The organism is Micromonospora sp. NPDC049836 (genome assembly GCF_044465125.1).
Taxonomy (GTDB): domain Bacteria; phylum Actinomycetota; class Actinomycetes; order Mycobacteriales; family Micromonosporaceae; genus Micromonospora.
The window spans coordinates 451633-507644 of the sequence record NZ_JBITLH010000001.1; the positions used below are offsets into that span (position 1 = coordinate 451633).

Sequence of the window (56012 nt, forward strand, 5' to 3'; positions counted from 1 at the left end):
GACCAGGTGCACGAGGTCGTTGACCGCGTGCGCGGCGATCTCGATGTCCCGGTCGATCACGCCGAACTCGATCCGGGTGTAGTGCTCGACCTCGGACTGCGCGGCGCGCAGCACGTCGATCAGGGCGGCCGGCTCGCGCTGCACGCGGGTGGAGTCCGCGCCGGCGAGAACCAGCAGGTTCTCGTCGTTGCGGCGCATCCGGGTGGCCAGGTGGTCGAGCTGGAACAGCTCCGCGAGGCGGTCCGGGTCCTCCTCGCCGCGCTCCAGCCGGTCGAGGTGGCCGATCAGCCGGTCGACCAGGATCTGCGACCGGCGGGCCAGGTTGACGAACATGGTCGCGACGGAGGCCCGCAGGGCGGCCTGCTCGGCCGCGGTCCGGACCGCCTCCAGGTGGACGGCGTTGAACGCCTCGGTCACCTGGCCGAACTCGTCCTTGCTGCGGACCGGCAGCGGCTCGGCGATCTGGTTGGCCAGCTGGATCGGGGAGAGCTGGCCGGTGACCTGCGGGTCACGCAGCCGGGCCACCGCCTGGGGCAGGCCGTACTGGGCCACCGAGAGGGCGCCCTGCCGCAGCTCCCGCAGGGAGCGGGCCATCGAGCGGGCCACCAGGTAGGCGAAGAGGATGGCCAGCAGCAGCATGATGAGCAGCAGGCCGGTCTCGAGGAACACCTGCGTCTGGGTGTTCGAGCGGAGTTGCTCGGCCTTGCGCACCACGTTGGCGTCGAGCCGCGACTCGACGGTACGGATCAGCTCGGTGTTGGCCACCATGGCGTGGTCCCACTGGTCCGACCCGAAGCGGAGCTCGGACAGGTCGCCGCTGCTGCTGCTGATCTCGTTCTGGTAGTTGACCGACTCGCGCAGGTCGGGGCCGGCGACGGTCTGCTGGTAGAAGTCCTGGTCGGCCTGGCTGGCGACGGACTTGTAGGTCTCGGCCGCCTGCTGTTCGCCGGTGACGGTGGCGATGTAGTCGTCGCGCAGGGCCGGGGTGAGGGTGCCCTGCACCAGCGCCCGGTGGACCACCACGCGGCGCTGGGCGATGTATTCCTTCTGCCGCGCCGTGGCGGCCGCGGCCCGCATCTGGTCGCTCAGGTTGGTGTCGCCGGCGAGCTGGCTGGACGAGTCCCGGATCCCGAGCAGGCCGCTGATGAGGCCGGCGTACATCTGCTGGGCCTCGGGGATCGTCATCTTGCCGTTGAGCACCTGGCTACGGGTGCCGGGCAGGTCGGCGAGGCTCTGGTCGATGTCGTCCAGCAGCTGCTCGAAGGTCGAGGGCAGGCCCTCGATGTCGAGCCGCTGGTCGGAGTACGGGTTCTTTCGCTGGTCGACCCGCTGGGTGGCCCGGTTGTAGGCCTCCTGGTACTGCGCGTTGCTCTGGGTCCGCTCGGCCGTCGTCTGGCCCTTGCGGTTGGCGCCCAGCCAGAGCACCGCCGCCACCCGCTCGTCCTGCAGGCTGTCGACCAGGTCACCGGACGTTTCGATGAGGTTGGCCAGGTTCCCGGCCCGGTTGGCATTGTTGAGCGTCTGCAGGTGGTCGACCAGCCCGCTGGTGCCCACCACGACCGTGGCGATGGTCGGCACGATCATGATCAGACCGAGCTTGGACCAGATCGGCATGTCGCGGAGCCGGCTGGCCGGCCGACGTAGACGCGACAGGAAGGAGCCCGCCGTCGTTGGCCGTTTGCTCACGTCACCGCCCTCGCATTACCGCGCCCGGGCGTTGCCTCAGGGCAACGCCGAGCGACCGACCCGGCGGGTCGGACCTCCGAGATTCCATCACGCCGCCCCGCAAAGAGAAAGACCAGGTTGTACCTCGCCGGTGGTGTGATGAGATGTTGATGCAATTTGATAGCAATCCGTCTGGCCGGAGTCACTCAAAGTAATGGCACACCCTCACCGCGTCGTCCTGCTCGCCGGGCCTTCCGGCTCCGGAAAGTCCTACATTGCCGAACGAACCGGACTTCCCGTCCTCTGCCTGGACGACTTCTACAAGGACGCCGATGACCCTACGTGTCCACGCCAGAACGGACAGGTGGACTGGGAGTCCCCGCTGTCCTGGGATGCGGACACAGCGGTGGAAACCATTGCCCGACTGGCCCGGGAGGGCAAGGCCGAAGTGCCGGTTTATGCGATCGGCGCGGACCGGAGGGTGGCCACCCGGCCATTCGACGTGACCGGATCGCCATTTTTCATCGCCGAAGGGATTTTCGCCGCCGAGATCGTGGCGGAGTGCCGCCGCCGGGGCCTGCTCGCCGGGGCGTACGCGCTGCGCCGCCCGCGCGGGGCGACCTTCCTCCGCCGGCTGGCCCGCGACCTCGCCGAGCAGCGCAAGGCGCCGGGGGTGCTGTTCCGCCGCGGGCTGGCGCTGCTGCGGACCGAGCCGCACGTGCTGCGCCGGCAGACCGGGCTGGGCGCCGAGGCGGCCCGGGCCCGGGAGGTGCTGCGCCGGGTGGCCGACCTGCTCGCCGGCCACCCGCAGCAGCATTCCTGATCAGCCGATCAGCTTGGCGTACCCCGGCTTGATCACCTCGTCGATGATTGCCAGCCGCTCGTCGAACGGGATGAAGGCGCTCTTCATCGCGTTGATGGTGAACCACTGGAGTTCCTTCCAGCCGTAGCCGAAGGCCTCCACCAGCAACGCCATCTCCCGGGACATCGAGGTGCCGCTCATCAGCCGGTTGTCGGTGTTGACCGTCACCCGGAAGCGCAGGTCGCGCAGCAGCCCGATCGGGTGTTCGACGATCGACGCCGCCGCCCCGGTCTGCACGTTCGACGACGGGCACAGCTCCAGCGGGATCCGCTTGTCCCGCACGTACGCGGCCAGCCGGCCGAGCACCGGCGGATCGCCCGGGGTGATGTCGTCGACGATCCGGACCCCGTGGCCGAGCCGGTCGGCGCCGCACCACTGGATCGCCTGCCAGATCGACGGCAGCCCGAACGCCTCGCCGGCGTGGATGGTGAAGTGGAAGTTCTCCCGCTGGAGATACTCGAAGGCGTCCAGGTGCCGGGTGGGCGGGAAACCCGCCTCGGCGCCGGCGATGTCGAAGCCGACCACCCCGGCGTCCCGGTGCCGCACCGCCAGTTCGGCGATCTCCTGGGAGCGGGCGGCGTGCCGCATCGCGGTGAGCAGGGTGCCGACCCGGATCGGGGTGCCCGCCTCGGCGGCCAGGGCGCTGCCCTCGGCGAAGCCGGCCACCACCGCCTCGACCACCTCGTCCAGGCTCAGGTTCCGCTCCAGGTGCTGCTCGGGGGCGAACCTGACCTCCGCGTAGACCACCCCGTCCGCGGCCAGGTCGAGCGCGCACTCGCGGGCCACCCGGCGCAACGCCGGCGCGGTCTGCATGACCGCCACGGTGTGCGCGAAGGTCTCCAGGTAGCGCTCCAGCGAGCCGGAGTTGGCCGCCTCGACGAACCAGCGGCCCAGCGCCGCCGGATCGGTGGTGGGCAACTCGTGGCCGACCTCGGTGGCCAGCTCCACGATCGTGGCGGGCCGCAGCCCGCCGTCGAGGTGATCGTGCAGCAGCGCCTTGGGGACCTTCACGATGTCCGCGTACGAGATTGCGACCATGCTCAGACCCTAGTCACCGCCGGTCCGCACCCGGCAACGGACCGGGTCGGATCACGGGCGCCAGCCGTACACCCGCTCGACCGCCAGGCGGAGCACGACCCGGCCGTCGGCCACCATGGCCGCCCGGTAGTCCGCCCAGTCCGGATGCTCGCCGCGGATCCGCCGGTAGACCTCGACCAGTTCCTCGACCGTGGCGTCGTCGGTGGCCGCGGCCGGCGGGGTCACCGTCACCGTGCCCTCGGCCACCGCGTACGCCCCGCCGTCGGCGGTGGTGACGTGGAAGCTGGCCCGCGGATCGCGGCGCAGGTTGCGCACCTTGGCCCGGTCGCCGGTGGTGGAGCAGCGGATCAACCCGGGCTCGGCCAGGTAGTCGACGTTCGAGAGCTGCGGGCGGCCGTCCCGACGCAGGGTGACCAGCACCCCGCGCCCCCGCTCGCCGAACAGCTCCCACAGCCGGGCGGTCACGCCGGCACCGCCCGCAGCGGGGCGAGCGCGACGGCGAGCCGCGCCAACCGGTCGAGCAGCTGGTCCGCCGCCGCCTCCCGACCCGGGTCGGGCCGCAGCTCGCCCGCCTCGTCCAGCGCCTGCCGCAGGAAGACGGTCACCGCCTCGTTCACCGGCATCATGTTCAACGTGGTCACCACCTGCTTGATCATTTGGACCGCGCGGAGACCGCCGGACGTCATGCCGTAGCTGACGAAGCCCACCGGCTTGTGCTGCCACTCGTGGTAGAGGTAGTCGATCGCGTTCTTCAGCGGGGCGCTGAAGCCGTAGTTGTACTCGGGCATGACGAACACGAACGCGTCGGCGGCCGCGGTCGTGGCGCTCCACTCCCGGGTGTGCGGGTGCAGGTAGTTCCCCTCCGAGGGGTGGTGCGGCTCGTCGTGGAACGGAAGCCCGACCTCGGCGAGGTCGACCAGGCGTACCTCGTCGAAGCCCCCGTGGCGGACGGCGGCCGCGGTGAACCAGTCACCGATCCGCCGGCCCACCCGGCCGGGGCGGGTGCTGGCGACGATCACGTTCAGGCGGGGCATGGCGGGGTCACTCCTGTCGGGACGGGACGGCCGACGGCCGGCGTGGCGAGTCGAGGGATGAGGAACTGGGCGAGCGGGCCGATGCCGAGCGCGTAGAGCAGGGTGCCCGGGCCGACGGTGCCGCCGAGCAGCCAGCCGACGGCGAGCACGGCCAGCTCGATCAGGGTGCGGGCGCGGCCGATCGGTAGGCCGAGGGTGGCCAGGCCGGTCATCAGGCCGTCCCGCGGGCCGGGGCCAAGCCGGGCGCCGAGGTAGAGCGCGGTGGCGACGCCGTTGAGCATGATCCCGGCGAGCAGCAGCGGAACCCGGACGGCGAGCGAGCCGACCGGTGGCAGCACCGCCAGCACCCCGTCCAGGGCCAGGCCGACCAGCGCGACGTTGGCGACGGTGCCGACACCGGGCCGCTGACGCAGCGGGATCCAGAGCAGCAGGACGGCCAGCGCCACGCCGTTGACCAGCACGCCCATCGGCAGCCCGGTGCGGGCGGCGAGGCCCTGGTGCAGGACGTCCCAGGAGCCGAGGCCGAGATCGGCCCGCACCATCAGCGCCACGCTGGCGCCGAAGAGCGCGAGGCCGGCCAGGAGCCGGGCCAGTCGCGCCGGCAATGTGGTTGACATGTCATCGACCGTACGGCCGCTTTGATGACATGTCAACCACGCGGCTAGGATCGGCGCATGGACGAACCACGCTGGCTGGACGAGCGGGAGGAGCGCGCCTGGCGCGGCTACCGCCGGATGCGCCGCCTGCTCGACCTGGAGCTGGCCCGGGAGCTGACCCAGGACGCCGGCCTCTCCGAGCCGGACTACGACGTCCTCTCCGACCTCTCCGAGACGCCCGAGCAGCGGCTGCGCCTCAGCGAGCTGGCCGACCGGATGCTCTGGTCCCGCAGCCGCCTCTCCCACCACCTGGCCCGGATGCAGCAACGCGGCCTGGTCAGCCGGGAGGAGTGCCCGTCGGACGGGCGCGGCTCGATCGTGACCCTCACCCCCGCCGGCCGGCAGGCCATCGAGGCGGCCGCCCCCGGCCACGTGGCCGCCGTCCGCCGGCACCTGATCGACCTGCTCACCCCCGAGGAGATCGCCGCGCTCGGCGCGCTGACCCACCGGGTGGTCGACCACCTCGCCGGCGACCGCCCCGCCCGGACGGACGCCTGAGATGGACCCCCGGATCCTGGCCCGGCTGCGCTGCCCGGTCTGCGCCGAGCCCCTCACCGAGACCACCGCCGGCACCGCCCGGGCGCTGCGCTGCCCGCGCCGGCACAGCTTCGACCTCGCCCGCCAGGGGTACGTCAACCTGCTCGCCGGCCGCGCCCCGCACGCCGGGGACAGCGCCGAGATGGTCGCGGCCCGCGCCGAGTTCCTCGCCGCCGGCCACTACGACCCGGTCGCCGCGGCGCTCGCCGCCGCCGCGCCGCCGCACGCCGCCCGCACCGACGAGGCGTACCCGCTGGTCGTGGACGCCGGCGCGGGGACCGGCTGGTACCTCGCGGCGGTGCTGGCGGCGCTGCCCGACGCCGTCGGTCTGGCGCTGGACGTCGCCAAGCCGGCGCTGCGCCGCGCGGCCCGGGCCCATCCCCGCGCCGCCGCCGCGCTGGCCGACACCTGGCAGCGGCTGCCGCTGGCCGACGGCTCGGCCGCCGTGCTGCTCAACGTCTTCGCGCCGCGCAACGGCCCGGAGTTCCACCGGGTGCTCCACCCGGCCGGCGCGCTGCTGGTGGTCACCCCGGCGGCGGCGCACCTGGGCGAACTGGTCGACGCCCTCGACCTGCTCCGGGTCGACCCGGCCAAGGCCGACCGGGTGGCCGGCAGCCTGGCCGGGCACTTCACCGAGGAGTCCGGCACCGAGCACCGCCACCGGCTCTCGCTCAGCCGCGCCGAGGTGGCCACCCTGGTCGGGATGGGACCCAGCGCCTGGCACACCGACCCGGCCCGGCTCGCCGGCCGGATCGCCGCGCTGCCCGAGCCGGTCGAGGTGACCCTCGCCGTGCGGCTCGGCGTGCACCGGCGGCGCTGACCGGCTCAGGTGGAGAGGTCGACCTCTTCCCAGCCCGGCGGCTCCTCGTGGTACGGCCCGCGCAGCACCACCGCCCACTCCAGCGCCCAACGGCGCTGCCCGATGGCGTTCGCGTCGACCAGCCCGGGCAGCGCCAGGCCGGCCTGCTCCGACTCCAGGTACGCCCAGTCCAGGCAGTAGTGCAGGTCGAGCAGGGCGGCGGCGTCGCCGGGGTGCTGCGGTGCGGCCAGGATCCGGGCCCGCCACTGCGGGAAGGTCTCCCCGCCGACCAGGTTCGGCATCCGCTCGACCAGCCGCGGGTCCACCGGGACCGTCGGGTCCAGTTCCTTGGTCAGCCCGAGCACCCAGGCCAGCGAGAAGAGCGCGTCGTGGTGCAGCACGAACGAACGGTGGTCGCCCTTGCCGCCCATCACGAACTGCCACTCGGGCGGGGTGACCGACTCGACGAGGTGCGAGTCCAGCAGCCAGCTCATCGCCGCCTGCGGCGGCATCCCGAAGCAGCGGGCCAGGATCAGGTGCAGCACCGCGATCCGGGCCTCGATGTCGGGCGTGGGCCGCAACTCGATCTCGTCCCCCGGCTCCCAGACCAGCGGATACTGCGGCGGCGGCAGGGGCAGGCCCAGCCGGGACAGCTCGTCGAGGCTCGCCTCACGGACGGCCCGGGGGTCGGGGGCGGGTACGCGCACGGCTCAGTCCCTGTCTGCTCGCATCGGCTCAGCGCCGGTCTTTCCCCCTCGACCAGGGAGGATAGCCCCTCGACCGGCGCCGCACCATGACCGGGATCAGCCGCCGACCCGCTCGATGACCAGCGGCTTCGCGGCGGGAGCCGTGGGCGCCACCCGGACCGCCCGCCGCGCCTCGTCGAGGGCGGCCGGGATCCGGGCGGCGTGCTCGGCCCGCAGCTCGTAGAGGGGGTCGCCGGCGCGTACCGGGTCGCCGGGGCGCTTGTGCAGGACCACGCCGGCCGGGACGCTCACCGGATCCTCCTTGCGGGCCCGGCCCGCGCCGAGCCGCCACGCGGCCACCCCGATGGCGTACGCGTCGACCTCGGCGACGTAGCCGTCCTCGGTGGCGCGGACCACCTCGACCTCGGGGGCGGCCGGCATCGGCGCGTCGGGGTCGCCGTCCTGCGCGCGGATCATCGCCCGCCAGGCGTCCATCGCCCGGCCGTCGCGCAGCGCCGCCTCCGGGTCGGCGTCCGGCAGACCGGCCGCGGCCAGCATCTCCCGGGCCAGGGCGAGGGTCAGCTCCACCACGTCGGCCGGACCGCCGCCGGCCAGCACCTCCACCGACTCGGTGACCTCGACCGCGTTGCCGACGGCCCGGCCGAGCGGGGTGGACATGTCGGTGAGCAGGGCCACCGTGCGGACCCCGTGCGCGCCGCCCAGCTCCACCATGGTCCGGGCCAGCTCGCGGGCGTCGGCCACGTTCTTCATGAAGGCGCCGGAGCCGACCTTCACGTCGAGGACCAGCGCGCCGGTCCCCTCGGCGATCTTCTTGCTCATGATCGAGCTGGCGATCAGCGGGATGGCCTCGACGGTGCCGGTGACGTCGCGCAGCGCGTACAGCTTGCGGTCGGCCGGGGCGAGCCCCGCGCCGGCCGCGCAGATCACCGCGCCGACGTCCCGGAGCTGGCCGATGAACTCGTCGTTGCGCAGCGTCGCCCGCCAGCCGGGGATCGACTCGAGCTTGTCCAGCGTGCCGCCGGTGTGCCCGAGGCCCCGGCCGCTGAGCTGCGGTACGGCCGCGCCGCAGGCGGCGACCAGCGGGGTCAGCGGGAGGGTGATCTTGTCGCCGACGCCGCCGGTGGAGTGCTTGTCCACGGTCGGCCGGGTCACCGGCGACAGGTCCAGCCGCTCCCCGCTGGCGATCATCGCCGCGGTCCACCGGGCGATCTCCGGCGCGGTCATCCCGCGCAGCAGGATCGCCATGGCCAGCGCGGACATCTGCTCGTCGGCCACCAGCCCCTTGGTGTACGCGTCGACGACCCAGTCGATCTGCCCGTCGCTCAGCACACCCCCGTCCCGCTTCGCCCGAATGACGTCAACCGCCGTGAACACACTCACCTTTGAGTTCCAATCAGTAATCGTGCGAGGTCGCACCGACCCGCGAACGATCCCACCAGCTCAGCCCCAACGAACCGGGATCTCCGCGGGCGGCTCACCCTCACCCGCCCAGAAGATGGTGCCCGACGCGTCCACCACGACGACCCGCGGCGTCCGCGCCAGCCCCCAGGTGATCGCCTCCGCCGGGTCCTCCCAGGACGGGCCTTCCTCCAGCACGCCGGTCTCGGCGCCCTCGGAGTCCCCGGCCGACCGCTCCCAGTACGCCGTCCAGACCTGCTGCCCGGCGGAGAGGTCCGGATGCACGAAGACGGTGCCCCGCCCGCGCCACGCGGCCAGCCGCTCCGGGACCACCGGCACCGGTGTCTCGCCGGTCACCGCCTCCAGATCCTCCACGCCGAACGCGTGCGGCAGCAGTTCGGCCATCCGCAGCGTGCCGCCCTTCGCCTCGATCAGGCACTCCGGGCCGCCGTTCTCCCAGAGCAGCTGCCGGCACCGGCCGCAGGGCATCAGCGGCTCGCCGGTGGCGTCGACGCAGGACAGGGCGACGATCCGCCCGCCCCCGGTGGCGTGCAGCGAGGAGACCACGCCGCACTCGGCGCAGAGCACCACGCCGTACGCGGCGTTCTCCACGTTGCAGCCAACCACCACCCGGCCGTCGTCGACCAGGGCGGCCGCCCCGACCGGGAATTTCGAATACGGCACGTACGCGTGTCGCATGACCTCGGTGGCGGCGGCCCGCAGCCGCTCCCAGTCGATCTCCATCACGCCTCCCATTCTGCCCAATTCACCCCGATCGGTCGCGATGCCGGCCGGAGACGGGCGTGCCCGGCGGGTCTTCCCCACCGGGCACGCTGCGCCGAGGGCCGTCAGCCCTTGATGTACGGCTTGCCGTCGGCGGCCGGCGCCCGGACCCGGCCGACCAGCCCGGCCACGGCCAGGATCGTCGCCAGATAGGGCAGCATCGCCAGGAACTGGCTGGGGATGCTGCTGCCGATCGCACCCAGATAGGTGGCGAGCTGGTCGGCGAAGCCGAAGAAGAGCGCCGCGAGCAGCGCTCCGGTCGGGCTCCACCGGCCGAAGATCAGCGCGGCCAGGGCGATGAAGCCCTTACCGCCGATCATGTTCTTGGTGAACGAGTAGAGCGCCAGGGTGTACGACGCGCCGCCGATGCCGGCCACCATGCCCGCCATGATCACGTTGCGGTAGCGCAGCCGCAGCACCCGCACGCCGAGCGTGTCGGCCGCGGTCGGGTGCTCGCCCACCGACCGGGTCCGCAGGCCCCACCGGGTACGGAACAGCGCGAGGTGGATGACCAGCACCAGCAGCAGGCCGACGTAGAGGAAGATGTTGCCCCGGAACAGCGCCGGGCCGAGCAGCGGGATGTCCTTGAGCAGCGGGATCTCCCAGTTGCTGAACCGCGGCGCGCTGTTGTACTTGGTGGCGTCGGTCTGCATCAGCCGCTCGTAGAGGAAGCCGGTGACCCCGACCGCCAGCAGGTTCAGCACGATGCCCATGACCACCTGGTCGACCAGGTAGCGGATGGCGAAGACGGCGAGCAGCAGGGAGATCAGCGCACCGCCGATCGCGGCGGCGACCAGGCCCACCCAGACGCTGCCGGTGATGCTGCCGAAGAGCGCGCCGGAGAAGGCGCCCATCAGCAGTTGGCCCTCGATCGCCACGTTCACCACGCCGGAACGCTCGCAGAGCACGCCGGCCAGCGCGCCGAAGATCAGCGGCAGGGCCAGGATGAAGGTGCCCCGGACGACGTTGACCAGCGGCATGAAGTTGCGGCCCTCGGGGGCGGCGGAGACCTGCCAGCACAGGAAGCTCAGCACGAACGCGACCAACCCGACGCCGAGCACCAGCGTGAACCAGCGCTTCGGCACCCCGGCGAGCAGGGCGGCGCCGGCCGCCGCCGCGATGATCCCGAACAGGATCGCGCCGACCGTGCCGTTGATCTCCAGGGCGGCGCCGCCCTCGGTCTCGCTGAGCGTGAACCGGGCCTGCTGGCCGGTGGCGAGCGCGCCGAACAGGACCGCCGCCAGCACGCCCAGACCCAGCAGGACGGCTCCGGTCTTGCGGGCGCGGGTCCAGAAACCCTCGTCCACGGCGGTCACGGCGACCTCGGGGACAGCGGTGGTGGACATGCTCACCAGCCCTTCGCGAGGCTCGTCTGCAGCCGGGCCGCGCGGGCCGCCCGGAGCTGGAAGATCGCCTTCACCATGGCCGGCGCGGCGATGAAGATGACGATCAGCGCCTGGAGCACGGTGACCAGCTCCAGCGAGATCCCGGAGTACGACTGCATCCGGTTGCCGCCGGCCTGTAGCGCGCCGAACAGCAGCGCGGCCAGCAGCACGCCCCAGGGCTTCACCCGGCCGAGCAGCGCGACCAGGATGCCGTCGAAGCCGATCTGCGCGATCACCAGCGGGGTGAGCGCGTTCGCGGTCGAGCCGAGCACCATGTTCGACCCGCCGAGCCCGGCCAGCAGCCCGGAGATCACCATGACCAGCACGTACGTCTTGGTGACGCTGATCCCGGCGGTCCGGGCGGCGTCCGGGTTCTCGCCGACCGCGCGCAGCTCGAAGCCGAGCGTCGAGCGGTTCAGCAGCCAGGCGATGAACCAGGTGGCCAGCACCGCGACCAGGATGCCGGCGTGCACCCGCAGGTCGGCGCCGAGCAGCCGGGGCAGTTGGGCGGAGGACTCGACCGGCTTGCTGATCGCGTCCGACCGGTTCGGGTTCTGCACCCCGCTCTGGATGATGATCCAGGACAGGAAGTAGACCGCCACGTAGTTGAGCATGATCGTGTTGATCACCTCGTGCGCGCCGGTGCGCGCCTTGAGGATGCCCGGGATGAAGCCCCAGAGCGCGCCGCCGAGCGCGCCGGCGATCAGCGCGACCAGCAGGTGCACGCCCACCGGCAGCGGCAGCGCGAAGCCGGCGACGGCGGAGAGGATGACCCCGATGGTGGCCTGGCCCTGGGCGCCGATGTTGAACAGGCCGCCGCGGAAGGCGAGCGCCACCGCCAGGCCGGTGAAGACCAGCGGCGCGGTGTAGGTGAGCGTCTCCGAGATCGGGCTCAGCGCGGCGGTGAAGCCGACCGCGTCCGGGTCGAAGATGGCGCCCTTGAACAGGTTCGCGTACGCCTCGCTGACCACCGTCCAGCTGGCGTTGAGGGCGTCCGCCGGGCGGGCGGTGATGTAGCTGTAGGTGCTCAGCACCTCGGGGTCGGACACGATGATCAGCACCGCGCCGACCAGCATCGCCAGCAGCACCGCGAGCACGGTCACGGTGACCGTGTTGGCCGCCCAGAGGTTGTCCAGGAAGAGCCGGCCCAGGGTGGGGCGGGAGCCCTTGTCGCCGGCCGGCGCCTTGGTCGCGGTGGCGGGCACCGCGCGTTCGGGGTCGCCGGCGGGCGCGGTCGGGGTGGCCCGTGCCTCGCTGCGCGCCTCCTGCGCCTCGGTCGCCGGCTCCTTGTCCGGGGAGCCGGAGACCGGGTTCACGTCGCTCATGCCTCGTCCTCGTTGCCAGGGCCCTCGGGGGCCGGGGCCGCGGTGCCCTCGGTCGGGCTCGTGGTGGCGGTGCCCCGGGTCGGGCTCGGGGTGGCGGTGCCCCGGGTCGGGCTCGGGGTGGCGGTGTCCGGGGTGATGCCGGCCATCAGCAGGCCGATCTCCTCGCGCGGGGTGTCCGGGCCGACCACGCCGATGATCCGGCCCCGGTACATCACCGCGATCCGGTCGGCGAGGCCGATCACCTCGTCCAGCTCGCTGGAGACCACCATGACGGCGGTGCCGATGTCCCGCTCGCGGATGACCCGGCTGTGGATGAACTCGATCGAGCCGACGTCCACGCCCCGGGTGGGCTGGGCGGCGATGAAGAGCTTCAGCGGCCGGGACAGCTCCCGCGCCACGATCACCTTCTGCTGGTTGCCGCCGGAGAGGGTGCCGACCGCCGCGTCGGCCGAGGAGGTACGGATGTCGAACTGCTCGATCCGTTCCTTCGCCGACTTCGCGATGGCGTCCGGCTTGAGCGAGAGGCCCTTGCCGAACGGCGGCCGGTCGTAGATGTCCAGCACCAGGTTCTCCGCCACGGAGAACTCCTTGACCAGGCCGTCCACGCTGCGGTCCTCCGGGACGTACCCGACGCCGGCGCGGAGCACCTTCTTGGTCGACCAGCCGTGTACGGCGTGGCCGTCCAGGGTGACCGAGCCGGCGAGGACCGGGCGCAGCCCCATGATCGCCTCGATCAGCTCGGTCTGCCCGTTGCCCTGCACGCCCGCCACGCCGAGCACCTCACCGGCGTGCACGGTCAGGTCGACGCCGTCGACCGCGCGTACCTGCCGGTCGTCGTCGACGACCAGGCCGGCGACCTCGAGGACCGGCTTGCCCGGCTGGGCCGGCTGCTTGTCCACGGTCAGCCGGACGCTGCGCCCCACCATCAGCGCGGCCAGCTCGTCCCGGCTGGCGCTCGGCTCGGCGGTGCCGACGGTCCTGCCGCGCCGGATCACCGTGATCCGGTCGGCGATCGCCTTCACCTCGCCCAGCTTGTGGGTGATGAACACGATCGACTTGCCGGCTTCCTTGAGCGACCGCATGACCGCGAGCAGTTCCTCGGTCTCCTGCGGGGTCAGCACGGCCGTCGGCTCGTCGAGGATCAGCAGGTCGACGTCGCGGGTGAGGGCCTTGACGATCTCCACCCGCTGCTGGATGCCGACCGGCAGGTCCTCGATCACCGCGTCCGGGTCGACCCGGAGGTTGTACCGCTCGGAGACCTCGGCCACCTCACGCCGGGCGCGCCGGCGGTCCAGGATGCCGGCGAAACGGCCCCTGACCTGCTCGGCGCCGAGCATGACGTTCTCGGCCACGGTGAAGACGGGCACCAGCATGAAGTGCTGGTGCACCATGCCGATGCCGGCCGCGATGGCGTCCGACGGGCCCTTCAGCTTCAGCGGCTTGCCGTCGACCAGGATCTCGCCCTCGTCGGGCTGGTAGAGCCCGTAGAGCACGTTCATCAGGGTCGACTTGCCGGCGCCGTTCTCGCCGAGCAGGGCGTGGATCTCTCCAGGCTCCACCGTGAGGTCGATGTGGTCGTTGGCGACCAGTTCACCGAACCGTTTGGTGATGCCGCGCAGTTCGAGTCTCAGCGCAACCTCCTGGAGTGCGAGCGATGGTGCAGCGTAGCGGCTGCCCGCCGGCCACCGCGCCGGGTGGGGTCAGTGGGGGATGAAGGTGGACCGGCCGCCCCGCCGTCCGCGGGGTGTCCCGCGTACGCCGAGGCGGCCGGATCGTCACTCCTGGTGCCCGCCGGCCCCCGCCGATGATTTCACCGCGGTGGCCGGCGGAGCGGTCACTTGGTCGGCTGGGCCTTCGAGGTGACCGTGATGGTGCCGGCGGAGATGTCCGCCTTGATCTTGTCGACCTCGGCCTTGAGGTCCGCCGGGACCTTGCTGTCGAAGTCGTGGTACGGGGCGATCGAGACGCCGTTGTTGGCCAGGGTGCCGACGAAGCCCGGCTTGGCCTGGAGCTTCTCGCCACCGGCGGCCTTGAGCACGGCCTCCTTCACGGCGTCCGGGATGTTCTTGACGACCGTGGTGATCAGGGCCGGGCAGTTCGGGGTGCTCTCGCAGCCGTCGACGTCCACCCAGACGACCGAGTACTTGCCGTTCGAGGCCTGGGCCGCGGCGGTGGTGCCGAGGCCGGCGCCGCCGGCGACCGGCATGATGATGTCCGCGCCCTGGGCGACCAGCGCGTCGGAGACCTTCTTGCCCTCGTCCTGCTTGACGAAGTCGTTGGTGAAGGAGCCCTTCTGGGTGGCCTTGTCCCAGCCCAGCACCTGGACGTTCTTGCTCTTGGCCTTGTTGTAGTACGCCACGCCGTCGGCGAAGCCGTCCATGAAGATGGTGACCGGCGGGATCGGCAGACCACCGTAGGTGCCGACCTTGCCGCTCTTGCTCATCCCGGCGGCCAGGTAACCGGCCTGGAAGGCGGCCTGCGCGGTGTCGAACTGCATCGGGTAGATGTTGTCCACGCCCGGGTTCGCGTCGACGATGCCGAACTGCTGGTTCGGGTTCGCCGTGGCGATCTTCTTGGTGGCGTCCGACATCAGGCCACCCACGGCCAGGATGAAGTCGCACTTCTGGTTGACGAACCCGGTCAGGTTGACCTCGTAGTCCGCCTCGGCCTTCGACTGGACGTTCTTGATGTCGATGTTGTCGTTCTCCTTCTTCGCCTCCTGCAGGCCCTTCCAGGCCGAGGTGTTGAAGGACTTGTCATCGATGCCACCGACGTCGGTCACCATGCAGGCGCTGAACTTCTTGCCGCCGGTGCCGCCGGCGTTCTTGTCGTCCTCGGGAGCCTCACCACATGCGGCGGCGCCCAGCACGAGGCCACCCGCCACGATGGCGGAGGCGATCCGCATCCCACGCACAGAGCGCAAGACGTCTCCTTCCCATTGCACACCGCGTCGTGCGCGGTGGCAGCCCTTGCGCCGGCCGGCGGTGTGCCGCCGGCGTCCCACGTTACGGACGGGAGCGTACGCCCGCGCCCACCCACCGGCCGACAATCGTGCACGACTGTTGAACGGTCGTTACCCCTACGTAACCCTTGGGTGGGGCACGTCACTAATCGTGCCGAGCGGCATGCGCGGTGGTGTCGCGAACGTCTGTTTCCCGAGCTTTCCCGAGCTTCCCGGCTGTCGGGCGAACTAACGCCAGAACACCGCGACGGCGGCGTTGAGCAGCGTCAACCCGATGATCGCGAGGAAGTGACCGCGGTTGACGCTCTCCCGCTTACGGGAGAAGAAGACCATGACGAAGATGATCAACGCGAGCACCAACTTGGTAACAAGTTTGGCGGGGGCCGGCTCGTCGCCGTCGCGCAGCGGGGCGGACAGTCCGATACCGGTGAGGATCTGGATCACCGCGCCCCAGAGCATGGCGGCGTTGATCCGCAGCCGGCCGGTGACGTACTGGGCGATCGCACCACCGAGCAGCAGCGCGAAGCCGACCAGATGGACGTAGAGAAGAATCAGTCGGAGAGCTTCCACGCGGCCCATCCTCCCCCAACAACGACGCTGCGTAGTAGCCACCCCGCCGACCTGCCGTCATACCGTGACCTGCCCCGCCCCGGCTCCCCCGCCCTCCCCGCGATCGCGCCGGACGCCCCGGCAGGCCCGGCGACCGCGACCGGACGGAGGGCCGGACCGGCAGGATCGCGGGGGTCGGGGTCAGCTCAGGCGCCAGACCTGGAAGGTGGGGCCGTCGCCGGGGACGGTCACCGCGCCCTCGGCGTCCGGACGAAGCGCGGGCGCGCCCCCGTACACGTTGTCGCCGGCCGGCAGGCCGGTCAGCCGCACCGGAGCGCCGGCCGCGCGCCGGGCCAGCACCAGGACCGTGCCGGTCGGCGCCTCCCGGAGGAAGACCAGGGTGTCGGCGTCGGCGTGCACCCAGCGCAGGCCGCCGTGCCGCAGCGCCGGCTCCGCGCGGCGCAGCGCCAGCAACGCCCGGTACGCCGCGAAGGTCCGCCGGTCCCAGCTCTCCGGCCGGTGCCACGGCATCGGGGTACGCGAGCCCTCCCCGTTGCCGCCGGTCAGCCCCAGCTCGTCGCCCGCGAAGACCACCGGGGTCCCCGGCATGGTGGCGAGCAGCCCGGCGGCCACCTCCTGGCGGGCCGCGTCGCCCACCACGGTCCGGATCCGGGCCGAGTCGTGCGAGCCGAGCAGCTGCCACGAGTGCGTGTACGACCGCCAGGAGATCAGCGACCGGTAGGCGTTCATGGTGGCCAGCACCGTGCCCCCGGCCCGCCGCCGCACCCCACCGGGGGTGCCGAGGAAGTTCGGCACCGGGTCGTCGCCGTGGCGCAGCCAGGACCAGACCGGATCGGTGAAGCCCACGTAGTTCATGGTCCCGTGCCAGCCGTCCCGGTCCAGGTCACCGGTGTGGTCGTGGCCGTGCTCGGCGAGCAGCAGCCCGTCCGGCCGGGTCTCGGCGACCACCTGACGCAGCAGCCGCGCCACCTCGTGGGTGTACGCGTCCGCGCCCCGCCGGCCGGTCATGTTCGCCACGTCCACCCGCCAGCCGTCCAGCCCGTACGGCGGGCGCAGCCAGCGGCGCAGCAACGAGTCCTCGGCGGTGGCGAAGCGGCGACGCAGCTCGGCGCTGCCCCAGTTGAGCTTCGGCAGCGACCTGACCCCGTTCCACGACTCGTAGTCCGCCGGCGCCTGATCGCCGCGCGGCACCGGACGCGCCGAGCGGGAGTCGTCGACGCCGGCCAGGTCGAAGAAGTAGTACAGCTCCCGCTCGGGCGCGTGCACGTCGGCGGCGGCGGCCGTGAACCAGTGGTGGGCGTCGCCGGTGTGGTTGCTGGTGATGTCGCCGAGCAGCCGCCAGCCCCGGGCGTGCACCGCGTCGGCCAGCCGGGCCAGGGCGGCGTCCCCGCCGAGCAGCGGGTCGACGGTGTCGAAGCTGGCCGCGTCGTACCGGTGGTTGGAGCGGGCCGGGAAGATCGGGGTGAGGTAGACGGTGTTCACGCCGAGCCGGTCCAGGTGGTCCAGCCGCTCGGTGATCCCGTCGAGGTCGCCGCCGTAGAACTGGCGGGGCGTCTCCGGGCCGCGCCCGACCACCGGGGTGTCCCAGTCGCAGGGGATGGCCCAGTCCGGCGCGGGTCGGCCGTCGGCGGCGGCGGAGCGGGCGAACCGGTCCGGGAAGATCTGGTAGATCACCGCGTCCCGGGCCCAGGCCGGCGGCGGCGGGTAGCTGACCAGCTTGAAGTCGCCGTGGTCGGGCACGTCGTGGTCGATCAGGCCGGCCGCGTTCAGCCAGCGGGAGCCCCGGCGGCCGTCGAGCAGGAAGCGGTAGTTGCTGACCGGGTTGCGGACCTCGACGTCGGCCCGCCACCACACGTCACCGCCCCGGGTGCGGTCGACGACGGCCTCGGCGAAGCGCGGCTCGCCGTCGCCGGTGGTCCGGACGTGCACCTGGCGGACGTCGGCGCCGGCCGGCACCCGGACGAAGACCGGGACGGTCCGCCCGAGCGCCGGCTCCTGCTCGGGCACGTAGGTGGCGGAGCCGTCGTGGTGCGGCTGGAGAGACATGAGGACGCCTTCCGGGTCGTTCCGACAGGGAGGGGGGCGGGCACCCGCCGCGATCGGTCACCCGACCGCGGCGGTCCGCCCGGAAACCGCTCCGGTGTACGTCGATCCGACGCCCTTGCCGCAGCTTGCTGTTCTTCCGGTTGCTGTTCTTCGGGTTGCCGCTGTTCTTCGGGTGCGGAGGGGCCGCGCTCGCCCCGCTCAGGACGGCGGGCGCGTACCCCTCCGGTTCATCCCTTGACCGCCCCGGCGGTGAGGCCGGAGACGATGTAGCGCTGGAGCAGTTGGAACACCAGCACCGTGGGCACGGCGGTGAGCAGGGTGCCCGCCGCGAACATCCCGAAGTTGTTGTTCCGCTCGCCGGCCACCAGCCCGAACATGCCGACCGCGAGGGTCTTGGACTCGGTGTTGGTGAGGAACACGTTGGCGATCATGAACTCGTTGATCGTGCCGATGAAGGAGAGCAGCGCGGTCACCGCCAGGATCGGCGCCACCAGCGGCAGCATGATCCGGAAGAAGACCTGGGCGTGCGTGGCGCCGTCCATGGTCGCCGACTCGTCCAGCTCCCGGGGCAGGGTGTCGAAGAAGCCCTTCATCAGCCAGGTGTTCACGCCGAGCGCACCACCCATGTAGAGCAGGAACAGCCCCCACGGGGTGTTGAACCCGAGCACCGGCCACAGGTCGGTGACCGTCGTGAAGATCAGGAAGATCGCCACGATGGCCAGGAACTGCGGGAACATCTGGATCAGCAGCAGGGTGAGCAGGCCGAACCGCCGCCCGGCGAACCGCATCCGGGAGAACGCGTACGCCGCCAGCGCGGACAGGAAGATCGACACGACGCTGGCCGTGCCGGCGATCAGCAGCGAGTTGAGGAACCAGTGCCCGAAGGCGGTCTGGTGGAACAGGTTGCCGAAGTTCTCGAAGGACGCGCCGGTCGGCAGCAGTTCGGTGGAGGAGAGCGTGCCGAGCGGGTTGAGCGCCGCGGAGAGCACGAACAGGATCGGGAAGAGGCTGAACGCCACGGCGAGCACCCCGACGACGTGCCGCCAGCCCACCTGGCGGAACCAGCGTCGCCTCGCGCTCCCCTTCGCGTTGCGGTTGGCGGCGGGGGCGTCCGCGTAGGTGGTCACGAGTACACCTCCTCCTGCTTGCGGGTACGGCGGAAGCTGATCGCCGACACCGTGGCCACGATCGCGAAGATGAAGATCGAGACCGCGGCGGCCATGCCGAACTCGGCGCCCTGGGCGCCGAAGGCCAGCCGGTAGGTGTAGGTGATGAGCAGGTCGGTAGCCCCGTTGGTCGGGTTGTCCGCCGGGAACGGCCCGCCCTCGGTGGTCAGCCAGATCGCGTTGATGTTGTTGAAGTTGTACGCGAACGACGCGATCAGCAGCGGCGAGAGCGCGACCAGCAGCAGCGGCAGGGTGACCGACCGGAACGACTGCCACGGGGAGGCGCCGTCCACCGAGGTGGCCTCGGTCAGCTCCCGGGGGATGGCCTGGAGCGCGCCGGTGGCCACCAGGAACATGTACGGGTAGCCGAGCCAGAGCTGCACCAGCAGCACCGCGGCCCGGGCCGACCAGGCCTGGCCGAACCAGTCGACGCCCAGCCCGAACAGGTTGTTCACCAGGCCGAAGTCGGTGTTGAACATGTCCCGCCAGACCAGCAGCATGGCGAACGACGGCATCGCGTACGGCAGGATCAGCAGCACCCGGTAGAGGTTGGTGCCGCGCATCCGGGGCGAGTGCAGGGCGAGCGCGATGGCCATGCCGAGCAGGAAGGTGAGCCCGGTCGAGCCGACCGCGAAGGCGAAGTTCCAGAGCAGGGTGCCGAAGAACGGGCCGGAGATGTTCGGGTCGGTGAGCACCCGGCTGAAGTTCTGCAACCCGACGTTGACCTTCCAGCCCTGGGCGAGGCGCTCCCCGTCCGCGGCGACGAACGCGCCGGCCTGCGCGTCCGCGGTCCAGGTCCTGCCGGTCTCGCTGTCCCTGACGCAGTCGCATCCGGCGTCGTACGCCCGCGCGGCCTTGCCCTCGTAGGCGCGGGTGAGCCCGTTGGAGCGGATCGCGCCACCGGCGGTCGGCACCACCAGGTCGGTGATCTCCTTGCTCCGGACGCTGGCCTGGCCGATGTTCAGCACGGTGTAGCCGTCGGCGGCGGTGACCTTGCCGGTGAGGCTGCTGGCCTCCACCTCGCCGGGGTCGAGCCGGCGCAGGCCGCCCGCGTCGCCGGCGAAGACCTCCTTGGTCTTCGGGTCGCCGAGCAGGAAGACCAGCGCGCCGGTCGCCGGGTCGCCCGTGGTGGCGATGGAGAGGGCGTACTGGGCGGAGCCGGGGACCTGCTTCACCGAGGTGGTCTGGATGGCGACGATCGCGTCGTCCTTGCTGCCGCGATGCCCGTCGCCGAAGTTCGTGAAGGCGGTGCTCGCCGTGTAGAGCACCGGGAAGACCTGGAAGGCGATCAGGAAGATCGTGCCGGGGACCAGGTACTTGGCCGGGATGTGCCGCCGGCCGAGGTAGAGGTAGAACAGGCCCGCGGTGGTGGCGGCGAGGATCGCCAGCCCCACCCAGTGCTCGGCCTCGACGAGCGGGAACGCCGCCCAGATCGCGATCCCGGCCACCAGGCCGAGCAGGACCACCTTGACGACGAGACCGGTCGCGGTGATCGGCGCGTGGTTCCGCGCGGTACGGGACGTGCGCGGGAGCCCGCGGCGAACGGGCTCCCGGCCCGGGGCCTGCTCAGCAGACCCCGGGCCGGACAGCGACGTGCTCATTACTTGATCTGACCCGCGATGGTCTTGCCCGCGGCGGTGATCGTCTTGGCCGGGTCGGCGCCGCCGATGACGGCGGCCTCCGCCTTGCCGAACGGGTCCCAGATCGCGGCCATGGCCGGGATCGCCGGGAGCACCTGCCCGTTCTTGCCGGCCTCGGAGAACTTGGCCAGGTCCGGGTCCTCGCCCTTGACCTGGTCGAAGGCGGCGGTCAGCGCCGGCGGGCGCGGCTCGGCCCGGTACAGCGCGACGGCCAGCTCGGGCTTGGTCACGTAGTTGGTGGCGAACTCCTGCGCCAGGGCCTTGTTCTTGCCCTTGGCGGCGACGTAGAACGCCTGCACGCCCACGAACGGCTGGGCCTCCTTGCCGCCGGCGAAGCCGGGGACCGGGGAGATGTCGTACTTGATGCCGGCCTTCTTGGCTTCGGCGATGGCCCACGGACCGGAGACCAGGAAGGCGCACTTCTTGGCGCCGAAGCTGGCGATGGAGTTCTCCGGGGTGATGGAGCGCTTGAGCGCGCCGTCGCCCTTCTCGCCGAGCTTCGCGATCTTCTGGAAGGCCGCGATCGACTCCGGCTTGCCCACGCCCAGGTCCTTCGGGTCGTAGTCGCCGTTGGCCGTGGTGCCGAAGAGGTAGCCGCCGGCGGAGGTGTACAGCGGGTAGACGTGGTACGCGTCGCCGTTCTGGCCGGACTGGAGGCAGAGGATCTCCTGGGCCTTCTTCTCGGCCTTGAGCTTCTTGCCGGTCTGGACCAGTTCCTCGATGGTCTTCGGCGCCTCGGGGGCCAGCGCGGTGTTGCGGAGCAGCGCGACGTTCTCGGTGGCGTAGGGCACGCCGTAGAGCTGGCCGTTGAACGTGACCGCCTTGATCGCGGTCTCGTTGAACGCGCTCTTCTGCTCGGCGGGGAGCTGCACCGGGTCGATGGCGCCGTTCTGCACCATGTTGCCGATCCAGTCGTGCGCGCCGACCACGACGTCCGGGCCGCTGCCCTGCTGCGACGCGGTGACGAAGTTGGTCTGCAGGTCCTTGGAGACGGCCTGGACCTCGACGGTCACGCCGTTCTCCTTGCCGAACTCCTCGGCGAACGGCTTCAGCGCGGCGGCCCGCTTGTCGTCGGCCCAGATGACCAGCTTGCCGCCGGCCGCCTTGGCGGACTCCTTGGCGGCCGGCTTGTCGCTGTCGCTGCCACCGCAGCCGGACGCGGCGAGCGCCAGGCCGAGGACGGCGACCACACCCGCGGTACGGATGCGCATCGGTACTCCTGTCGTCATGGCGGCCCGCCGGGGGAAGGGCGGCTCGCCAGTGGAATGCTCGGAAACTTCTTGCTGCCCGGCGCGGGGATTTTGCGCCGCTGCTCTCGCATGTTGCCGGGACGTTAGCAAGAGGTTGCAGAGAATGGAAGGGCTTGCAGAGGCGTACGCAAGAACTTGCCGGTGAGCTAAAGTGCCGCCATGCGCGCTCGACTGTCCGACATCGCCCAACAGGCCGAAGTCAGCGAGGCCACGGTGTCGCGGGTGCTCAATGACCGCCCCGGAGTGGCCCCCGAGACCCGGCAGGCCGTCCTGACCGCCCTCGACGTGCTCGGCTACGAGCGCCCGGCCCGGCTGCGCAAGCGCAGCGCCGGACTGGTCGGACTGGTGGTCCCGGAGCTGGACAACCCGATCTTCCCGGCCTTCGCCCAGATCATCGAGTCGACGCTGGCGCAGAGCGGGTTCACCCCGGTGCTCTGCACCCAGACGCCCGGCGGCGTCACCGAGGACGAGTACGTGGAGATGCTGCTGGACCGGCAGGTCTCCGGGATCGTCTTCGTCTCCGGCCTGCACGCCGACACCGCCGCCAACCACGACCGGTACCGCGCGCTGATCGCCCGCCCGCTGCCGATCGTCATGATCAACGGGTACGTCGGTGGCATCGCGGCGCCCTTCGTCTCCTGCGACGACCGGGAGGCCGCCGAGCTGGCCGTGGCCCACCTGGTGGCGTTCGGACACCGCCGGATCGGCCTGATCACCGGGCCGGACCGGTTCGTCCCCGTGCAGCGCAAGGTGGCCGGCTTCCGGTCCGCCATGACCCGGCTGGTCGGCGCGACCGAGGCCGAGATCGACGAGCTGGCCGAGCTCTCCCTCTTCGGCGTCGAGGGCGGCGAGGCCGCCGCCGGCCGGCTCATCGAACGCGGGGTCACCGGCCTGGTCTGCGGCTCCGACCTGATGGCGCTCGGCGCCATCCGCGCCGCCCGCCAGCGCGGCCTCGCCGTCCCCGGCGACATCTCGGTCGTCGGGTACGACGACTCCCCGCTGATCGCCTTCACCGACCCGCCGCTGACCACCATGCGCCAGCCGGTCGCCGCGATGGCGGTGGCCGCGGTCCGCGCGCTGGTCGACGAGATCAACGGGCACGCCGCCCCGAACTCCGAATACCTGTTCCGCCCGGAACTCGTGGTACGCGGCTCGACGGCGGTGGTCCGCCCGGCCGAAACCACCCCCACCAGCGGCGCCGGCCCGGCCGGCGGCGCGCAGCGGCAACGCCCGACCGCCCCCTCCCTGGTCGTACCAGCCTGACCACCCCCACCCCCACCTCCGCCCCGGTGGGCGACGCCCGCAAGATGCCGCACTCCGGCCCGTCCGGCCCCCGGGATGGCACGAGATGCCGCAACCTGGCCCATTCACCCGCGGTGCTCGCGCGTGATCGACTCCGGATGCCGCAACGCGGCCCTTCTGCCCAGAGGGAGGGCACGAGATGCCGCAATCTGGCCCATCCGGGCGGCCGGAGGGGGCGAGGTGCCGCAAAGCGGGTGGGGCTTCCGGAGGGCGGGACGGGACAGCGGGACGGGCGGGACGCGGGGCGCGGGGCGCGACAGGTTGAGGGTGGAGCGGTGGGCAGCGGGGTGTGAGGGCTACTTCTTGCGCAAGGAATGCTTGACTCTTGCAGTGCTTGGCCGGCATTCTGCTCAGACACCCGTGCCCCGCGCATCCCTGCGGGGCGCCGCCGTCTGATGCCAGAGAACGGGGATCGTCACCGATGACCGCCGCCACCCCTCCCGCGCCGCCGACCGCAGACAACGACTGGTGGCGCTCCGCGGTCGTCTACCAGGTCTACGTCCGCAGCTTCGCCGACGCGAACGGCGACGGCGTCGGTGACCTGGAGGGGATCCGGCAGCGGCTGCCGTACCTGCGGGAACTCGGGGTGGACGCGCTCTGGCTGACCCCCTTCTACACCTCGCCGCAGATCGACGCCGGCTACGACGTGGCCGACTACCGGGACGTGGATCCGCTCTTCGGCAACCTGGCCGACTTCGACGCGATGATCGCCGACGCGCACGCGCTCAACCTGCGGATCATCGTGGACCTGGTGCCCAACCACACCTCCAGCGCGCACCCGTGGTTCGCGGCGGCCCTCGCGGCCGGCCCGGGCTCCCCGGAGCGGGCCCGGTACCTGTTCGCCGAGGGCCGGGGCGAGCAGGGCGAGTTGCCACCGAACGACTGGGAGAGCATCTTCGGCGGCCCGGCCTGGACCCGGGTCCCCGACGGGCAGTGGTACCTGCACCTGTTCGACCCGGCCCAGCCCGACCTGAACTGGCGCCACCCGGAGGTACGCGCCGAGTTCGAGGACATCCTGCGGTTCTGGCTCGACCGGGGCGTGGACGGTTTCCGGATCGACGTGGCCCACGGAATGATCAAGGCGGAAGGGCTGCCGGACGTCGGCTTCAACTCGATGACCACCGGCCGGCGCCAGTCGGAACTGCTCGGCAAGGGCCGGCTGCCGTACTTCGACCAGGACGAGGTGCACGAGATCTACCGCGCCTGGCGGCCGATCCTGGACAGCTACCCGGGCGGCCGGATGGCGGTGGCCGAGGCGTGGGCCGAGACCCCGCAGCGGCTGGCCCGCTACATCGGCCCGGACGAGCTGCACCAGGCGTTCAGCTTCGACTTCCTCGACGCCACCTGGTCGGCCGACTCGTTCCGCAAGGTCATCGACACCGCGCTGGCCGAGTCGACCATCGTCGGCGCCCCGACCACCTGGGTGCTCTCCAACCACGACCGGCAGCGGCACGTCACCCGGTACGGCGACGGCGAGGTCGGTCTGCGCCGGGCCCGGGCCGCCGCCCTGCTGATGCTCGCCCTGCCCGGCTGCGCGTACGTCTACCAGGGCGAGGAGCTCGGCCTGCCCGAGGTGCTCGACCTTCCCGACGAGCTACGCCAGGACCCGGCGTTCCTGCGCACCGGGGAGAGCCGGGACGGCTGCCGGGTGCCGATCCCGTGGAGCGGCGAGCTGGCCCCGTACGGCTTCGGCCCGGCCGGCAGCGAACTGAGCTGGCTGCCGGCCCCGGCGACCTGGCGCGGCCTCTCGGTCGCGGCCCAGGCCGGCGCGCCCGGCTCGACGCTGGAGCTCTACCGGACCGCCCTGCGGGTCCGGCACGAGCACCCGGCGCTGGCCGGCACCGACGGCATCACCTGGCTGGAGACCGAGCCCGGCGTGCTGGCGTTCCGCCGCACCGCCGGGAACACCGAGCTGACCTGCGTGGTCAACATCAGCGGCGCGGCGGCCACGATCACCGGCTACGGCCGGCCGGTCGCCGCCAGCGCCGACCTCACCGAGCGGGGCGACGGGCACGTCCTGCCGGTGGACGCGGCTGCGTGGTTCGAACGGCGCTGAGCCGGGTAACCCGCCATTGACCTGGTCGTCCGTTGTGCCCCGCGCCGACGGGCGGCTGGGCTACCGACCCCTTGTGGTGGGGGGTGAGGTGGCGCCGGCCCCTCGGGGATCTCGATCTCCGAGGGGCCGGTGTCCACCTGGGACCGTGGGGGTACCACGGGGTGATGACCGCACTCGTCGCGCAGTACACCCTCGACGTCAGCGACCTCGATCTGATGGCCCGGTTCTGGTCGGCCGCCCTCGGCTACACGGTCCGACAGGGTGGCGACGGCAACGCGAAGCTCTACCCGCCGCCCGGCCGGCCCGGCCCCACCATCTGGTTGCAGGGCAGCGGCACCGCCAAGCACGGCAAAAACCGGCTCCACCTGGACCTGGTCTCGGACGGGGACCCGGCGGCGGAGGTGGACCGGCTGGTGGCGCTCGGCGCCCGGCACATCGACGTCGGGCAGACCGGGACCGAGGGGTTCACGGTCCTGGCCGACCCGGAGGAGAACGAGTTCTGCGTGCTGGACCGGGCACCGAGCTGAGGCTCAGGCGCCCCGGGCGGCGAGCAGCTTGGCGATCCGCGCGAAGCCGGCGTGGACCTCCTCGGCGCTGGGCGGGTTCGCCGGCTGCGGTTCCGGTTCCCGCTCGGCGGCCAGCTCCAGCTCCTCGTCGATGACGTCCTCGAAGTCGCCGTACAGGTCCGCCTCGTCGATCCGGGCCGCCTCGTCCTCGGCGGCGAGTTGCGCGGCGGCGATCTCGCTGCGGATCTCCTCCGGGGTCAGCGCCGGCACCAGCGGCTCCACCACCGCCATCAGCTGCTCCTCGGCGACCACCGCCTCGGCCAGGGCGAGCGCGTGCGCCCGCTCGTACGGGCCGCAGACGACGGGCTCCCACTCGTCGCCGTCGCCCAGCGGGCCGAAGGTGATGATCCACGGCAGGCCGAGCATCGGCGAGTCGTCCGGCAGGTCCAGTGTCACGAGTGCGCCCACCGGCCCATCATGGTCGTTCCCGGCGCGGGCGCGGGCCGCAATGCCGCCAAGTCCCCCCGCTCCGGCGGTCACTCCTACCCGGGCGTACCGGCGTTCAGCGCCGCACGGACCAGGGCCAGGGCGCGGTCCGGCGGTACGCCCAGCCGGGCCGCCTCGGCGGCGTACCCGGCGGCGGCCCGGTGCAGACGGTCGGTGGCGTCGTCCCGCCCCGGGGCCACCACGGTCCCGTGCCGCCCCCGGGTCTCCACCAGCCCGGCGGATTCCAGCTCCCGGTACGCCCGGGCCACCGTGTTCGCCGCCAGAGCGAGGTCGGCGGCGAGCTGCCGGACCGCGGGCAGCCGGGTGCCGACGGGCAGCCGCCCGTCCCCGATCATCCCCGCGAGCTGCCCGCGTACCTGCTCGTACGGGGGCACCGCCGAGTCGGCGTCGATCCTGATCCGGGTGCTCATCCCGCTCCTCCCGGTGTCCCCGGTTCGGTCTCCTCGTCGATCTCGACGTCCACCTCCCGGGCGGCGGCGCCCTCGGCCAGGTCCACCACCCGGCCGTACCGGCTGGTGGCGGCCAGCGCCGCGCCGAAGAGCACCAGCTGGTTGAGCAGGTAGAGGTAGAGCAGCAGGCCGACCGCGGTGGTCACCACCGTGTACGCCGGGTTCCGCTCGGTGCGTACCACGTAGTAGCGGCCGACGGTGTTGAGCAGGGTGATGCCGATCGCGACCACCAGCACCACCGGCCGCAGCCGGCGCCGGCTCATCCGCAGCCGGGGCACCGCCACCAGCAGCGCGACCGCGAGCACCGCGTTGACCAGCACGCTGAGCACCGCGCTGACCGTGGTGAGGCCGACCGAGCCGGTGCTGCGCAGCAGGAACCGCAGCAGCGACTCCAGCGCGTCCACGGCGGCCACCGACACCCCGAGCAGCACGAAGACCGCGACCAGTACGCCCAGGTCGACCAGGCGGCGGATCACCAGGTTGCCGGGCTGCTGGTTGAGGCCGTACATGAGCCGCTGCGAGGAGCGGATCGCCTCCACCCAGCCGATCCCGGTCACCACCAGGATGATCAGGCCGACCACCCCGACGGTGTTGCTGCTCTCGGCGATCTGCTGCGGGTCGAGGAACGGCAGGTTCCCCGCCAGGAAGTCCGCGGCCGCCTCGCTGACCTCGGCGTTGTCCTGCAGGATCGTGCCGAAGATCCAGTACGCGACCAGGGCGAGCGCGAACACCGCGAAGAAGCCGTAGTAGGCGATCGCGGCGGCCAGCCGCCCGGCCAGCAGGTCCGCGTAGAGGGTGCCGGCCCGCCACAGGTGGTCGAAGGCCGGCAGCCGGCCCCGCGCCGCGTCGATCCGGCGGCCCAGCGCGCTCTCGATCCGGCCGAGCAGGTTCACCCCGTCATCCTCGCCGATCGGTGGGGGGCGCGGCGGGCCAGCGGCGCGCTCAGCTCAACCGCCGAGCCGGAAGTCGCGGCGGGGCTGCCATCGGGCCGCCCCGCTGTGCGAGAAGAGGGTGAAGGCTTCGACCTCGAACAGCGCCGAGAAGTCCGCCAGGTCCTCGTACGCCTTGTCCAGCACCTCCGCCGGGACGTCCTGCGCCACGGTGACGTGCGGGTGGTACGGGAAGCGCGCCTCCCGGTGCAGTTCCGGCGCCGCGTTGATGGCCGCGGCGAGCACCTCGCACTCGCTGATCCCGGCCGCGACCGCCACGAAGACCACCTGGGTGACCGGGCGGAACGTGCCGGTGCCCCGCAGGTGCAGGGTGAACGGCAGGTGGGTGGCGGCCACCCGGGTCAGGTGCTCCTCGACGGCGGGCAGCGCGCTCACCGGGATCTCGGTCGGCCCGAGCAGGGTGACGTGGGCGGGGACGGCCTGCGGGTCACCGGCCTCGACCCGGCGGCGGGTGAGCAGCCCGCCCCACGGTTCGGGGATGTCCACCGCGATCCCGATCTGGATGGTGTCGCCGGCGTCCGGCGCTCCGTCCCTGCCAGCCACGCTCCGCGCCATCCCTCCGGCCACCGACTGCGCACACCCTCTCCGACGCGCGGGCCCGCTACGCGGACCGGACCGGCGGGAAGAAGCCGACCCGCTCGTACACGGTGGCCAGCGTCGCCGCGGCGACCGCCCGGGCCTTCTCCGCCCCCTGGCCGAGCAGCTTGTCCAGCTGCGCCGGGTCGTCCAGGTAGCCGCGGGTGCGCTCCTGGATGGGCGTGACGAACTCCCGGACCACCTCGCCGAGGTCCTTCTTGAGGTCGCCGTAGCCCTTGCCGTCGTACGCGGCGACCAGGTCGTCGATGCTCCGTCCGGAGAGCGCCGAGTAGATGGTCAGCAGGTTGGATACGCCGGGCTTGCCCTCGGCGTCGAAGACGATCTCGCGGCCGGTGTCGGTGACCGCGGAGCGGATCTTCTTGGCCGAGCGGGCCGGCTCCTCGAGCAGGTCGATGATGCCGGCCGGCGAGGAGGACGACTTCGACATCTTCGCCGTCGGGTCCTGCAGGTCGGTGATCTTGGCGGTGTCCTTGACGATGTGCGGCGCGGGCACCGTGAAGGTCGGCCCGAACAGCGAGTTGAACCGCTGCGCCAGGTCCCGGGAGAGCTCCAGGTGCTGCCGCTGGTCCTCGCCGACCGGCACCGCGTGCGCCTGGTAGAGCAGGATGTCGGCGGCCTGCAGGATCGGGTACGTGAAGAGGCCGACGCTGGCCCGCTCGCTGCCCTGTTTGTGCGACTTGTCCTTGAACTGGGTCATCCGGCTCGCCTCGCCGAACCCGGTGATGCAGCCGAGCACCCAGGCCAGCTGCGGGTGCTCGGGCACCTGCGACTGGACGAAGAGGGTGCTGCGCTCCGGGTCGAGACCCAGCCCGAACAGCTGCGCGGCGGCCAGCCGGCTGCGCTGCTTGAGCACCTTCGGGTCGTGGCCGGCGGTGATGGCGTGCAGGTCCACCACGCAGTAGAAGGCGTCGTGGCTGTCCTGCAGGGCCACCCAGTGCCGCAGCGCGCCGAGGTAGTTGCCGAGGTGGAACGAGTCGGCCGTCGGCTGGATGCCGGAGAAGACGCGCGGGCGGGCGGGTACGTCGGACATGCCGGCAATTCTGTCAGCAAGCTCCATCGCCCGTCATGACGGGCCGGCGGGTCGGCTCGCGGCGGGCCTGACCGGCGCGGGCAGCTCGCGTCGTTGCTCCGGCACGCGCGCGGCGGAGACCGCGAGGCGGGACACCCGCCGCCCCTCCAGGGCGAGCACCCGCAGCAACCAGCCACCCGGCGGATCGTCCGGATCGGGCCGGCCGGCGTCCAGCGTGGCCGGGGCGACCGGCACCTCGTCACCGGTGACCGGCAGCCGGCCCAGGGCGGCCATCACGAAGCCACCGACCGTCTCGTACGGGCCGGCGGGCAGCGACACCCCGGTCCGTTCGGCGAAGTCGGCCAGGTTGAGCCGGCCGTCCACCACGGCGGGCAGGCCGGCGTGGACCGGTTCGGACGGGACGTCGTCCTCGTCGTGGATCTCGCCGACCAGTTCCTCCACCAGGTCCTCGCAGGTGACGATGCCGGCGGTGCCGCCGTACTCGTCGACGACCACGGCCAGGTGGTGGCCCTCCCGGCGCATCTCGGTGAGCGCGGCGAGCACCCGTTTGCTGCCGGGCAGCCGCTTCACCTCGCGGGTCAGCTCGCCCACCGTGGCGCACCGGTCGCGCTCGGGGCGCAGCAGCACGTCGCGCAGGTGGAGGAAGCCGACCACGTCGTCGTGGGTGCCGTCGACCACCGGGTAGCGGGTGTGCGTCTCGGCCCGGACCAGGCGTTCGGCCTCGGCCACGGTGAGCCCGGCGGAGAGGAAGACCACCTCGGTGCGGGGCACCATCACCTCGCGGACCAGGCGGGCGCCGGCCACCAGCACCTCGTCGATGATCCGGCGCTCGTCGGGGTCGAGGAGGGTGTTGGCGGCCACCAGGTCACGCAGTTCGGCCTCGGTGATCCGTTCCCGGCCGGCGGTCGGGCTGGCCCCGAGCAGGTCGGTGACCAGGCGGGTCGCCCCGTCGGCGGCACGGACCACGAGCCGGGCGACGGTCCGGGCGACGGGACCGGGCTCGCGCCGTGGCCGCCCCGGCGGTCGTCGCCGGAGCCCGGGACCACCTGCCTCCCGCATGGGATGGATGGTAGACAGCCCTCGCCGTCCCAGCCGGTCGATGTTCGGATCTGTTCAATCATGACGGAACGTGGTGGAATGGCGGTGGTGCACTGCCCGCCGTGGCACGACCGGCGGCCATAGGGTGATCAAGGACGGCCGCCACGGCGGCGGCCAGGCGGGAGGAAGCGACGTGAAACTGCTCGTCACCGGCGGTGCGGGCTACATCGGCAGTGTGGTGACCCGGATGCTGCTCGACGAGGGCCACAATGTCACCGTCCTGGACGACCTGCGCACCGGGCACCGGGCGGCCCTCGCCCCCGACGCCACCCACGTCGACCTGCCGATCCACGAGGCCGCCCGGGTGCTCACCCCGGACGCCGGCTTCGACGGCGTGCTGCACCTCGCCGCGCTGATCGCCGCCGGCGAGTCGATGGTCAAGCCGGAGCTCTACTGGCGGACCAACACCATCGGGTCGCTCGCCCTGCTCGACGCCGTCCGCGCCGCCCGGGTGCCCCGGCTGGTCTTCTCCTCCACCGCCGCGGTCTACGGCAACCCCACCGAGCTGCCCATCCCGGAGACCGCCGTGAAGGCCCCCACCAACACGTACGGGGCCACCAAGCTGGCCGTCGACATGGCGCTCACCTCCGAGGCGATCGCCCACGGCCTGGGCGCGATCTCGCTGCGCTACTTCAACGTCGCCGGGGCGTACCGGCACGACGGCGGGACCATCGGCGAGCGGCACGACCCGGAGACCCACCTGATCCCGCTCGCCCTCCAGGTGGCCGCCGGCCGGCGCGACAAGCTCCAGCTCTTCGGCGACGACTACCCCACCGTCGACGGCACCTGCGTGCGCGACTACATCCACGTCGAGGACCTGGCCCGGGCCCACCTGCTGGCGCTGGACGCCGCCACCCCGGGCCGGCACCGGATCTACAACCTGGGCAACGGCAACGGCTTCACCAACCGGCAGGTGATCGAGGTGGTCCGCGAGGTCACCGGCCACCCGGTGCCGGTCGAGGTGGCCCCGCGCCGCGAAGGCGACCCGGCCGAGCTGGTCGCCTCCGCCGCGCTGGCCCGCGACGAGCTGGGCTGGCTGCCGGCCAAGCCGACGCTGCAGGACATGGTCGGCGACGCCTGGGCGTTCTACCGCGAGCACATCCTGGGGCAACGGTGAGCGCGAGGAGCGAGCCGGGCCTGCGAGCCCCGCAGTCGCGAACGAAGGAGATCCAGTGACCGGCCCGACCGCGCCCGCCGCGCCACCGGCCGCGCCCGCCGGCGATGTCGCGGCCCGCGCCACCGCGGGCTTCCGGCAGCGGTACGGCGCGGAGCCGGCGGGCCGCTGGGCGGCTCCCGGCCGGGTCAACCTGATCGGCGAACACACCGACTACAACGACGGTTTCGTGCTCCCCTTCGCGCTGCCGATGCGTACCGTCGTCGCCGCGGCGCCCCGCGACGAGCCGCGCTGGACGGTCTGGTCGGAGCTGGACGACGAGCCGGTGGAGTTCGGGCCGGCGGAGGCCGACGAGCCCGGCCGGGTGCCCGGTTGGGCCGCCTACGTGGCCGGCGTGGTGTGGGCGCTACGCGCCGCCGGCCAGCCGGTCCCCGGCGCCCGGCTCGCGGTCGCCTCGGACGTGCCGGTCGGCTCCGGGCTCTCCTCGTCGGCGGCGATCGAGTCCGCGGTGCTGGCCGCCCTGGTCGACCTGGGCGACCTGGACCTGCCTGCCGAGCGGTGGCCCCGGCTCGCCCAGCGCGCCGAGAACGACTACGTCGGCGCGCCCACCGGGATCATGGACCAGTCGGCGGTGATCCGGGGCCGGGCCGGGCACGCCCTCTTCCTGGACTGCCGCACCGAGCAGGTCGACCAGATCCCGTTCGACCTGGACGCCGCCGGGCTGGCCGTGCTGGTGGTCGACAGCCGCGCCCCGCACCGGCACGCCGACGGCGAGTACGCCTCCCGCCGCCGGTCCTGCGAGGAGGCGGCGCGGATCCTGGGCGTGCCCGCCCTGCGCGACATCGACCCGGCCGGCCTCGACGCGGCGCTGGCGAAGCTGCCCGACGACGAGACCCGCCGCCGGGTCCGGCACGTGGTCACCGAGGACCAGCGGGTGCTCGACACGGTGGCGCTGCTGCGCGCCGGCCGGGTCCGGGAGATCGGGCCCCTGCTGACCGCCTCCCACGCGTCGATGCGCGACGACTTCGAGATCACCGTGCCCGAGATCGACACCGCGGTCGAGGCGGCGCTGGCCGCCGGGGCGCACGGGGCCCGGATGACCGGCGGCGGCTTCGGCGGCTGCGTGCTGGCCCTGGTCGACGCGGCCGCCGCCGACGCGGTGGCGGCCGCGGTGACCGCCGCGTACGCCGAGCGCGGCTTCGCCACCCCGGTCACCCGCACCGTCCGCCCGGCCGACGGCGCCAGCCGCCTCGACTGAACGCCGGCGGCCCTGGCCGACCCGCGCCGGGTTGACCAGGGCCGCCGCCGGACACCGGGGTGGGGGCCTCAGCCCGCCTCGACGATCATGCCGGCGCCGACCGTCCGGTTGGTGGCCTCGTCGATGATCACGAAGCCGCCGGTGGTGCGGTTACGCCGGTACTCGTCGGCGAGCAGCGGCACGGTGGTCCGCAGCCGGACCCGGCCGATCTCGTTGAGCTTCAGCTCGCCGGCCGCGTCGTCGCGGTGCAGCGAGTTGACGTCCAGCCGGTAGTGCAGCCCGCGCACGATGGCCCGCGCCGAGCGGGTGGTGTGCTTGATCGCGTACTTGCCGCCGATCTGCAACGGGCGGGTCTCGTCCATCCAGCAGACCATCGCCTCGATGTCCTGCGCGACGGCCGGGGCGTTGTTCGGCCGGCAGATCAGGTCGCCCCGGGAGATGTCGATCTCGTCGGTCAGCCGGACCGTCACCGACATCGGCGGGAACGCCTCGGCCACCGGGCCGTCAGCCGTCTCGACCGAGGCGATCCGGCTGGTGAAACCGGAGGGCAGCACCATCACCTCGTCGCCCGGCTTGAGCACGCCCGAGGCCACCTGGCCCGCGTACCCGCGGTAGTCGGTGACCGTGGTGGACTGCGGACGGATCACGTACTGCACGGGGAAACGCACGTCGACCAGGTTGCGGTCGCTGGCGATGTGCACCCGCTCCAGGTGGTGCAGCAGCGACGGACCCTCGTACCAGGGCATGTTCTCCGAACGGGAGACGATGTTGTCGCCCTTGAGCGCGGAGATCGGCACCACGGTCAGGTCCGGCACGTCGAGCTTCGCGGCGAACGCGGTGAACTCGTCGGCGATCCGCTCGAACACCTCCTCCGACCAGTCGACCAGGTCCATCTTGTTCACGCAGAGGACCAGGTGCGGCACCCGCAGCAGCGAGCAGAGGAACGCGTGCCGGCGGGACTGCTCCACCAGGCCCTTGCGGGCGTCCACCAGGATCAGCGCCAGGTCGGCGGTGGACGCGCCGGTCACCATGTTCCGGGTGTACTGGATGTGCCCGGGGGTGTCGGCGATGATGAACTTCCGCCGCGGCGTGGCGAAGTACCGGTACGCCACGTCGATGGTGATGCCCTGCTCCCGCTCCGCCCGCAGGCCGTCGGTGAGCAGCGCCAGGTTGGTGTACTCGTCGCCCCGGGCCGCGCTGACCGCCTCGACCGCGGCGAGCTGGTCGGTGAAGAGCGACTTCGTGTCGTACAGCAGCCGGCCGATCAGGGTCGACTTGCCGTCGTCGACGCTGCCGGCGGTGGCGAACCGCAGCAGGTCCATCGGGCGCGTCGCATCCGTCGCCTCCGGCGCCACTGTCTCGACGCTCATCAGAAGTAGCCCTCCCGCTTGCGGTCCTCCATGGCGGCCTCGCTGACCCGGTCGTCGCCGCGGGTCGCGCCGCGCTCGGTGATCCGGGTGGCGGCCACCTCCTCGATCACCCTCTCCACCGTGTCGGCGTCCGACCGGACCGCCGCCGTGCAGGAGGCGTCGCCCACGGTCCGGTAGCGCACCTGCGCTTTGAACCGCTCCTCGCCCGCCTTGGGCCGGAGGAACTCGTTGACCGCGTAGAGCATGCCGTCCCGCTCGATCACCTCGCGCTCGTGCGCGAAGTAGATCGACGGCAGCGGGATCCGCTCCCGGGCGATGTAGTGCCAGACATCCAGCTCGGTCCAGTTGGACAGCGGGAAGACCCGGATCGACTCGCCCGGGTGGTGCCGGCCGTTGTAGAGCGACCACAGCTCGGGGCGCTGGTTCTTCGGGTCCCACTGACCGAACTCGTCGCGGAAGCTGAACACCCGCTCCTTGGCCCGGGCCTTCTCCTCGTCCCGCCGGGCGCCACCGAAGAGCGCGTCGAAGCGGTGCTTCTCCACCGCATCCAGCAGCACCGGGGTCTGGATCCGGTTGCGCATCCCGTCCGCCGACTCCCGGACCAGCCCGGCCGCCAGCGCCTCGGGCACGCTCGCCACGATCAGGTGCAGGCCCAGCTCGGCGACCCGCTGGTCCCGGTACTCCAGGACCTCGGGAAAGTTGTGCCCGGTGTCGACGTGCATGACCGGGAACGGGACGTTGGCCGGGGCGAACGCCTTCTGCGCCAGCCGGAGCATCACGATCGAGTCCTTGCCGCCGGAGAAGAGCAGCACCGGCCGCTCCATCTCGGCGACGACCTCGCGCATCACGAAGATGCTCTCCGCCTCGAGCGCGTCGAGGTGCGATACCTGGTACGCCGCCGGGGACGTCATGACAGGTGTCCGTTCATCGAATTCCAGACCTTTCCGGTCGGACTCGTCAAGAAGACGGTCAGGCTACCCGGAATGCCGCTGCAACGCTGCAAGCAACCGACTGGCGAGATCCTTGCGGCAGACCAGGAGGTCGGGTAGGCGCGGGTCGGCCTCGTTGTATTTCAGCGCAGAACCGTCGATCCGGGAAGCGTGCAGTCCGGTGGCCGTCGCCACAGCCACCGGAGCGGCCGAGTCCCACTCGTACTGCCCGCCGGCGTGGATGTACGCGTCGACCTCGCCGGTCACCACCGCGGCAATCTTCGCGCCCGCCGAACCCATCGGCACCAGATGCGCGCCGACATCCTCGGCCAGGTCGGTGAGGAACACCGGCGGTCGGCTGCGGCTGGCCGCCAACCGGATGACCCGCGCGCCCGCGGTCGCCGCCTCCAACGTCATCGGCGGGTACGCCGGCGGGTAGTCGGTGCCCAGCACCCGGTGCTGCGCCGGCAGCCCCACGGCACCCGCCACCAGCCCGTGCGGCGACGGCGCGTGACGCGCCCAGAGGGCCACGTGCACCGCCCAGTCCGAGCGGCCCTCCTCGGCGAACTCCCGGGTGCCGTCCAGCGGATCGATGATCCACACCCGGTCGGCGGTCAACCGCGGCACCGCCTCGGTGGTCACCTCCGCCGTCCAGGCCAGCCGCGACCCCTCGTCCTCCTCCGACAGCACCGCGTCGGCCGGGCGCCACTTCGCCAGCTCGGTACGGATCAGGTCGTGCGAGACCTTGTCCCCGGCCGCCTTCAACGCCCCCGGGTCGGCGAAACCCAGCTCCGCGCGCAGGTTCATCAGCGCCTGCCCGGCCCGCGCCGCGAGCCAGCGGGCGAACGCCCCGTCGATCATCGGAGGATTGGCCATGGGTCTTCCGCTCCCGTCGCTCGCGTCGCCTCCCGAGGAGCGCAGACTACCGGCCGCCACCCGCCGCGACCCGCAGCCCCGCCCGGGGTCAGCCCCCGTGGTAGAGGTTCTGCGTCGGCTCCACCCCGCGGGTCACCACCGACTCGACCACGTCCGCCGCCCGGTCCACCAGGAACTCCAGCTCCTTGCGCTCCACCGCGGAGAAGTCCGACAGCACGAAATCCGCCGGATCCTGCCGCCCCGGCGGCCGACCGATGCCGAACCGCACCCGCACGTAGTCCTTCGTGCCCAGCGACTTCGACATGGACCGCAGGCCGTTGTGGCCGCCCTCGCCACCGCCGCACTTCACCCGCAGCTGCCCGTACGGGATGTCCAGCTCGTCGTGCACCGCGATCACCCGCCCCGGCGGGATCTTGTGAAACTGCGCCAGCGCGACCACCGGGCCGCCGGAGAGGTTCATGTAGGTCAGCGGCTTCATCAGCACCAGCTTCGGCCCGCCGAAGCCCAGCCGACCCTCGGCGACCTCGGCCACCGCCCGCTTGTGCCGCCCGAACTTCCCGCCCAGCCGACCGGCCAGCAGCTCGGCCACCATGAAGCCGACGTTGTGCCGGTTGCCCGCGTACTCCCGACCGGGGTTGCCCAGGCCGACCACCAGCCAGGGCCCCGCCTCGTCCGTCACGCCTCGTCCCTTCCGTCATCTCCAGCCCGCCGGGGTGTCGCCGGGCCTGCCTCGGCCCGGCCGGCGCCGATACGCCGACAGGCGCCCCCGGGAACCGGGGACGCCTGTCGCACAGCCTGCGGGCCGATCAGGCCTCGGTCTTCGGCTCCTCGGCGGCCGGCTCGCCCTCGGCCGGAGCGCCCTCGGGGGCCTCGGCGGTCTCCTCGCCGACCTCCGCCTCGGCCTCTTCCTCGGCCACCTCGACCTCGGGGAGGGTGGCCTCGAGCTGCTCGGCGGTCGGGGCGGCGGTCACCGAGGCGACCTGGAGGTCGGCGTCCGCGACCAGCTCGACACCGGCCGGCAGCTCCACGTCGCCGGCGGTGATCTGGGTGCCGGCCTCGGCGCCCTCGATCGACGCCTCCAGGTGGTCCGGCACCTTGGTGGCGTCGGCGGTCACCGAGAGGGTGTCGTGGTCGTGCACGATCAGCGTGTCCTTGGCGGCCTCACCGGTCAGCTGGACCGGGACCTCGACGGTGACCTTCTCGCCTCGGCGGACCAGGAGCAGGTCCACGTGCTCGAAGGTGTCCTTGATCGGGTCACGCTGGATCGCCTTGGGCAGCGCCAGCACCTGGGTGCCGTCGCTCACCTCGATCGCGAAGAGCTGGTTGGCGCCGCCCTTGCGGATCGCGGCGGCGAACTCACGCGCCGGGAGCGCGATGTGCTTGGGCTTCTCGCCGTGGCCGTACAGCACGGCGGGCACCTTGCCGGCCCGGCGGGTACGACGGGCACCACCCTTGCCGAACTCGGTACGGGGCTCGGCGCTGATCTTTACCTCGGACACGGGGAAACTCCTGATGCTTCGCTGCGGCGGCTTGTCGTCTTGCGGTGCTGGGGCGAGGGGCTCGCTGGGGCTCATGCGTCATGAACGACTGCCCGGAGCACCGCGTCGATGACGGCGCCTCCGTGCGGTGCTTTTCAGCGGCCCGCCGGGCACCCTCGCCGTGGCAACCGCACCAGTCTACCCGAGCGATTTCCGGGCCATCCGGCAGTCCCCTTATCACCGCCGGCGACACCTCGCAGCCCAACTTTTCCCCGGCCGGAGCGGTCCTCCCACCGGCCGAGCAGGCCCACGAGCCCGAGCGGTCCCGCGAGCCCGAGCAGGCCCACGAGCCGGCGCGGTCCCGCGAGCCCGAGGAGGCCCGCGAGCCGGCGGAGTCCCGCCGGCGGGTGCGGTGTCCCGCCGGCGGGGTGCCCGAACTCAGCTGAGGCCACCGAAGAGGGTGGTCACCGAGCCGTCGTCGAAGACCTCCCGGATCGCCCGCGCCAGCAGCGGCGCGATCGACAGCACGGTGATCTTGTCCAGCTGCTTCTCCGGCGGCAACGGCAGGGTGTTGGTCACCACCACCTCGGCGATCGGGCTGTTCTTCAGCCGCTCGGTCGCCGGGTCCGACAGCAGCGCGTGCGTCGAGGCCACCACGATCTCCGCCGCCCCGGACTCCTTGAGGATGTCCGCCGCCTTGCTGATCGTGCCGCCCGTGTCGATCATGTCGTCCACGATCAGGCACACCCGGTCCTCGACCTCACCGACCACCCGGTTCGCCACCACCTGGTTCGGCTTGAGCGGATCCCGGGTCTTGTGGATGAAGGCCAGCGGGCAGCCGCCCAGCCGGTCCGTCCACCGCTCGGCCACCCGTACCCGGCCCGAGTCCGGCGCCACCACCGTCATCGGCCGGCCCGCGTACTTGTGCTCCACGTACTCGGCCAGCACGTCCATCGCGAAGAGGTGGTCCACCGGGCCGTCGAAGAAGCCCTGGATCTGCGCGGTGTGCAGGTCCACCGTCAGGATCCGGTTCGCACCCGCCGTCTTCAGCAGGTCGGCCACCAGCCGCGCCGAGATCGGCTCCCGGCCCCGGTGCTTCTTGTCCTGCCGCGAGTACGGATAGAACGGCAGCACCACGGTGATCCGCTTGGCCGATCCCCGCTTCAAAGCGTCGATCATGATCAGGGTCTCCATGACCCAGGTGTTGACCCCGTGCGTCACGGACTGCACCACGAAGGCGTCCGACCCGCGCACCGAGTCCTTGAACCGTACGAAGATCTCGCCGTTGGCGAACTCGTACGAGTCGGAAGGGGTCGGCGCGACGCCGAGCACCTCACCGATTTCCTTGGCCAGCTCCGGAAAACCCCGTCCGGAGAAGAGCATCAGGCTCTTGCGGTTTTCGGCGACGATGCTGCCCATGGGCCCGTCTGCTCCCGTGTGTCGGTGGTTCCCGGCGGCGTGGAGCCGGGGACTATTCGGTTGCAGTATCCCCCGCGCTCACCGCTCCACCCACGGCCTGGCACCGCCCGTGGATTCAGTCACCTTCACTTGCGGCTTCGGGCGAGTCCGACGCATCCTCGCGGGCCCGCTGCGCCGCCTCCGCGGCCGCCGTACCGGCCCGCTTGCGCAGCACCCAGCCCTCCACGTTGCGCTGCTGCCCCCGGGCCACCGCCATCGCCCCCGCCGGCACGTCCGAGATGATCACCGAACCGGCCGCCGTGTACGCGCCGTCGCCCACCCGCACCGGCGCCACGAACATGTTGTCCGCCCCGGTACGCGCGTGACTGCCGATGGTGGTGTGGTGCTTGCGCACCCCGTCGTAGTTGACGAAGACCGTCGCGGCGCCGATGTTGCTGTGCTCGCCGATCGTCGCGTCCCCCACGTACGACAGGTGCGGCACCTTCGAACCCTCGCCGATGGTGGCCTTCTTCGTCTCCACGAAGGTGCCCACCTTGGCCTTGCGGGCCAGCCGCGACTCCGGTCGCAGGTACGCGTACGGCCCCACGCTCGCCTCCGGGCCGACCTCGGCGCCCACCGCGTGGCTGCGCACCACGCTCGCACCCGCGCCGATCGTGGTGTCCACCAGCGTGGTGTCCGGCCCGACCAGTGCCCCCGCGCCGACCACCGTGGCGCCCTGGAGCTGGGTGTTCTGGTCGATCACCGCGTCCCGCTCGACGGTCACCGTCACGTCGATCCAGGTGGTGTGCGGGTCGAGGATGCTCACCCCGCTGCGCATCCAGCCCTCGTTCACCCGGTCGCGCAGCAGTCCGCGCAGCGCGGCCAGCTCGACCCGGTCGTTGCAGCCCAACGTCTCCACGTGGTCCGGGGCGCAGTGCACCGCCACCGGCTCCCCGGCGTCCCGGAGCAGGCCGAAGACGTCGGTCAGGTACTCCTCGCCCTGGTCGTTCTCGGTGGAGAGCTTGCCCAGCGCGTCCCGCAGCCGGGCCACGTCGAACGCGTAGATGCCCGCGTTGATCTCCCGCAGCGCGCGCTGCTCGGGGGTGGCGTCGCGGTCCTCCACGATCTGCGCCAGCCGGCCGGCGCCGTCCCGCACGATCCGGCCCAGGCCGGTCGGGTCCGGCACCTCGGCGGCGAGCACCGTGGCCGCCGCGCCGGCGCCCTCATGCGCCTCCACCAGGGCCGTCACCGTCTCCGGCCGCAGCAACGGCACGTCCCCGTTGATCACCACGACCGTCCCGGTCGCCTCCGGCACCGCGTCCAGCGCGATCCGTACCGCGTGCCCGGTGCCGAGCTGCCGCTCCTGGAGCACCGCGAGGGCCTCGGGCGCCACCTCGGCCAGGTGCCCGCGGACCTGGTCGGCGCCGTGGCCGACCACCACCACCGTGCGGTCCGCGGCCAGCGGCGCGGCCGCGGCCAGCACGTGTCCGAGGAGGGTACGGCCGAGCAGCGGGTGCAGCACCTTGGGCAGGGCCGACTTCATCCGCTTGCCCTCACCGGCGGCGAGCACGACAACGGTGCGGAGGTGGGGCTGGGACACGACGTGGCTCCCGTCGGGACGGCGACAGTCTCGCGGTCATGCTAACCACGCGACCGCGGGCAAAAAGCAGAAGCTCCCGGGAGAGGATTCGAACCCCTATAATCAGGACCAAAACCTGACGTCCTGCCATTAGACGACCCGGGACGGTCGAAAACGGGCAAAAGGGAACCCGTTCGGCGGCTGCCTACACCTTACCGGTCGGGCTACCGATCCTCATCGGTCATTCCCTTCATGATCCCTTCGATCCTCCAGTAGACCCGGCTCGACCCGACCACATGGACGGTCAGGCAACCGCGGTAGTCGGCGCCGGTGTTCTTTCGAGTGGTGAGTGGCCGGTGCCGCTTCAGCGAGGTGCGCTGGAACCCCTCGGAGGGCACGCCGACCTGCTCGGCCCACCAGCGCACCGCCGCCGCCGCGTCGGCGGTCTCGTGGATGCTCACCCGGTAGCGCCGATCGGCCTGCGGCACACCGAGCGCGTCGAGGAAGCGCAGGAAAAGCGTCACGAGCATTGGATCACTGTTGACGAACTTGATCCGGCAGTCGTGCGGACGCCATGGCTTGGCCTTGCCACCCTCGCACCAGTAGATCGCCGCACCGATCAGCACCAACTCGCGGTAGCGCAACTGACGCACCCAGCGCGCCGCTGCCGCGACGGTGTCAGCCCGGGCCCTGTCACGGGCCGCCCGGTGCGCGCTCCACTGGTCGGCCGCGCGGGCCCGCTGACCCGCTCGGCGACGCCGCAGCACCAGCTCCGGGTCGAGTGGCAGGTGCCGGGTCCAGAGGTAGGCGGTCGACTTGGACACCCGCAGAAGCTCCGCGATCTCGCCCACCGGGCACCCCTCCCGTCGCAGCACGATGGCCTTCGCGTACAGCTCCGGCTTGCGCCCACGGTAGGGACGGTGGGCGGTAGCGGGCGGCTCACCTTCTGTCATGACGGCAGGTTAGAACGGGCGTACGACAGGTCCGTCCATTCACGAATGCCGGTGTCCGCTGCGATCTAGCCGGCCACTGGTTACGGTGACGTAGGCGTAGCCCGTACCACTGGGAGGTGCCATGTCGACCACCCTGAGCGGCCCGGAGAGCGGACCGAAGCCGTTGACCCAGGGACACCAGTCCCGGGGGATCCTGATCGCCCTGTGGGCCTTCGTGGCCGTACCGTTCCTCGCCCTGCTCGCCGCCGTGCCGGTGGCCTGGGGCGGCTGGCTGGGCTGGAGCGACCTGCTGATCGCCGGCTTCTGGTACGTGCTCTCCGGGCTCGGCATCACCGTCGGCTACCACCGCTACTTCACCCACGGCTCGTTCCGGGCGAAGCCCTGGCTGCGCGCCGCGCTGGCGGTGGCGGGTTCGTTCGCGGTGCAGGGCGAGATCATCCAGTGGGTGGCGGACCACCGCCGGCACCACGCGTTCTCCGATCAGGAGGGCGACCCGCACTCGCCGTGGCGGTTCGGGGAGAGCATCGGCGGGCTGGCCAGAGGACTGTTCCACGCGCACGTCGGCTGGTTGTTCAACCGGGAGTTGTCGAACCGGGAGCGGTTCGCCCCGGACCTGCTCGCCGATCCGATCACCCGCCGGGTCGACCGGCTCTTCCCGGCGCTGGTGGTGGTGTCGGTGCTCGCGCCGGCGGCGATGGGCGCGCTGGTCACCTGGTCGTGGCAGGGCGCGCTGACCGCGTTCTTCTGGGGCGGGCTGGTCCGGATCGCGCTGCTGCACCACGTCACCTGGTCGATCAACTCGATCTGCCACGTCTACGGGGAGCGGCCGTTCGCGGTGCGGCAGGGCGACCGGGCGGCGAACTTCTGGCCGCTGGCGCTGCTGTCGTTCGGGGAGAGTTGGCACAACCTGCACCACGCGGAGCCGACCAGCGCGCGGCACGGGGTGCTGCGCGGGCAGATCGATCCGTCGGCGCGGGTGATCTGGCTGCTGGAGAAGGCCGGTGCGGCCTGGTCGGTACGGTGGCCGAAACCGGAGCGGATCACGGCGAAGCTGGTGGAGCCGGTGCGGGTGCGGGGCCGGGCCGCGCGGTAACCGGTCGGTCGGCGTCGGTCGGGTTTGGCAGGATGGGCCGGGTGACCGACGTTCCCGGCAATGACGCGCGCTCCGCCCGGCGGCGGGCCGTCCCGGTGGCCAAGCCCCCTGCCCGGGTACGGATGTCCGCGACCCAGCGTCGGGAGCAGCTGATCTCGATCGCCCGGGAGATCTTCGCCGAGCGCGGGTTCGACGCCACGTCGATCGAGGAGGTGGCGGCCCGGGCGAAGGTGTCCAAACCGGTGGTGTACGAGCACTTCGGCGGCAAGGAAGGGCTCTACGCCGTGGTGGTGGACCGGGAGGTCCGTTCGCTGTTGGAGCGGATCACCACGGCGCTGACCGCCGGCCATCCGCGGGAGTTGCTGGAGCAGGCGGCGTTGACCCTGCTGACCTACATCGAGGAGGAGACCAGCGGGTTCCGGGTGCTGGTCCGGGAGTCGCCGTTGATGTCGGCGACGGGCAACTTCAGCAGTGTGTTGAACGACGTGGCGCACCAGGTGGAGCACATCCTGGGCGCGGAGTTCTCCAGCCGGGGCTACGACCCGAAGTTGGCGGAGCTGTACTCGCAGGCGCTGGTGGGCATGGTGGCGTTGACCGGCCGCTGGTGGCTGGAGGTGCGCAAGCCGCGCAAGGAGACGGTGGCGGCGCACCTGGTGAACCTGGCCTGGAACGGGTTGTCGCACCTGGAGGCGAAGCCGGGGCTGATCACGGTACGCAAGCCGGGCTGACCCGCGGGTCAGCGGTGGACCTCCGCGATGGGGTGCTCGCGGCGGCGCCGCTCCTCCTCGGCGTGTTCGTCCGTGCCGACCTTGTCGTAGAGGCCGGTGGCGAGCAGGATCAGGCCGAACAGCAGCGACACGATGACGGTCGCCATCGAGAAGTTGAGGACGTTCACCTGGGTCTGCAGCACGGACATCATGAGGATGCCGGTGACCAGGAAGACGACTCCGGCGGTCAGGTTCATGTAGTGGCCGAGGTTGCCGCGCCGGGACGCGCCGATGATGAGGAAGGCGCCGAAGATCACGGAGACCAGGGAGAAGGCCAGGTTGGTACGGAGCCCGAGGGCGCTGGTGTCCGCCCGGCTGAACAGCCCGTCGCCCCAGGTCTCGGCCACGCCGTACACGCCGAAGACGAGGATGTAGAGGCCGATGAGCCCGGAGAGCACGCGGTAGAGCGGTCGCGCGGGATGGTTCACCGGGAAGTGCGCCATGGGAACCTCCAACGAAGCGAGCGATTCGCCCCGATTGTCCCTCAGCGACGGACCCGCGTCCCCGGAAACGCCGAAGGCCCGGCGGGATGCCGGGCCTACGTCGGTACGGGCGGGAATCAGAGCACGAGCCGAGCCTTCTGCCAGGCCTCGTGCTCGTCGTCGGTGCCGACCTTGCCGTACATGCCGGCCATCAGCAGGACCAGGGCGAGGATCAGGACCACGACGTCGGTCATGATCGAGAAGTTGAAGATGTTGGCGTCGGTGTGCAGGAACGCCAGCTCGGCGAGGCCGAGAGCGATCAGCCCGTACGCCATCCACTGGTTGATCAGCACGTCGAGGTTGCGGCCGATCACGACGCCGAGCAGGATCACGGCCCCGAGCAGGATCGCCAGCAGCGAGAATCCGAGGTTGGTGCCCTGGCCGAGGACCTTGGTGTCGTCCTGGGCGAGCACCTCGTCGCCCGCGCTCGCGATGATGCCGAGCACGCCGAAGACGATGAAGTACAGACCAACGAGCCCGCCGATCGCCCGGTAGACAGGCCGCGCGGGGTGGTTGACGGGGGTGTGCGACATCTCTGCGTCTCCAAGACCGTTCGGGTGAGGGGTCGCCAGCGATTGTCCCGCACGCCGGGCTGTGACGCCGCACACCCCCTCCCGACGGCGGGTCAGTCCGCCGGCAGCTCCTCGGCGAGGGCGAGCCAGGTCTCCTCGGTGCGGTCCCGCTCGGCCCGCACCTCCTTGAGTTGGGCGTCCAACTCGGCGACCTTGGCGTAGTCGGTGGCGTGGGCGGCGAGCTGCTCGTGCAGGGTCGCCTCCCGCTGCTCGAGCTTGGCGATCTGCCGTTCCAGCCGGCTGAGTTCCTTCTTCGCGGTGCGTACCTCGGCGGCGGAGAGACCCTCGCGGACCGGGCCCGGCCCGGCCGGGGTGAGGTCGGCGGGGGCCGGGCCGCGACCGGCGGCGGCCCGGGCCAGGTACTCGTCGACCCCGCCGGGCAGGTGCACCAGCCGGCCGTCGCCGAACATCCCGTACGCGACGTCGGTGACCCGCTCGATCAGGTAGCGGTCGTGGCTGGCCACCACGATGGTGCCCGGCCAGGAGTCGAGCAGGTCCTCCAACGCGGCGAGGGTGTCGGTGTCCAGGTCGTTGGTGGGCTCGTCGAGCAGCAGCACGTTGGGTTCGCCGGCGAGCAGCCGCAGCATCTGCAACCGGCGCCGCTCTCCGCCGGAGAGGTCGCTGACCGGGGTCCAGAGCCGCCGGTCGTCGAAGCCGAAGATCTCGGCGAGCTGGGCGGCGCTGATCTCCCGGTCGCCGAACTGGACCCGCCGGGCCACCTCCTCGACGGCTTCGAGGACCCGCAGGTGGCCGGGGAGTTCGGCGAGCTCCTGGGAGAGGAACGCCGGCCGGACGGTCTGCCCGGTGGTGAAGTGGCCGCCGTCGGGGCGGGTCACCCCGGCGAGCATGCGCAGCAGGGTGGTCTTGCCGGCGCCGTTGCGGCCGAGGATGGCGATCCGGTCGCCGGGGCCGACCTGCCAGGTGAGGCCGCGCAGGATCTCCTTGGGGCCGGCGTGCAGGGTGACCTGCGCCAGGTCGTACACCTGCTTGCCGAGCCGGGCGGTGGCGAGCCGCTGCAACGACATGGTGTCGCGCGGCTCCGGCACGTCGGCGATGAGCGCGTTCGCGGCCTCGATCCGGAACTTCGGCTTCGAGGTGCGGGCCGGTGCGCCCCGGCGCAGCCAGGCGATCTCCTTGCGGAGCAGGTTCTGCCGGCGGGCCTCGGTGGCGGCGGCCACCCGCTGCCGCTCGACCCGGGCCAGCGTCCAGGCGGCGAAGCCGCCCTCGTACGCCCGGACGGTCTGGTCGGCGACCTCCCAGGTGGTGGTGCAGACCGCGTCGAGGAACCACCGGTCGTGGGTGACCACGACGAGCGCGCCCTTCCGGGTGACCAGGTGCCTGGCCAGCCAGTCGACGCCGCCGACGTCGAGGTGGTTGGTGGGCTCGTCGAGGATGAGCAGGTCGGCCTCGCGGACCAGCAGCGCGGCGAGGGCGACCCGGCGGCGCTCGCCGCCGGACATCGGCCCCACGGGCGCTTCCAGGCCCAGGTAGGGCATGCCCAGGCCGTCGAGGATGGCCCGCACGCCGGCGTCGCCGGCCCACTCGTGCTCGGCGCCCATGCTCTCGCCGAGCCACGCGGTGCCGAGCACGACGTCGCGGACGGTGGCCTCGGGCGCCAGCTCCAACGTCTGCGGCAGCCAGGACACCCGCAGGTCGCGGCGGTGGGTGACCCGGCCGTCGTCGGGGTCCTCGAGGCGGGTGAGCAGCCGCAGCAGGGTGGACTTGCCGGCGCCGTTGAGGCCCACCACGCCGACCCGGTCGGCGTCGTCGAGGCCGAGCGAGACGTCGGTGAGCAGCGGCCCGGCGGCGCCGTACCCCTTGGACACCCGGTCCAGGTTGACGATGTTGGCCACTCCCCCACCTTTCATGATCAAGGCGTCCCGGTGCCGGCCGGCACCTCAGGACGCCCATCCCCAAGGGTACGCGGACCAGCCCCCCGCGCCGCCCCACCGCCCCCGCCCCGCCGGGCGCCCCTCCCGACCGGCCGGACGCCCCCGGCCGGCCGAGCCGGACACCCGCCCGGCCGGCAGCGGCCACAGAATGCGGCAGATCGTGGCCTGCTTGCCCCCCGAAGCCCCGGTTTGCCGCAACCCGGGTCGATCACTACGGGGGCCAGGGACGGGAGGGGATGGGAGCCGACCGGGCCGGGCGGCCGGTGGGTCAGATGATGCGGGCGCCGGCGACCGGACCGTGCGCCACCCGGGCCTCCCGGCACACCCCGGCGGCGGCCAGGTCGGCGGCGACCCGGGTCGCGTGCGCCGCGTCGCTGGTCAGGAAGACGCAGGTGGGGCCGGAGCCGGAGACGATGCCGGCGAGCGCGCCGGCCGCCTCGCCCGCCTTCAGCGTGTCGACCAGCGCCGGTCGCATGGCCAGCGCGGCGTCCTGGAGGTCGTTGCCGAGCTGGGCGGCGAGCACCCGCGGGTCGCGCTGGCGCAGCGCGGCGAGCAGCCCGTCGGTGCTGCCCAGCGGCGCGCCGGCGGTGCCCGCGTCACGCAGCCGGTCCAGCTCCCGGTAGGCGGCCGGGGTGGACAGCCCGCCGTCGGCGACGGCCACCACCCAGTGCCAGGAGGTGGGGCGGGCCAGCACCGGGCTGACCGCCTCGCCGCGGCCGGTGCCGAGCGCGGTGCCGCCGTGGATCAGGAACGGCACGTCCGAACCCAGGTCGGCGGCGATGCCGGCCAGCTCGTCCCGGGACAGGCCGGTGCCCCAGAGCGCGTCGCAGGCCACCAGGGCGGCGGCCGCGTCGGCGCTACCCCCGGCCAGCCCGCCGGCGAGGGGGATCTGCTTGCGCAGGTGCAGCCGGGCGTGCGGCAGCACGCCCGCGTACCCGGCGAGGGCGTGCGCGGCCCGGATCGCCAGGTTGGTGTCGTCCAGCGCCAGCTCACCGGCGCCCTCGCCCTCCATGGTGAGGGTGAGCGTGTCGCCCCGGCGGGCGGTCAGCTCGTCGTAGATGGAGATCGCGTGGTAGACGGTGTTCAGCTCGTGGTAGCCGTCGCGGCGCAGCGGCCCCACCCCGAGGTGCAGGTTGACCTTGGCGGGCACCCGGACCTTGACCGGCCCGCTGGCACCCCGCCGCCGCAGTTCCTCCTCGTCGTCCGGTCGCCAGGCCTCGGTCACCGGAGGGTGTCCCGGGGGCGCAGGCGGATGTCGAACGGCTTCTCCACGGTGGGCTCCTCGGCGGGGTGGGGGGACACGCCCAGCCTACTGGGCGGCGGCGGGCACGGTCGGGGCCGACGCGGCGATCGCGGCGAACTGCTCCACGGTGAGTGCCTCCCCGCGCGCGCCGGGTTCCACGCCGGCGGCGGTGAGCACCGCGGCGGCCCGGTCGGCGCCGCCGGCCCAGCCGGCCAGGGCGGCGCGCAGGGTCTTGCGGCGCTGCGCGAACGCCGCGTCGACCACCGCGAAGACGGCCTCCCGGGGTACGTCGGGGCGGGGCGGCTCGCGCCGGGTGAACGCGACCAGCCCGGAGTCGACGTTCGGCACCGGCCAGAAGACGTTCGGCGGGACCTTGCCGGCCGCCCGGGAGCGGGCGTACCAGGCGAGCTTGACCGACGGGATGCCGTACACCTTGGAGCCGGGACCGGCGACGAGCCGGTCGGCGACCTCCTTCTGCACCATCACCAGGCCGTGCCGCAGGGTGGGCAGCTCGGCGAGCAGGTGCAGCACCACAGGCACGGCCACGTTGTACGGCAGGTTCGCCACCAGCGCGGTGGGTGCCGGATCGGCCAGCTCGGCGGCGGTGATCCGCAGCGCGTCGCCGGGGTGCACGGTGAGCCGGGCGGCGTCCGGACCGGCGAACCGGGCGGCGGTCTCCGGCAGCGCGGCGGCCAGCGCCGGGTCCAGCTCCACGGCGTGCACGTGCGCCGCCACCGGGAGCAGGGCCAGGGTGAGCGAGCCGAGCCCGGGGCCGACCTCCAGGGCCACGTCGTCGGGGGCCAGCCCGGCGGTGGTGACGATCCGGCGGACGGTGTTCGGGTCGTGCACGAAGTTCTGGCCGAGCTTCTTGGTCGGGGTCACGCCGAGCCGCGCGGCGAGTTCCCGGATCTCCGCCGGGCCGAGGAGACCGGTCACGCCGGGCATCCTTTCACCACGGGCCGAAGGCGCGTTCGCCGGTCGCGGAGATGGCGGCGCAGAGCTGGTCGAGGTCGGTCCCGGTGGTCTCGGCGAGGAACCGCACGGTCAGCGGGATCAGGTACGACGCGTTGGGCCGGCCCCGGTGCGGCATCGGGGTCAGGTACGGCGCGTCGGTCTCCACCAGCAGCTGCCCGGGCGGGGTGACGGTGGCGGCCGCGCGGAGCGCGGCGGCGCTGCCGAAGGTGACCGTGCCGGCGTAGCTGAGCAGGTAGCCGCGGCGGACGCACTCCCGGGCGAAGTCGGCGTCGCCGGAGAAACAGTGCAGCACCACGGTGTCCGGGGCGCCCTCGTCGTCGAGGACGCGCAGCACGTCGGCGTGTGCGTCGCGGTCGTGGATGACCAGCGCCTTGCCGTACCGCTTGGCGATCGCGATGTGCGCCCGGAAGCTCTCCTCCTGCGCGGCCCGCCCCTCGTCGCCGGTGCGGAAGAAGTCCATCCCGGTCTCGCCGATGCCGCGTACCCGGTCGCGGCCGGCCAGGGTTTCGATCTGCCGCAGCGCCTCGTCCAGGTCGGCGAGGCGGGGCGCCTCGTTGGGGTGCAGCGCCACGGTGGCGAGCACCGCGCCGTAGCGCTCGGCGACGTCGGCGCCCCACCGGGACGACTCGACGTCCACGCCGACCTGCACCAGCCGGTCCACGCCGACGCCGGCGGCGACCGCGACGGCGGCGGCGACCGGGTCCTCGGCGGGACCGCTCGGGCCGCCCGGCGCCCCGCCGGGTACGCCGTAGTCGCTGACCGTGATGTCGAGGTGGGTGTGGCTGTCCAGCACGGGCACGGGCAGCGCCTCCGGGGCGGGCGGGAACTCCCCGGCCCGGCGGGCGGCCCGCTGCTTGCGGGTCTCGGTCTGCTCAGTCATCGCGGCCAGCATCACACACCGGCGCCGGGCGGCGTTCCCGGACCGCCACCGGCTGTTCACGTGGCCAACATCTGCCGCGCATAGCGTCCGCCGGGTGACCGTCACCCCTCAGACCAGCGGGGCCGCCCCCGAGCGGACCGGGCTGCACGTGACGTACGAGGGCCGGGTGCTCCCCGCCGAGGAGCTGGCCCGGGGTGCCGCCTACGAGGTGTTCAGCGCCGACGAGCTGCCCGGTTTCGAGTTCGTGCCCCGGCCGGGGGCCGGTTACCCGTGGCGCCGGTTCGTGCACGTGACCGAGGTGGGCGCGGTGCACGGGGCGGCCGAACCGACCGAGGAGGCGGATCCGCCGCTGCTGATGCCGGCGCACCGCGAGCACGGCTGGGCGTACCTGCACCAGCTCAGCCAGGCGCCGGCGGCGGCCGGGGATCCGACGCTGGCCGCGGTGCGCGCGTCGGCGGTCATCCGGCCCGGCACCCGGATGGTGAAGGTGCTCTCCGCCCGCCAGCTCGCCGGGTACGTGCGGGGCTGGTTGCCGCACGGCTTCTGCTACCGGGAGCACGACGTGGCGCACCTGCGTACCCCGGGCGGGCTGGCGGTGCTGCGCGGTGACGGCGAGGGCGGCGACGTGGCGTACGCGCTGCGCTGGCGGGCCGCCGACCCGGCCGACTACGACGCGCCGGTCGGCCCGGCGCACCAGGGCCTGACCGTGCTGCCGCCCCGGGACCGGCTGGGTCCGCCGGTGCTGGGCACCGGTTTCGTGCCGAGCAACGCCCAGCTCATCCCGGAGTTCGTCACCCGGGACTTCGCCGACCTGCCGATGCCGGCGAACGCCACCCTGCTCGCCTACCCGGCGGAGGGGGTGGAGGTGGTGCTCTACACCTACCAGGCCGAGCAGCGCGGCTGGCTGCGCATGGTGGGGCCGCAGTGGCGGCACCTGCTCGCCGCGGTGCCCGGCCTCTCCCCCGACCAGGAGTACGTGCCGACCGGCGACGCGCCCCGCTCCACCCAGCTCGTCGGCGGGTACGCCGGCGGCGAGTACGAGGCGGTGGCGGACCTGCCGGGCGGGTTCCGGGTGCTGGCGATGACCCGGGCGGCCCGTTACCCGGTGGAGTCGGCGGCCCGGCGGCTGCGGTACGCCGCCTGGCGCGGGGTGCCCTGCCTGGTGCTGCGGGAGGAGGCGGGTTGGCTGCGGCTGCGGCTGTGCCGCCCGGATCCGGACGCGGTGACCGCGACCGGGGCGCAGTGCCACGAGCGGGGCGTCTACGAGACCTGGGCGCCGGGCGCCGAGGTGACCGACGACCGGGTGGTGGACCTGCCGTACCGGACGGCATAACCGGGGTCCTCCCGGGAAAGCGCGGGCGTCAACGACGCACCCAGGGGGAGAGAACCGGACATGCCTTTCGTTACCGTCGGTACGGAGAACTCCGCGCCCATCGACCTGTACTACGAGGATCACGGCTCCGGGCAGCCGATCGTCCTGATCCACGGTTTCCCGTTCAACGGGGCGACCTGGGAGAAGATGGCCAATCCGCTGCTCGCCGCCGGCTACCGGGTGATCACGTACGACCGGCGCGGTTTCGGCAACTCCGCCCAGCCGGCGTTCGGCTACGACTACAACACCTTCGCGGCCGACCTCGACGTGCTGATGACCGAGTTGGATCTGCGCAACGCGATCCTGATCGGGCACTCGATGGGCACCGGCGAGGTGACCCGCTACCTGGGCGCGTACGGGTCGGACCGGGTGGACCGGGCGGTGCTCATGGCCCCGTTGGCGCCGTACCTGCTGAAGACCCAGGACAACCCGGAAGGGGTCGACAAGAGCCTCTTCGAGGGGTTCAAGGCGGCCATCATCCAGGACCGGTTCGCCTACCTGACCCAGTTCTGCGACGCGTTCTTCAACTACAGCGAGAACAAGGGCAGGTGGGTCAGCGAGGAGGCGTACCGGGCGCACTGGGACATCGGCGCGCGGGCGTCGGCGAAGGCCACGCACGACTCGGTCGACGCCTGGCTGACGGATTTCCGGGGCGACCTGCCGAACATCACCATCCCGGTGCTGATCATCCAGGGCGACAAGGACAACGTGCTGCCGTACCCGGCCACCGGCGGGCGGTTGCAGCACATGCTCTCCGACTGCCGGATGGTCACCCTCAAGGGGGCGCCGCACGGCACCCCGTGGACCCATCCCACCGAGGTGAACCAGGCGATCATGCAGTTCATCGGCGCGCCGCAGATGGCCCACGCCTGAGCCACACCGACGACGACGGCCCCGGGAGGATGCCCCGGGGCCGTGCCGTCCGTCGGGCCGGTCAGTCGGCCAGCCGGGCCAGTTCCTCGTCGACGATGGACGAGTCGAGCTTGCGGAACACCGGCTTCGGCGCCGCGAGCGGCCGGCCCGCCTCCAGGGGTACGGACTCCCAGCGCGCACCGACCGTGTAGTCGCCGGTCAGCACCGGGTACGCCGGCCCGCCGTCGAGGTCCTCGACCTCCTCGATGACCGGCATGGGTGCGTGCACCCCGGTGCCGCCGAGCAGCTCGTGGATCTTCTGCGCGGAGTGCGGCAGGAACGGGGTGAGCAGCGTGTTGGCGTCGCTGACCACCTGGAGGGCGACGTGCAGGATGGTGCCCATCCGGGGCTTGTCGGCGGCGTCCTTGAGCTTCCAGGGCGCCTGCTCGGAGAGGTACTTGTTGGCCTCCGCGACGACCTTCATGGCCTCGCCGATGGCCTGCTTCTGCCGGTGCCGGGCGATCAGGTCGCCGACGGTGGCGAAGCCGGCCCGGGCGGTGGCGAGCAGCGCCTCGTCGGCCTCGGTGAGCCCGGCCGGGTCGACCGGCGGGATCTCGCCGAAGTTCTTCGCCGCCATCGAGATGGACCGGTTGACCAGGTTGCCCCAGCCGGCGACCAGTTCGTCGTTGTTGCGGCGGAGGAACTCGGCCCAGGTGAAATCGGTGTCGTTGCTCTCCGGCCCGGCCACCGCGATGAAGTAGCGCAGCGCGTCGGCGTCGTACCGCTCGAGGAAGTCGCGGACGTAGATGACCACCTTGCGGGAGGAGGAGAACTTCCGGCCCTCCATGGTCAGGTATTCGCTGGACACCACCTCGGTGGGCAGGTTGAGCCGGCCGAGGCGGCCCGGCTCGCCGTCCCGGGAGCCGTCGCCGGAGTAGCCGCCGAGCAGCGCCGGCCAGATGACCGAGTGGAAGACGATGTTGTCCTTGCCCATGAAGTAGTAGCCGCGGGCCTCCTTGCCCTCGCCGTCGGCGGACCACCACTTCCGCCACGCCTCGGGGTCGCCGGCGCGGCGGGCCCATTCGATGGAGGCGGACAGGTAGCCGATGACGGCGTCGAACCAGACGTAGATCCGCTTGTCCGGGCGGTCACGCCAGCCGTCCAGCGGGATCGGCACACCCCACTCCAGATCCCGGGTGATGGCCCGGGGCTGGAGGTCGTCGAGCAGGTTGCGGGAGAACCGGAGCACGTTGGGCCGCCACCCCTCCCGGGTGTCCAGCCACTGCCGCAGCGCGTCGGCCAGGGCGGGCAGGTCCAGGAAGAAGTGCTCGGTCTCGACGAACTCCGGCGTCTCGCCGTTGATCTTCGACTTGGGGTTGATCAGGTCGACCGGGTCGAGCTGGTTGCCGCAGTTGTCGCACTGGTCGCCGCGGGCGCTGTCGTAGCCGCAGATCGGGCAGGTGCCCTCGATGTAGCGGTCGGGCAGGGTCCGGCCGGTGGACGGGGAGATCGCCCCGGTGGTGACCTTGGGGACGATGTAGCCGTTGCGGTACAACCCCTCGAACAGCTCCTGCACCACGGCGTAGTGGTTGCGGGTGGTGGTCCGGGTGAACAGGTCGTACGACAGGCCCAGCGCCCGCAGGTCCTCGGCGATCACCCGGTTGTACCGGTCGGCCAGCTCGCGCGGGCTGACCCCCTCGGCGTCGGCCTGCACCTGGATGGGGGTGCCGTGCTCGTCGGTGCCGGAGACCATGAGCACGTTGTGACCGGCCATCCGCATGTACCGGGCGAAGACGTCGGAGGGAACGCCGAATCCGGATACGTGGCCGATGTGGCGCGGGCCGTTGGCGTAGGGCCAGGCGACCGCGGCGAGAACGTGACTCATGAGCGTAGAGCCTAGTGATTGTCGCGGGCGACCTGCGAACCAATAGGGCGCGTTCCACCACCGGACCCGGACAGCCCGCCCGATTTGTCGCCGACACGCGGCCTGAGCTGCCCGGCCGGCCCGGCGTACCGGTGTGAAATGAACGGCGTGACCAGCAGACGAGCGGCACCGGGGCCGGAGGAGGCCACCGCCGCGGCGGTGACCGGCGACGCCGGCCGGCCGGCGGCGCGGGGCGGGAACGTCGCCCCGCAGCCCCGGCTCGACCCGGCCGACCCGCCGGTCGAGGTGGAGCCGACCACCGGCGCTCCGGTGGACGCGGTGCCGCGTCGGGTGCCGCTGCGGCAGCCGCGCTGGCACCGGCGCCAGGCCACCGGCACCACCCCGGACGGCGACGGCGGGGTGTTCTGGGCGCCGATCGAGGAGGTGCACTGGGACGGCACGCCACTGCGCCTGGAGCCCCGTCCCCCGGCCACCCGCCTGGCGGCCCGGCGGGCGCGCACCCGGTCGGGCCATCCGCCGGCCCCGTCGACCGGGCTGGCGGCGCTGGTCACGCTGAGCCTGCTGGCGGCGTTCTTCGCCTGGGTGAGCGCGGGGCCGTTCTGGCTGGCGGCGGGGCACGCGACGGCCGGCACGGTGGTGATCACGGACTGTTCCGGCGGCGGCCTGACCCAGCGCTGCCGGGGCATCTTCCTGGCCGAGGCCGACCGGTTCGTGGCCCACGGGGTACGGGTCAGCGGGGTGCCGGCCGAGCGCGGCGCCACCGGCAGCGTGCTGCCGGCCCGGATGACCGGGCCGGACGGCGGCACCGCGTACGCGGACACCGGCGCCGGCCGGCACCTGCGCTGGCTGCTCGGGCTGCTGCTGGTGCTGGCCTGCGCCGCGGGGATCGCCCGGTGGACCGGGGCGACCCGGCTGCCGGACCGCCGGCAGCGCCGCTGGGCGGTGGGGGCGGCCCTGGCCGGGCCGGTGCTGATGACGGTGGGCTTCCTGGCCGCCGCCTGGTGACCCGGCGCGCCGGTCGGGCCGGGCCCGTTCCGGTCCGGCGGGCGTTGACCGGGGCCGCTGCGGTCACTCGTGCACGACCGCGTAGACCTCACGGCGGCGCAGCCCGTACTCGGTGGCGACCTCGGTGATCGCGTCCCGCCGGGACAGCCCGGCGGCCTCCCGCGCGGCCACCGCGGCGCGCAGCGTGTCGTCGTCCGGCCGGGCCGCGGCGGCCGCCGGCGCACCCGCCACGACCAGGGTGATCTCGCCGCGCGGCTCGCCCTCGGCGGCCCACTCGGCCAGCTCACCGAGCGGCCGGCGGACCACCTCCTCGTAGGTCTTGGTCAGCTCCCGGCAGAGCGCGGCCGGCCGGTCCGGGCCGAACGCGGCGGCCAGGTCGGCGAGCGCGCCGGTGATCCGGTGCGGCGCCTCGAAGAGGACCAGGGTGCGTTCCTCGGCGGCCAGGGCGCGCAGCCGGGACCGGCGGCCGCCGGGGCTGCGGGGCAGGAAGCCCTCGAAGCAGAACCGGTCGCAGGGCAGGCCGGACAGCGCCAGCGCGGTGGTCACGGCGCTGGGACCGGGGGCCGCGGTGACCGGGACGCCGGCGTCGATGGCGGCCCGGACCAGCCGGTATCCCGGGTCGGAGACGCTGGGCATGCCGCCGTCGGTGACCAGCGCGACGGTGTAGCCGGCGGCCAGCACCTCGACCAGCTCCGGGGTCCGCCGCTCCTCGTTGCCCTCGAAGTAGGAGACGATCCGCCCGGGCACGGTGACGCCGAGGTCGCGGGCCAGCCGGGTGAGCCGGCGGGTGTCCTCGGCGGCGACCACGTCGGCGGCGCCGAGCACGTCGCGGAACCGGCTGGAGGCGTCGGCCGGGTTGCCCAGCGGCGCGCCGAGCAGCACCAGGCGGCCAACCTCGGACATTTCACCCACGACGTGCGCTCCTTCATCGACGGTCGTACCAATCTCGGAGACGACGGGCGCCACCGGGCACCTTCGCAGCCTACGATCGCCGGGTGACGAGTGCGTCGACAGCACAGAGCGCGAGCGCGGGTGGATCCGCCGCCGGGCGGACGAACGACGGACCGGCCGCCGGGCCGTCCCCAGCCGGCGGTGGAGGCGGGGTGCCGGCCGCCGTCCGGCGCCGGCTCGGCACCGTCGACGCCCGCCTCGACGGCTACTCCTGGCTGGCCACCGGCGTCGTGGTGGCGATCGCGGCGATCCTGCGCTTCGTCGGGCTGAGCAGCCCGCCCGGCAAGATCTTCGACGAGACCTACTACGCCAAGGACGCCTACGGGCTGATCAGCCGGGGCGTCGAGTGGAACTACAAGGACAACGGCCCGTCGTACGTGGTGCACCCGCCGCTGGGCAAGTGGCTGATCGGGCTCGGCGAGTGGGCCTTCGGCTACCAGGACGCGGAGACGAACATCTCGGTGCCGGGGCACCTGGTCACCACCGCCCCGGAGTTCGGCTGGCGGTTCGCGGCGGCCGTCGCCGGCACCCTGTCGGTGCTGATGCTGGTGCGGATCGGCCGGCGGATGTTCGGTTCCACGGCGCTCGGCTGCGCGGCGGGCCTGCTGCTCGCCCTGGACGGCTACCACCTGGTGCTCTCCCGGGCCGCCCTGCTCGACATCTTCCTGCTGTTGTTCGTGCTGGCCGCGTTCGGCGCGCTGGTGCTGGACCGGGACGCCCGGCGGCGGCGCTGGGCGCGGGCGCTGGACGCCGGGCTCGACCCGTCGGTG

52 protein-coding genes, 1 tRNA gene and 1 pseudogene (2 of these 54 only partly in view) are annotated in these 56012 nt (G+C 72.6%); 14 read left to right on the plus strand and 40 right to left on the minus strand.

What is annotated here, in order from left to right; translation table 11 throughout:
- Nucleotides 1-1686, minus strand: the beginning of a protein-coding gene (locus ACIBPB_RS02050) for a nitrate- and nitrite sensing domain-containing protein (protein WP_396837773.1). The gene continues 1944 nt to the left of window position 1, outside the view; 1686 of the gene's 3630 nt are visible here — the first part of the coding sequence; it begins with the start codon at nucleotides 1684-1686; its stop codon lies beyond the left edge, outside the window.
- A gap of 385 nt (nucleotides 1687-2071) precedes the next feature.
- Here ACIBPB_RS02050 and ACIBPB_RS02055 point away from each other — a divergent pair, with 385 nt between their 5' ends.
- Nucleotides 2072-2488 carry a hypothetical protein gene (locus ACIBPB_RS02055; RefSeq protein ID WP_357324505.1) on the plus strand — a complete coding sequence of 139 codons (417 nt, stop codon included), beginning with the start codon at nucleotides 2072-2074 and terminating at the stop codon, nucleotides 2486-2488.
- Here the strand turns inward: ACIBPB_RS02055 and ACIBPB_RS02060 are convergent, their stop codons facing one another.
- The 4 genes from ACIBPB_RS02060 to ACIBPB_RS02075 are packed head-to-tail and all read right to left on the minus strand — an operon-like array spanning nucleotide 2489 to nucleotide 5216.
- Nucleotides 2489-3565, minus strand: a complete 1077-nt coding sequence (locus ACIBPB_RS02060) for an adenosine deaminase (protein WP_396837774.1) — start codon at nucleotides 3563-3565, stop codon at nucleotides 2489-2491. It lies immediately after the preceding gene.
- Between the two features lie 51 nt (nucleotides 3566-3616).
- The gene (locus ACIBPB_RS02065; protein ID WP_046567018.1) at nucleotides 3617-4030 is read right to left on the minus strand and encodes a PPOX class F420-dependent oxidoreductase; all 414 of its coding nucleotides are present in this window, start codon (nucleotides 4028-4030) and stop codon (nucleotides 3617-3619) included.
- On the minus strand, nucleotides 4027-4599 hold the full coding sequence (locus tag ACIBPB_RS02070) for an NADPH-dependent FMN reductase (RefSeq protein WP_396837775.1): 573 nt from the start codon (nucleotides 4597-4599) through the stop codon (nucleotides 4027-4029). Before ACIBPB_RS02070 ends, ACIBPB_RS02065 begins: the two co-directional genes overlap by 4 nt.
- Nucleotides 4587-5216, minus strand: coding sequence for a YitT family protein (locus ACIBPB_RS02075; protein WP_396837776.1), 630 nt, complete (start codon nucleotides 5214-5216; stop codon nucleotides 4587-4589). Before ACIBPB_RS02075 ends, ACIBPB_RS02070 begins: the two co-directional genes overlap by 13 nt.
- Before the next feature lie 57 nt (nucleotides 5217-5273).
- On the opposite strand from ACIBPB_RS02075, the gene ACIBPB_RS02080 reads away from it, so the two are divergent.
- Both ACIBPB_RS02080 and ACIBPB_RS02085 read left to right on the plus strand, forming a co-directional pair.
- Nucleotides 5274-5753 carry a MarR family winged helix-turn-helix transcriptional regulator gene (locus ACIBPB_RS02080; RefSeq protein ID WP_396837777.1) on the plus strand — a complete coding sequence of 160 codons (480 nt, stop codon included), beginning with the start codon at nucleotides 5274-5276 and terminating at the stop codon, nucleotides 5751-5753.
- Nucleotide 5754: 1 nt separating this feature from the next.
- Nucleotides 5755-6612 (plus strand): putative RNA methyltransferase, encoded by an 858-nt coding sequence (locus ACIBPB_RS02085; protein ID WP_396837778.1) that lies wholly within the window; start codon nucleotides 5755-5757, stop codon nucleotides 6610-6612.
- Nucleotides 6613-6617: 5 nt separating this feature from the next.
- On the opposite strand, the gene ACIBPB_RS02090 is transcribed toward ACIBPB_RS02085, so the two are convergent.
- From ACIBPB_RS02090 to ACIBPB_RS02145, 12 genes are all read right to left on the minus strand, one after another.
- The gene (locus tag ACIBPB_RS02090) at nucleotides 6618-7298 is read right to left on the minus strand and encodes a DUF4272 domain-containing protein (RefSeq protein WP_396837779.1); all 681 of its coding nucleotides are present in this window, start codon (nucleotides 7296-7298) and stop codon (nucleotides 6618-6620) included.
- Nucleotides 7299-7394: 96 nt separating this feature from the next.
- Entirely contained in the window at nucleotides 7395-8678 is a 1284-nt protein-coding gene (locus ACIBPB_RS02095) for a thymidine phosphorylase (RefSeq protein WP_396837780.1), read from the minus strand.
- 60 nt (nucleotides 8679-8738) lie between these two features.
- On the minus strand, nucleotides 8739-9452 hold the full coding sequence (locus ACIBPB_RS02100; protein WP_396837781.1) for a cytidine deaminase: 714 nt from the start codon (nucleotides 9450-9452) through the stop codon (nucleotides 8739-8741).
- Nucleotides 9453-9544: 92 nt separating this feature from the next.
- On the minus strand, nucleotides 9545-10825 hold the full coding sequence (locus ACIBPB_RS02105; RefSeq protein ID WP_357324475.1) for an ABC transporter permease: 1281 nt from the start codon (nucleotides 10823-10825) through the stop codon (nucleotides 9545-9547).
- A 2-nt stretch (nucleotides 10826-10827) separates the two neighbouring features.
- Nucleotides 10828-12189: an ABC transporter permease gene (locus ACIBPB_RS02110; protein WP_396837782.1), complete on the minus strand. Its 1362-nt coding sequence runs from the start codon at nucleotides 12187-12189 to the stop codon at nucleotides 10828-10830.
- On the minus strand, nucleotides 12186-13820 hold the full coding sequence (locus ACIBPB_RS02115) for an ABC transporter ATP-binding protein (RefSeq protein WP_396838161.1): 1635 nt from the start codon (nucleotides 13818-13820) through the stop codon (nucleotides 12186-12188). Before ACIBPB_RS02115 ends, ACIBPB_RS02110 begins: the two co-directional genes overlap by 4 nt.
- 203 nt (nucleotides 13821-14023) lie before the next feature.
- On the minus strand, nucleotides 14024-15094 hold the full coding sequence (locus ACIBPB_RS02120) for a BMP family protein (protein ID WP_396838162.1): 1071 nt from the start codon (nucleotides 15092-15094) through the stop codon (nucleotides 14024-14026).
- A gap of 285 nt (nucleotides 15095-15379) precedes the next feature.
- Nucleotides 15380-15721: a hypothetical protein gene (locus ACIBPB_RS02125; RefSeq protein ID WP_046567088.1), complete on the minus strand. Its 342-nt coding sequence runs from the start codon at nucleotides 15719-15721 to the stop codon at nucleotides 15380-15382.
- Nucleotides 15722-15901: 180 nt separating this feature from the next.
- The gene (locus ACIBPB_RS02130) at nucleotides 15902-17767 is read right to left on the minus strand and encodes a glycoside hydrolase family 13 protein (RefSeq protein WP_396837783.1); all 1866 of its coding nucleotides are present in this window, start codon (nucleotides 17765-17767) and stop codon (nucleotides 15902-15904) included.
- Nucleotides 17768-17994: 227 nt separating this feature from the next.
- Complete coding sequence (locus ACIBPB_RS02135) at nucleotides 17995-18894, minus strand: sugar ABC transporter permease (RefSeq protein WP_396837784.1); 900 nt, start codon at nucleotides 18892-18894, stop codon at nucleotides 17995-17997.
- Nucleotides 18891-20534 (minus strand): ABC transporter permease subunit, encoded by a 1644-nt coding sequence (locus ACIBPB_RS02140; RefSeq protein ID WP_396837785.1) that lies wholly within the window; start codon nucleotides 20532-20534, stop codon nucleotides 18891-18893. Before ACIBPB_RS02140 ends, ACIBPB_RS02135 begins: the two co-directional genes overlap by 4 nt.
- On the minus strand, nucleotides 20534-21784 hold the full coding sequence (locus ACIBPB_RS02145; protein WP_396837786.1) for an extracellular solute-binding protein: 1251 nt from the start codon (nucleotides 21782-21784) through the stop codon (nucleotides 20534-20536). Before ACIBPB_RS02145 ends, ACIBPB_RS02140 begins: the two co-directional genes overlap by 1 nt.
- Nucleotides 21785-21982: 198 nt before the next feature.
- Here ACIBPB_RS02145 and ACIBPB_RS02150 point away from each other — a divergent pair, with 198 nt between their 5' ends.
- From ACIBPB_RS02150 to ACIBPB_RS02160, 3 genes are all read left to right on the plus strand, one after another.
- On the plus strand, nucleotides 21983-23086 hold the full coding sequence (locus ACIBPB_RS02150) for a LacI family DNA-binding transcriptional regulator (RefSeq protein WP_396837787.1): 1104 nt from the start codon (nucleotides 21983-21985) through the stop codon (nucleotides 23084-23086).
- A gap of 460 nt (nucleotides 23087-23546) precedes the next feature.
- Nucleotides 23547-25181: a glycoside hydrolase family 13 protein gene (locus ACIBPB_RS02155; protein ID WP_396837788.1), complete on the plus strand. Its 1635-nt coding sequence runs from the start codon at nucleotides 23547-23549 to the stop codon at nucleotides 25179-25181.
- A 164-nt stretch (nucleotides 25182-25345) separates the two neighbouring features.
- Nucleotides 25346-25708, plus strand: coding sequence for a VOC family protein (locus ACIBPB_RS02160; RefSeq protein ID WP_357320044.1), 363 nt, complete (start codon nucleotides 25346-25348; stop codon nucleotides 25706-25708).
- A gap of 3 nt (nucleotides 25709-25711) precedes the next feature.
- On the opposite strand, the gene ACIBPB_RS02165 is transcribed toward ACIBPB_RS02160, so the two are convergent.
- From ACIBPB_RS02165 to ACIBPB_RS02190, 6 genes are all read right to left on the minus strand, one after another.
- On the minus strand, nucleotides 25712-26155 hold the full coding sequence (locus tag ACIBPB_RS02165) for a hypothetical protein (RefSeq protein WP_357320041.1): 444 nt from the start codon (nucleotides 26153-26155) through the stop codon (nucleotides 25712-25714).
- Between the two features lie 74 nt (nucleotides 26156-26229).
- Complete coding sequence (locus ACIBPB_RS02170) at nucleotides 26230-26604, minus strand: GntR family transcriptional regulator (protein ID WP_396837789.1); 375 nt, start codon at nucleotides 26602-26604, stop codon at nucleotides 26230-26232.
- On the minus strand, nucleotides 26601-27536 hold the full coding sequence (locus ACIBPB_RS02175; protein ID WP_396837790.1) for a YihY/virulence factor BrkB family protein: 936 nt from the start codon (nucleotides 27534-27536) through the stop codon (nucleotides 26601-26603). The genes ACIBPB_RS02170 and ACIBPB_RS02175 overlap by 4 nt, the downstream gene beginning before the upstream one ends.
- Nucleotides 27537-27590: 54 nt before the next feature.
- Nucleotides 27591-28148 (minus strand): 2'-5' RNA ligase family protein, encoded by a 558-nt coding sequence (locus tag ACIBPB_RS02180; RefSeq protein ID WP_396837791.1) that lies wholly within the window; start codon nucleotides 28146-28148, stop codon nucleotides 27591-27593.
- A 46-nt stretch (nucleotides 28149-28194) separates the two neighbouring features.
- Complete coding sequence (gene trpS, locus ACIBPB_RS02185; RefSeq protein WP_357320028.1) at nucleotides 28195-29220, minus strand: tryptophan--tRNA ligase; 1026 nt, start codon at nucleotides 29218-29220, stop codon at nucleotides 28195-28197.
- A gap of 33 nt (nucleotides 29221-29253) precedes the next feature.
- Nucleotides 29254-30279, minus strand: coding sequence for a hemolysin family protein (locus tag ACIBPB_RS02190; protein ID WP_396837792.1), 1026 nt, complete (start codon nucleotides 30277-30279; stop codon nucleotides 29254-29256).
- A gap of 226 nt (nucleotides 30280-30505) precedes the next feature.
- On the opposite strand from ACIBPB_RS02190, the gene galE reads away from it, so the two are divergent.
- The gene (galE, locus tag ACIBPB_RS02195; RefSeq protein ID WP_396838163.1) at nucleotides 30506-31435 is read left to right on the plus strand and encodes a UDP-glucose 4-epimerase GalE; all 930 of its coding nucleotides are present in this window, start codon (nucleotides 30506-30508) and stop codon (nucleotides 31433-31435) included.
- Nucleotides 31436-31490: 55 nt separating this feature from the next.
- Complete coding sequence (gene galK / locus ACIBPB_RS02200; RefSeq protein ID WP_396837793.1) at nucleotides 31491-32690, plus strand: galactokinase; 1200 nt, start codon at nucleotides 31491-31493, stop codon at nucleotides 32688-32690.
- Nucleotides 32691-32758: 68 nt separating this feature from the next.
- Here the strand turns inward: galK and cysN are convergent, their stop codons facing one another.
- The 9 genes and pseudogenes from cysN to ACIBPB_RS02245 form a co-directional block, all read right to left on the minus strand.
- Nucleotides 32759-34060: a sulfate adenylyltransferase subunit CysN gene (gene cysN, locus ACIBPB_RS02205; RefSeq protein WP_396837794.1), complete on the minus strand. Its 1302-nt coding sequence runs from the start codon at nucleotides 34058-34060 to the stop codon at nucleotides 32759-32761.
- Complete coding sequence (cysD, locus tag ACIBPB_RS02210; RefSeq protein ID WP_396837795.1) at nucleotides 34060-34971, minus strand: sulfate adenylyltransferase subunit CysD; 912 nt, start codon at nucleotides 34969-34971, stop codon at nucleotides 34060-34062. Before cysD ends, cysN begins: the two co-directional genes overlap by 1 nt.
- 63 nt (nucleotides 34972-35034) lie before the next feature.
- Nucleotides 35035-35865: an inositol monophosphatase family protein gene (locus tag ACIBPB_RS02215; protein WP_357320009.1), complete on the minus strand. Its 831-nt coding sequence runs from the start codon at nucleotides 35863-35865 to the stop codon at nucleotides 35035-35037.
- Nucleotides 35866-35953: 88 nt separating this feature from the next.
- Nucleotides 35954-36544: an aminoacyl-tRNA hydrolase gene (pth, locus tag ACIBPB_RS02220; RefSeq protein WP_396837796.1), complete on the minus strand. Its 591-nt coding sequence runs from the start codon at nucleotides 36542-36544 to the stop codon at nucleotides 35954-35956.
- Between the two features lie 127 nt (nucleotides 36545-36671).
- Nucleotides 36672-37364 (minus strand): 50S ribosomal protein L25/general stress protein Ctc, encoded by a 693-nt coding sequence (locus tag ACIBPB_RS02225; protein ID WP_396837797.1) that lies wholly within the window; start codon nucleotides 37362-37364, stop codon nucleotides 36672-36674.
- A 417-nt stretch (nucleotides 37365-37781) separates the two neighbouring features.
- Nucleotides 37782-38762, minus strand: a complete 981-nt coding sequence (locus ACIBPB_RS02230) for a ribose-phosphate diphosphokinase (RefSeq protein ID WP_357319999.1) — start codon at nucleotides 38760-38762, stop codon at nucleotides 37782-37784.
- A gap of 52 nt (nucleotides 38763-38814) precedes the next feature.
- Nucleotides 38815-40341, minus strand: a pseudogene (glmU, locus tag ACIBPB_RS02235) (bifunctional UDP-N-acetylglucosamine diphosphorylase/glucosamine-1-phosphate N-acetyltransferase GlmU).
- Nucleotides 40342-40414: 73 nt separating this feature from the next.
- Nucleotides 40415-40485, minus strand: a tRNA-Gln gene (locus tag ACIBPB_RS02240).
- A gap of 59 nt (nucleotides 40486-40544) precedes the next feature.
- Nucleotides 40545-41171 (minus strand): resolvase, encoded by a 627-nt coding sequence (locus ACIBPB_RS02245; protein WP_396837798.1) that lies wholly within the window; start codon nucleotides 41169-41171, stop codon nucleotides 40545-40547.
- Nucleotides 41172-41394: 223 nt separating this feature from the next.
- Here ACIBPB_RS02245 and ACIBPB_RS02250 point away from each other — a divergent pair, with 223 nt between their 5' ends.
- Together ACIBPB_RS02250 and ACIBPB_RS02255 are read left to right on the plus strand one after the other, a co-directional pair.
- Complete coding sequence (locus ACIBPB_RS02250) at nucleotides 41395-42366, plus strand: acyl-CoA desaturase (protein WP_396837799.1); 972 nt, start codon at nucleotides 41395-41397, stop codon at nucleotides 42364-42366.
- Nucleotides 42367-42407: 41 nt separating this feature from the next.
- On the plus strand, nucleotides 42408-43094 hold the full coding sequence (locus ACIBPB_RS02255; protein WP_396837800.1) for a TetR family transcriptional regulator: 687 nt from the start codon (nucleotides 42408-42410) through the stop codon (nucleotides 43092-43094).
- Nucleotides 43095-43102: 8 nt separating this feature from the next.
- Here the strand turns inward: ACIBPB_RS02255 and ACIBPB_RS02260 are convergent, their stop codons facing one another.
- The 6 genes from ACIBPB_RS02260 to ACIBPB_RS02285 form a co-directional block, all read right to left on the minus strand.
- Nucleotides 43103-43576 carry a DUF4383 domain-containing protein gene (locus tag ACIBPB_RS02260; RefSeq protein ID WP_396837801.1) on the minus strand — a complete coding sequence of 158 codons (474 nt, stop codon included), beginning with the start codon at nucleotides 43574-43576 and terminating at the stop codon, nucleotides 43103-43105.
- Between the two features lie 116 nt (nucleotides 43577-43692).
- Nucleotides 43693-44148 (minus strand): DUF4383 domain-containing protein, encoded by a 456-nt coding sequence (locus tag ACIBPB_RS02265; protein ID WP_396837802.1) that lies wholly within the window; start codon nucleotides 44146-44148, stop codon nucleotides 43693-43695.
- A 92-nt stretch (nucleotides 44149-44240) separates the two neighbouring features.
- Nucleotides 44241-46040, minus strand: a complete 1800-nt coding sequence (locus ACIBPB_RS02270; protein WP_396837803.1) for an ABC-F family ATP-binding cassette domain-containing protein — start codon at nucleotides 46038-46040, stop codon at nucleotides 44241-44243.
- Between the two features lie 307 nt (nucleotides 46041-46347).
- The gene (locus tag ACIBPB_RS02275) at nucleotides 46348-47304 is read right to left on the minus strand and encodes a 4-(cytidine 5'-diphospho)-2-C-methyl-D-erythritol kinase (RefSeq protein WP_396837804.1); all 957 of its coding nucleotides are present in this window, start codon (nucleotides 47302-47304) and stop codon (nucleotides 46348-46350) included.
- A gap of 84 nt (nucleotides 47305-47388) precedes the next feature.
- Nucleotides 47389-48258, minus strand: a complete 870-nt coding sequence (gene rsmA / locus ACIBPB_RS02280; RefSeq protein WP_396837805.1) for a 16S rRNA (adenine(1518)-N(6)/adenine(1519)-N(6))-dimethyltransferase RsmA — start codon at nucleotides 48256-48258, stop codon at nucleotides 47389-47391.
- 13 nt (nucleotides 48259-48271) lie between these two features.
- Nucleotides 48272-49189 carry a TatD family hydrolase gene (locus ACIBPB_RS02285; RefSeq protein WP_396838164.1) on the minus strand — a complete coding sequence of 306 codons (918 nt, stop codon included), beginning with the start codon at nucleotides 49187-49189 and terminating at the stop codon, nucleotides 48272-48274.
- A gap of 82 nt (nucleotides 49190-49271) precedes the next feature.
- Between ACIBPB_RS02285 and ACIBPB_RS02290 the strand changes: the two genes are divergently transcribed.
- Together ACIBPB_RS02290 and ACIBPB_RS02295 are read left to right on the plus strand one after the other, a co-directional pair.
- Nucleotides 49272-50510 (plus strand): hypothetical protein, encoded by a 1239-nt coding sequence (locus ACIBPB_RS02290; protein WP_396837806.1) that lies wholly within the window; start codon nucleotides 49272-49274, stop codon nucleotides 50508-50510.
- Between the two features lie 60 nt (nucleotides 50511-50570).
- Nucleotides 50571-51422, plus strand: a complete 852-nt coding sequence (locus ACIBPB_RS02295; RefSeq protein WP_396837807.1) for an alpha/beta fold hydrolase — start codon at nucleotides 50571-50573, stop codon at nucleotides 51420-51422.
- A 61-nt stretch (nucleotides 51423-51483) separates the two neighbouring features.
- Here ACIBPB_RS02295 and metG read toward each other — a convergent pair whose 3' ends face one another.
- Nucleotides 51484-53286, minus strand: coding sequence for a methionine--tRNA ligase (gene metG / locus ACIBPB_RS02300; RefSeq protein ID WP_396837808.1), 1803 nt, complete (start codon nucleotides 53284-53286; stop codon nucleotides 51484-51486).
- A 138-nt stretch (nucleotides 53287-53424) separates the two neighbouring features.
- On the opposite strand from metG, the gene ACIBPB_RS02305 reads away from it, so the two are divergent.
- Nucleotides 53425-54291, plus strand: coding sequence for a hypothetical protein (locus ACIBPB_RS02305; protein WP_396837809.1), 867 nt, complete (start codon nucleotides 53425-53427; stop codon nucleotides 54289-54291).
- A gap of 63 nt (nucleotides 54292-54354) precedes the next feature.
- Here ACIBPB_RS02305 and rsmI read toward each other — a convergent pair whose 3' ends face one another.
- Complete coding sequence (rsmI, locus tag ACIBPB_RS02310) at nucleotides 54355-55194, minus strand: 16S rRNA (cytidine(1402)-2'-O)-methyltransferase (protein ID WP_396838165.1); 840 nt, start codon at nucleotides 55192-55194, stop codon at nucleotides 54355-54357.
- A gap of 92 nt (nucleotides 55195-55286) precedes the next feature.
- Here rsmI and ACIBPB_RS02315 point away from each other — a divergent pair, with 92 nt between their 5' ends.
- On the plus strand, nucleotides 55287-56012 hold the start of the coding sequence (locus ACIBPB_RS02315) for a dolichyl-phosphate-mannose--protein mannosyltransferase (RefSeq protein WP_396837810.1). 978 nt of this gene lie beyond the right edge of the window; the window shows 726 of its 1704 coding nt (coding positions 1-726); the start codon lies at nucleotides 55287-55289; the stop codon falls past the right edge of the window.

Excerpts from the sequence above, each read along its gene's own strand:
- ACIBPB_RS02305 (WP_396837809.1), top strand. The coding sequence starts at position 53,425 with ATGAACGGCGTGACCAGCAGACGAGCGGCACCGGGGCCGGAGGAGGCC.
- ACIBPB_RS02070 (WP_396837775.1), bottom strand. The coding sequence starts at position 4,599 with ATGCCCCGCCTGAACGTGATCGTCGCCAGCACCCGCCCCGGCCGGGTG.
- cysN (WP_396837794.1), bottom strand. The coding sequence starts at position 34,060 with ATGAGCGTCGAGACAGTGGCGCCGGAGGCGACGGATGCGACGCGCCCG.
- ACIBPB_RS02150 (WP_396837787.1), top strand. The coding sequence starts at position 21,983 with ATGCGCGCTCGACTGTCCGACATCGCCCAACAGGCCGAAGTCAGCGAG.
- ACIBPB_RS02145 (WP_396837786.1), bottom strand. The coding sequence starts at position 21,784 with ATGCGCATCCGTACCGCGGGTGTGGTCGCCGTCCTCGGCCTGGCGCTC.
- ACIBPB_RS02110 (WP_396837782.1), bottom strand. The coding sequence starts at position 12,189 with ATGAGCGACGTGAACCCGGTCTCCGGCTCCCCGGACAAGGAGCCGGCG.
- ACIBPB_RS02140 (WP_396837785.1), bottom strand. The coding sequence starts at position 20,534 with ATGAGCACGTCGCTGTCCGGCCCGGGGTCTGCTGAGCAGGCCCCGGGC.
- ACIBPB_RS02215 (WP_357320009.1), bottom strand. The coding sequence starts at position 35,865 with ATGGCCAATCCTCCGATGATCGACGGGGCGTTCGCCCGCTGGCTCGCG.
- ACIBPB_RS02080 (WP_396837777.1), top strand. The coding sequence starts at position 5,274 with ATGGACGAACCACGCTGGCTGGACGAGCGGGAGGAGCGCGCCTGGCGC.
- ACIBPB_RS02190 (WP_396837792.1), bottom strand. The coding sequence starts at position 30,279 with ATGCGGGAGGCAGGTGGTCCCGGGCTCCGGCGACGACCGCCGGGGCGG.
- ACIBPB_RS02075 (WP_396837776.1), bottom strand. The coding sequence starts at position 5,216 with ATGTCAACCACATTGCCGGCGCGACTGGCCCGGCTCCTGGCCGGCCTC.
- ACIBPB_RS02230 (WP_357319999.1), bottom strand. The coding sequence starts at position 38,762 with ATGGGCAGCATCGTCGCCGAAAACCGCAAGAGCCTGATGCTCTTCTCC.
- ACIBPB_RS02085 (WP_396837778.1), top strand. The coding sequence starts at position 5,755 with ATGGACCCCCGGATCCTGGCCCGGCTGCGCTGCCCGGTCTGCGCCGAG.
- ACIBPB_RS02130 (WP_396837783.1), bottom strand. The coding sequence starts at position 17,767 with ATGTCTCTCCAGCCGCACCACGACGGCTCCGCCACCTACGTGCCCGAG.
- ACIBPB_RS02100 (WP_396837781.1), bottom strand. The coding sequence starts at position 9,452 with ATGGGAGGCGTGATGGAGATCGACTGGGAGCGGCTGCGGGCCGCCGCC.
- ACIBPB_RS02260 (WP_396837801.1), bottom strand. The coding sequence starts at position 43,576 with ATGGCGCACTTCCCGGTGAACCATCCCGCGCGACCGCTCTACCGCGTG.
- metG (WP_396837808.1), bottom strand. The coding sequence starts at position 53,286 with ATGAGTCACGTTCTCGCCGCGGTCGCCTGGCCCTACGCCAACGGCCCG.
- trpS (WP_357320028.1), bottom strand. The coding sequence starts at position 29,220 with ATGTCCGACGTACCCGCCCGCCCGCGCGTCTTCTCCGGCATCCAGCCG.
- ACIBPB_RS02285 (WP_396838164.1), bottom strand. The coding sequence starts at position 49,189 with ATGCTGGCCGCGATGACTGAGCAGACCGAGACCCGCAAGCAGCGGGCC.
- ACIBPB_RS02180 (WP_396837791.1), bottom strand. The coding sequence starts at position 28,148 with ATGGCGCGGAGCGTGGCTGGCAGGGACGGAGCGCCGGACGCCGGCGAC.
- ACIBPB_RS02265 (WP_396837802.1), bottom strand. The coding sequence starts at position 44,148 with ATGTCGCACACCCCCGTCAACCACCCCGCGCGGCCTGTCTACCGGGCG.
- ACIBPB_RS02250 (WP_396837799.1), top strand. The coding sequence starts at position 41,395 with ATGTCGACCACCCTGAGCGGCCCGGAGAGCGGACCGAAGCCGTTGACC.
- ACIBPB_RS02160 (WP_357320044.1), top strand. The coding sequence starts at position 25,346 with ATGACCGCACTCGTCGCGCAGTACACCCTCGACGTCAGCGACCTCGAT.
- ACIBPB_RS02060 (WP_396837774.1), bottom strand. The coding sequence starts at position 3,565 with ATGGTCGCAATCTCGTACGCGGACATCGTGAAGGTCCCCAAGGCGCTG.
- ACIBPB_RS02105 (WP_357324475.1), bottom strand. The coding sequence starts at position 10,825 with ATGTCCACCACCGCTGTCCCCGAGGTCGCCGTGACCGCCGTGGACGAG.
- galE (WP_396838163.1), top strand. The coding sequence starts at position 30,506 with ATGCTGCTCGACGAGGGCCACAATGTCACCGTCCTGGACGACCTGCGC.
- rsmI (WP_396838165.1), bottom strand. The coding sequence starts at position 55,194 with ATGTCCGAGGTTGGCCGCCTGGTGCTGCTCGGCGCGCCGCTGGGCAAC.
- ACIBPB_RS02170 (WP_396837789.1), bottom strand. The coding sequence starts at position 26,604 with ATGAGCACCCGGATCAGGATCGACGCCGACTCGGCGGTGCCCCCGTAC.
- cysD (WP_396837795.1), bottom strand. The coding sequence starts at position 34,971 with ATGACGTCCCCGGCGGCGTACCAGGTATCGCACCTCGACGCGCTCGAG.
- ACIBPB_RS02155 (WP_396837788.1), top strand. The coding sequence starts at position 23,547 with ATGACCGCCGCCACCCCTCCCGCGCCGCCGACCGCAGACAACGACTGG.
- ACIBPB_RS02120 (WP_396838162.1), bottom strand. The coding sequence starts at position 15,094 with ATGCGGATCGCCTCCGCCATCGTGGCGGGTGGCCTCGTGCTGGGCGCC.
- ACIBPB_RS02295 (WP_396837807.1), top strand. The coding sequence starts at position 50,571 with ATGCCTTTCGTTACCGTCGGTACGGAGAACTCCGCGCCCATCGACCTG.